General features: G+C 34.4%; 50 protein-coding genes, 2 tRNA genes and 2 pseudogenes (2 of these 54 cut by a window edge). 19 read left to right on the top strand and 35 right to left on the bottom strand.

The features are described from left to right. The 3 genes in view from C6368_RS13085 to C6368_RS13075 are tightly spaced (each overlapping or abutting the next) and all read left to right on the top strand, a layout consistent with a single transcriptional unit that may run on beyond the window. Positions 1-73: the final stretch of an efflux RND transporter periplasmic adaptor subunit gene (locus tag C6368_RS13085; RefSeq protein WP_107039667.1), read on the top strand. 971 nt of this gene lie to the left of the window's left edge; 73 of the gene's 1,044 nt are visible here — the last part of the coding sequence; the start codon falls outside the window, past its left edge; the stop codon is at positions 71-73. Continuing rightward, a complete protein-coding gene (locus tag C6368_RS13080; RefSeq protein ID WP_107039666.1) occupies positions 70-3,159 on the top strand; it encodes an efflux RND transporter permease subunit in 3,090 nt (1,029 codons plus the stop codon). Before C6368_RS13085 ends, C6368_RS13080 begins: the two co-directional genes overlap by 4 nt. Continuing rightward, positions 3,156-4,463, top strand: a complete 1,308-nt coding sequence (locus tag C6368_RS13075; protein WP_107039665.1) for a TolC family protein — start codon at positions 3,156-3,158, stop codon at positions 4,461-4,463. Before C6368_RS13080 ends, C6368_RS13075 begins: the two co-directional genes overlap by 4 nt. Before the next feature lie 46 nt (positions 4,464-4,509). Here C6368_RS13075 and C6368_RS13070 read toward each other — a convergent pair whose 3' ends face one another. The 4 genes and pseudogenes from C6368_RS13070 to C6368_RS17645 all read right to left on the bottom strand — a co-directional run bounded on the left by C6368_RS13070 (position 4,510) and on the right by C6368_RS17645 (position 6,761). After that, a complete protein-coding gene (locus tag C6368_RS13070) occupies positions 4,510-5,805 on the bottom strand; it encodes a glycosyltransferase family protein (RefSeq protein ID WP_107039664.1) in 1,296 nt (431 codons plus the stop codon). Positions 5,806-6,053: 248 nt separating this feature from the next. Further along, positions 6,054-6,350: a T9SS type A sorting domain-containing protein gene (locus C6368_RS13065; RefSeq protein WP_159038595.1), complete on the bottom strand. Its 297-nt coding sequence runs from the start codon at positions 6,348-6,350 to the stop codon at positions 6,054-6,056. A 7-nt stretch (positions 6,351-6,357) separates the two neighbouring features. Beyond that, positions 6,358-6,546, bottom strand: a pseudogene (locus C6368_RS17550) (YHYH protein); the annotation flags it as partial. Continuing rightward, positions 6,474-6,761 carry a YHYH protein gene (locus C6368_RS17645; protein WP_159038594.1) on the bottom strand — a complete coding sequence of 96 codons (288 nt, stop codon included), beginning with the start codon at positions 6,759-6,761 and terminating at the stop codon, positions 6,474-6,476. The gene C6368_RS17645 and the pseudogene C6368_RS17550, both read right to left, overlap by 73 nt. Before the next feature lie 160 nt (positions 6,762-6,921). Between C6368_RS17645 and C6368_RS13050 the strand changes: the two genes are divergently transcribed. Continuing rightward, positions 6,922-7,956, top strand: coding sequence for a LamG-like jellyroll fold domain-containing protein (locus C6368_RS13050; RefSeq protein WP_159038593.1), 1,035 nt, complete (start codon positions 6,922-6,924; stop codon positions 7,954-7,956). 158 nt (positions 7,957-8,114) lie between these two features. On the opposite strand, the gene C6368_RS13045 is transcribed toward C6368_RS13050, so the two are convergent. The 11 genes from C6368_RS13045 to C6368_RS12995 form a co-directional block, all read right to left on the bottom strand. After that, on the bottom strand, positions 8,115-8,309 hold the full coding sequence (locus C6368_RS13045) for a YHYH protein (protein ID WP_107039659.1): 195 nt from the start codon (positions 8,307-8,309) through the stop codon (positions 8,115-8,117). 474 nt (positions 8,310-8,783) lie between these two features. Beyond that, on the bottom strand, positions 8,784-9,212 hold the full coding sequence (locus C6368_RS13040) for a DsrE family protein (protein ID WP_234369139.1): 429 nt from the start codon (positions 9,210-9,212) through the stop codon (positions 8,784-8,786). 7 nt (positions 9,213-9,219) lie between these two features. Further along, the gene (locus C6368_RS13035) at positions 9,220-9,639 is read right to left on the bottom strand and encodes a DoxX family protein (protein ID WP_107039693.1); all 420 of its coding nucleotides are present in this window, start codon (positions 9,637-9,639) and stop codon (positions 9,220-9,222) included. 91 nt (positions 9,640-9,730) lie between these two features. Continuing rightward, positions 9,731-11,383 carry a bifunctional metallophosphatase/5'-nucleotidase gene (locus C6368_RS13030; protein ID WP_107039658.1) on the bottom strand — a complete coding sequence of 551 codons (1,653 nt, stop codon included), beginning with the start codon at positions 11,381-11,383 and terminating at the stop codon, positions 9,731-9,733. 151 nt (positions 11,384-11,534) lie between these two features. Then, positions 11,535-11,933, bottom strand: coding sequence for a hypothetical protein (locus C6368_RS13025; protein WP_107039657.1), 399 nt, complete (start codon positions 11,931-11,933; stop codon positions 11,535-11,537). A gap of 121 nt (positions 11,934-12,054) precedes the next feature. Continuing rightward, a complete protein-coding gene (locus C6368_RS13020) occupies positions 12,055-12,453 on the bottom strand; it encodes an OsmC family protein (RefSeq protein ID WP_107039656.1) in 399 nt (132 codons plus the stop codon). Positions 12,454-12,605: 152 nt separating this feature from the next. Beyond that, positions 12,606-12,929, bottom strand: coding sequence for a hypothetical protein (locus tag C6368_RS13015; RefSeq protein ID WP_107039655.1), 324 nt, complete (start codon positions 12,927-12,929; stop codon positions 12,606-12,608). A 294-nt stretch (positions 12,930-13,223) separates the two neighbouring features. Beyond that, positions 13,224-15,380 carry a prolyl oligopeptidase family serine peptidase gene (locus C6368_RS13010; protein WP_199851641.1) on the bottom strand — a complete coding sequence of 719 codons (2,157 nt, stop codon included), beginning with the start codon at positions 15,378-15,380 and terminating at the stop codon, positions 13,224-13,226. A gap of 240 nt (positions 15,381-15,620) precedes the next feature. Next, positions 15,621-16,934 (bottom strand): NAD(P)/FAD-dependent oxidoreductase, encoded by a 1,314-nt coding sequence (locus C6368_RS13005; protein ID WP_159038592.1) that lies wholly within the window; start codon positions 16,932-16,934, stop codon positions 15,621-15,623. A 10-nt stretch (positions 16,935-16,944) separates the two neighbouring features. Further along, positions 16,945-18,054: a hypothetical protein gene (locus tag C6368_RS13000; RefSeq protein WP_107039652.1), complete on the bottom strand. Its 1,110-nt coding sequence runs from the start codon at positions 18,052-18,054 to the stop codon at positions 16,945-16,947. 71 nt (positions 18,055-18,125) lie between these two features. Beyond that, a complete protein-coding gene (locus C6368_RS12995) occupies positions 18,126-18,488 on the bottom strand; it encodes a hypothetical protein (RefSeq protein ID WP_107039651.1) in 363 nt (120 codons plus the stop codon). A 347-nt stretch (positions 18,489-18,835) separates the two neighbouring features. Between C6368_RS12995 and C6368_RS12990 the strand changes: the two genes are divergently transcribed. After that, positions 18,836-19,330 carry a GNAT family N-acetyltransferase gene (locus C6368_RS12990; RefSeq protein WP_107039650.1) on the top strand — a complete coding sequence of 165 codons (495 nt, stop codon included), beginning with the start codon at positions 18,836-18,838 and terminating at the stop codon, positions 19,328-19,330. A gap of 205 nt (positions 19,331-19,535) precedes the next feature. On the opposite strand, the gene C6368_RS12985 is transcribed toward C6368_RS12990, so the two are convergent. Together C6368_RS12985 and C6368_RS12980 are read right to left on the bottom strand one after the other, a co-directional pair. Beyond that, positions 19,536-21,536 (bottom strand): urocanate hydratase, encoded by a 2,001-nt coding sequence (locus C6368_RS12985; RefSeq protein ID WP_107039649.1) that lies wholly within the window; start codon positions 21,534-21,536, stop codon positions 19,536-19,538. 587 nt (positions 21,537-22,123) lie between these two features. After that, positions 22,124-24,748, bottom strand: a complete 2,625-nt coding sequence (locus C6368_RS12980) for a valine--tRNA ligase (RefSeq protein WP_107039648.1) — start codon at positions 24,746-24,748, stop codon at positions 22,124-22,126. A gap of 351 nt (positions 24,749-25,099) precedes the next feature. On the opposite strand from C6368_RS12980, the pseudogene C6368_RS17475 reads away from it, so the two are divergent. The 3 genes and pseudogenes from C6368_RS17475 to C6368_RS12970 form a co-directional block, all read left to right on the top strand. Further along, positions 25,100-25,552: pseudogene (locus C6368_RS17475) on the top strand (DUF1016 N-terminal domain-containing protein); the annotation flags it as partial. Further along, complete coding sequence (locus C6368_RS17470; RefSeq protein ID WP_317045982.1) at positions 25,529-26,134, top strand: PDDEXK nuclease domain-containing protein; 606 nt, start codon at positions 25,529-25,531, stop codon at positions 26,132-26,134. The pseudogene C6368_RS17475 and the gene C6368_RS17470, both read left to right, overlap by 24 nt. Next, positions 26,124-26,429 carry a hypothetical protein gene (locus C6368_RS12970; protein ID WP_107039647.1) on the top strand — a complete coding sequence of 102 codons (306 nt, stop codon included), beginning with the start codon at positions 26,124-26,126 and terminating at the stop codon, positions 26,427-26,429. The genes C6368_RS17470 and C6368_RS12970 overlap by 11 nt, the downstream gene beginning before the upstream one ends. Before the next feature lie 9 nt (positions 26,430-26,438). On the opposite strand, the gene C6368_RS12965 is transcribed toward C6368_RS12970, so the two are convergent. The 4 genes from C6368_RS12965 to C6368_RS12950 form a co-directional block, all read right to left on the bottom strand. Next, complete coding sequence (locus C6368_RS12965; protein WP_107039646.1) at positions 26,439-27,398, bottom strand: HmuY family protein; 960 nt, start codon at positions 27,396-27,398, stop codon at positions 26,439-26,441. A gap of 11 nt (positions 27,399-27,409) precedes the next feature. Further along, positions 27,410-29,689, bottom strand: coding sequence for a TonB-dependent receptor (locus tag C6368_RS12960; protein WP_159038591.1), 2,280 nt, complete (start codon positions 29,687-29,689; stop codon positions 27,410-27,412). A 126-nt stretch (positions 29,690-29,815) separates the two neighbouring features. Beyond that, positions 29,816-30,739, bottom strand: coding sequence for a DUF6607 family protein (locus tag C6368_RS12955; protein ID WP_199851640.1), 924 nt, complete (start codon positions 30,737-30,739; stop codon positions 29,816-29,818). A 158-nt stretch (positions 30,740-30,897) separates the two neighbouring features. After that, entirely contained in the window at positions 30,898-32,151 is a 1,254-nt protein-coding gene (locus tag C6368_RS12950; RefSeq protein WP_107039644.1) for a T9SS type A sorting domain-containing protein, read from the bottom strand. Positions 32,152-32,340: 189 nt separating this feature from the next. Between C6368_RS12950 and C6368_RS12945 the strand changes: the two genes are divergently transcribed. The 3 genes from C6368_RS12945 to C6368_RS12935 are packed head-to-tail and all read left to right on the top strand — an operon-like array spanning position 32,341 to position 36,515. Beyond that, positions 32,341-33,798 carry an ankyrin repeat domain-containing protein gene (locus C6368_RS12945; RefSeq protein WP_107039643.1) on the top strand — a complete coding sequence of 486 codons (1,458 nt, stop codon included), beginning with the start codon at positions 32,341-32,343 and terminating at the stop codon, positions 33,796-33,798. A gap of 5 nt (positions 33,799-33,803) precedes the next feature. Continuing rightward, positions 33,804-34,310 carry a DUF2271 domain-containing protein gene (locus C6368_RS12940; RefSeq protein ID WP_107039642.1) on the top strand — a complete coding sequence of 169 codons (507 nt, stop codon included), beginning with the start codon at positions 33,804-33,806 and terminating at the stop codon, positions 34,308-34,310. Between the two features lie 15 nt (positions 34,311-34,325). Then, positions 34,326-36,515 (top strand): PepSY domain-containing protein, encoded by a 2,190-nt coding sequence (locus C6368_RS12935; protein WP_107039641.1) that lies wholly within the window; start codon positions 34,326-34,328, stop codon positions 36,513-36,515. A gap of 52 nt (positions 36,516-36,567) precedes the next feature. Here C6368_RS12935 and C6368_RS12930 read toward each other — a convergent pair whose 3' ends face one another. Both C6368_RS12930 and C6368_RS12925 read right to left on the bottom strand, forming a co-directional pair. Next, the gene (locus C6368_RS12930) at positions 36,568-38,106 is read right to left on the bottom strand and encodes a PspC domain-containing protein (RefSeq protein WP_107039640.1); all 1,539 of its coding nucleotides are present in this window, start codon (positions 38,104-38,106) and stop codon (positions 36,568-36,570) included. Then, entirely contained in the window at positions 38,103-38,435 is a 333-nt protein-coding gene (locus tag C6368_RS12925) for a PadR family transcriptional regulator (RefSeq protein ID WP_107039639.1), read from the bottom strand. Before C6368_RS12925 ends, C6368_RS12930 begins: the two co-directional genes overlap by 4 nt. 448 nt (positions 38,436-38,883) lie before the next feature. Between C6368_RS12925 and C6368_RS12920 the strand changes: the two genes are divergently transcribed. Next, the gene (locus C6368_RS12920) at positions 38,884-39,426 is read left to right on the top strand and encodes a DUF4920 domain-containing protein (protein WP_107039638.1); all 543 of its coding nucleotides are present in this window, start codon (positions 38,884-38,886) and stop codon (positions 39,424-39,426) included. Between the two features lie 67 nt (positions 39,427-39,493). Here C6368_RS12920 and C6368_RS12915 read toward each other — a convergent pair whose 3' ends face one another. Beyond that, entirely contained in the window at positions 39,494-41,278 is a 1,785-nt protein-coding gene (locus C6368_RS12915; protein ID WP_107039637.1) for an acyl-CoA dehydrogenase family protein, read from the bottom strand. Between the two features lie 179 nt (positions 41,279-41,457). Between C6368_RS12915 and C6368_RS12910 the strand changes: the two genes are divergently transcribed. The 3 genes from C6368_RS12910 to C6368_RS12900 all read left to right on the top strand — a co-directional run bounded on the left by C6368_RS12910 (position 41,458) and on the right by C6368_RS12900 (position 44,369). Further along, positions 41,458-42,402: a bifunctional riboflavin kinase/FAD synthetase gene (locus tag C6368_RS12910; RefSeq protein WP_234369138.1), complete on the top strand. Its 945-nt coding sequence runs from the start codon at positions 41,458-41,460 to the stop codon at positions 42,400-42,402. Continuing rightward, the gene (locus C6368_RS12905) at positions 42,359-42,943 is read left to right on the top strand and encodes a leucine-rich repeat domain-containing protein (RefSeq protein ID WP_107039636.1); all 585 of its coding nucleotides are present in this window, start codon (positions 42,359-42,361) and stop codon (positions 42,941-42,943) included. Before C6368_RS12910 ends, C6368_RS12905 begins: the two co-directional genes overlap by 44 nt. Before the next feature lie 286 nt (positions 42,944-43,229). Next, a complete protein-coding gene (locus tag C6368_RS12900) occupies positions 43,230-44,369 on the top strand; it encodes a fasciclin domain-containing protein (RefSeq protein WP_107039635.1) in 1,140 nt (379 codons plus the stop codon). Between the two features lie 72 nt (positions 44,370-44,441). On the opposite strand, the gene C6368_RS12895 is transcribed toward C6368_RS12900, so the two are convergent. Further along, positions 44,442-44,909, bottom strand: coding sequence for a DUF6495 family protein (locus C6368_RS12895; protein WP_107039634.1), 468 nt, complete (start codon positions 44,907-44,909; stop codon positions 44,442-44,444). 333 nt (positions 44,910-45,242) lie between these two features. Here C6368_RS12895 and C6368_RS12890 point away from each other — a divergent pair, with 333 nt between their 5' ends. After that, complete coding sequence (locus C6368_RS12890; RefSeq protein WP_107039633.1) at positions 45,243-47,258, top strand: T9SS type A sorting domain-containing protein; 2,016 nt, start codon at positions 45,243-45,245, stop codon at positions 47,256-47,258. A gap of 75 nt (positions 47,259-47,333) precedes the next feature. Here the strand turns inward: C6368_RS12890 and C6368_RS12885 are convergent, their stop codons facing one another. Next, entirely contained in the window at positions 47,334-48,233 is a 900-nt protein-coding gene (locus C6368_RS12885) for a diacylglycerol/lipid kinase family protein (RefSeq protein WP_107039632.1), read from the bottom strand. A gap of 141 nt (positions 48,234-48,374) precedes the next feature. Between C6368_RS12885 and C6368_RS12880 the strand changes: the two genes are divergently transcribed. Next, the gene (locus C6368_RS12880) at positions 48,375-49,343 is read left to right on the top strand and encodes an App1 family protein (RefSeq protein WP_107039631.1); all 969 of its coding nucleotides are present in this window, start codon (positions 48,375-48,377) and stop codon (positions 49,341-49,343) included. A 64-nt stretch (positions 49,344-49,407) separates the two neighbouring features. Further along, positions 49,408-50,088, top strand: a complete 681-nt coding sequence (locus C6368_RS12875; protein ID WP_107039630.1) for a DUF2461 domain-containing protein — start codon at positions 49,408-49,410, stop codon at positions 50,086-50,088. 55 nt (positions 50,089-50,143) lie between these two features. On the opposite strand, the gene C6368_RS12870 is transcribed toward C6368_RS12875, so the two are convergent. The 9 genes from C6368_RS12870 to C6368_RS12830 form a co-directional block, all read right to left on the bottom strand. Continuing rightward, positions 50,144-50,494, bottom strand: coding sequence for a ribose-5-phosphate isomerase (locus C6368_RS12870; RefSeq protein ID WP_107039629.1), 351 nt, complete (start codon positions 50,492-50,494; stop codon positions 50,144-50,146). 175 nt (positions 50,495-50,669) lie between these two features. Beyond that, positions 50,670-50,744, bottom strand: a tRNA-Val gene (locus C6368_RS12865). 106 nt (positions 50,745-50,850) lie between these two features. Then, positions 50,851-50,925: transfer RNA gene (locus C6368_RS12860), tRNA-Val, on the bottom strand. A 93-nt stretch (positions 50,926-51,018) separates the two neighbouring features. After that, entirely contained in the window at positions 51,019-52,221 is a 1,203-nt protein-coding gene (locus tag C6368_RS12855; RefSeq protein ID WP_107039628.1) for a bifunctional folylpolyglutamate synthase/dihydrofolate synthase, read from the bottom strand. Positions 52,222-52,223: 2 nt separating this feature from the next. Continuing rightward, entirely contained in the window at positions 52,224-52,949 is a 726-nt protein-coding gene (locus C6368_RS12850) for a hypothetical protein (protein WP_107039627.1), read from the bottom strand. A gap of 17 nt (positions 52,950-52,966) precedes the next feature. Further along, positions 52,967-53,401: an ExbD/TolR family protein gene (locus C6368_RS12845; RefSeq protein WP_107039626.1), complete on the bottom strand. Its 435-nt coding sequence runs from the start codon at positions 53,399-53,401 to the stop codon at positions 52,967-52,969. Positions 53,402-53,412: 11 nt separating this feature from the next. Beyond that, complete coding sequence (locus tag C6368_RS12840; RefSeq protein ID WP_107039625.1) at positions 53,413-54,117, bottom strand: MotA/TolQ/ExbB proton channel family protein; 705 nt, start codon at positions 54,115-54,117, stop codon at positions 53,413-53,415. A 30-nt stretch (positions 54,118-54,147) separates the two neighbouring features. Beyond that, a complete protein-coding gene (gene nhaD / locus C6368_RS12835) occupies positions 54,148-55,527 on the bottom strand; it encodes a sodium:proton antiporter NhaD (protein ID WP_107039624.1) in 1,380 nt (459 codons plus the stop codon). Positions 55,528-55,818: 291 nt separating this feature from the next. Further along, entirely contained in the window at positions 55,819-56,889 is a 1,071-nt protein-coding gene (locus C6368_RS12830) for an anhydro-N-acetylmuramic acid kinase (RefSeq protein WP_107039623.1), read from the bottom strand. A gap of 151 nt (positions 56,890-57,040) precedes the next feature. Here C6368_RS12830 and C6368_RS12825 point away from each other — a divergent pair, with 151 nt between their 5' ends. Then, positions 57,041-57,671: the 5' portion of an acyl-CoA dehydrogenase gene (locus tag C6368_RS12825; RefSeq protein ID WP_107039622.1), read on the top strand. It continues 512 nt past the right edge of the window; the window shows 631 of its 1,143 coding nt (coding positions 1-631); the start codon lies at positions 57,041-57,043; the stop codon falls past the right edge of the window.

The following is a 57,671-nucleotide window of genomic DNA, read 5'->3' as shown; positions in this document are numbered from 1 at the left end:
TTCTATAGTTCTTACGGGGTTATTGGGAATGAGAGTTGGTGCAGACATAAAAGCGAAAAACGAAATTAAATGAGTATTTCATCATTAAGCATAAACAGACCTGTTCTGGCAATGGTTTTATCCATTGTAATTGTCATTTTCGGAGCAATAGGATTTTATTCCTTGGGAGTACGAGAATTCCCATCCGTAGATCCTCCAATTATAACTGTTACCACCAATTATCCTGGTGCAAACGCTGATATCATTGAATCTCAGATCACAGAACCAATTGAGGAAGCAGTTAATCAGGTGCAAGGAATTAGAACCATGACTTCTGTGAGTAGTGATGGTCGTAGTACAATTACGGTGGAATTTAACCTCGATTTAGATTTGGACAACGCAGCGAATGACATTCGTGATAAGGTGTCTGGAGCTATTCGAAATTTACCCGATGATGCAGATCCTCCTATTGTTGCGAAATCTGATGCTGATGCGGAAACTATATTCTCAATGACAGTTCAGTCAGACAATAGAAGTTTATTAGAATTAACAGATATCGGAATAAATTTATTCAAGGAGCGTTTACAAACTATTTCTGGAATCAGTAGAATTTACCTTTGGGGAGAAAAGAAATTCTCTATGAAGCTTATGTTGGAGCCCAACAAAATGACGGCGAAAAACATTACAGCAACAGAAGTTAGAGCAGCCTTATTGCGTGAAAACATTGAGCTCCCCTCAGGAAGAATTGAAGGAGATAATGTGGAATTGACAATCCGTACATTTGGTCGACTAACAACTGAGACGGACTTTAACGACCTTATTATAAGAGAGGAAAATGGTGAAATTATTCGAATGAAGGATATCGGTACTGCCGAGTTAAGACCCGAAAACGAAAGAACTATTTTAAGAGGAAATGGTGGTGTTCCAATGATCGGAATTGCTATCCAACCTCAACCAGGAGCAAATTACATTGAAATTGTAGATAAAATCTATGAAAAAATCAATGAGATTAGTGCTGATTTACCTGAGGACATTCAACTGGGTGTTGCTTTAGACACCACTGAAAACATTCGAAAATCCATTGACGAAGTAAAAGAAACGGTAATCATCTCTTTCCTATTGGTTGTATTGGTTGTTTTCCTGTTCTTAAGAAACTGGAGAACTACTTTGGTTCCAATTATCGCTATTCCAATTTCATTAGTGGGTACATTCTTCATTATGTACTTGAGTGGATTCTCAATTAATATTTTAACACTATTGGCAATTGTTTTAACCACTGGACTCGTGGTAGATGACGCCATTGTAGTCATGGAGAATATTTACACAAAGATTGAACGGGGAATGAAGCCTAAACAAGCCGCTATTGAAGGTTCAAATGAAATAATATTCGCAATTTTAGCTACTACAATTACCTTAACAGCGGTATTTATGCCTGTTATTTTCTTGGAAGGATTAACAGGAAGGTTATTTAGGGAGTTTGGTGTTGTTGTAGCCGGTTCAGTCATCATTTCATCATTTGTGTCTTTAACATTAACACCAATGATGTCTTCAAGGATGTTGAAAAAAACAGAAAATAAGAGTAAGATTTTCTTAAAATCTGAGAGGTTCTTTAATGGATTAACTAGAGGATACAAACGTTCTTTGATGGCTTTTATGAAAAAACCATGGCAAGCCTTTATTTATATGGCAATTATTGTTGGTTCTATTTTCTTCTTTGGTAGTCAATTGCAATCTGAACTTGCGCCTATGGAAGACAAAGGAAGGCTAAGAATTATGAGTTCTGCACCTGAAGGAACTTCCTTTGAAACCATGGATGAATTTCAGCAAGAAATAATCGCGTATGTGGATACGATGAAAGAAAGAAAAAACTTGCTTTCAGTTACAGCACCAGGGTTTGGATCATCAATTTCTACCAATACAGGTTTTGTAAGAATGAATCTTGTTCCTAAAGGCGAAAGAGATAAAAGCCAAGCTGAATTAGCAAATGAAATTACAGCAAAGTTGTCAGAATTTAATTTTGCTAGAACTTTTGTGGTTCAAGAACAAACTATTGGTGGAGGAAGAAGTTCGGGCCTTCCAGTTGAATATGTTTTACAAGCTCCTACTTTGGAGAAGTTAGAGGAAATAATTCCTGACTTTATGGACAGAGCGCGACAAAGTCCAATATTCCAAGTTGTAGATGTAAATTTAAAATTCAACAAACCTGAACTACAAGTTACAATTGATCGTGATAAAGCGAGCACTCTAGGTGTTTCAGTTTTAGATATCGCACAAACAATGCAATTGTATTTCTCTGGTCAGCGCTACGGATATTTCATAAAAGAAGGAAAACAATATCAAGTTATTGGTCAGGCAATGAAAGAGTTCAGAAATGAACCGAGTGATTTACAAGAAATTAATGTGAGAAGTAAAAACGGAGAATTAATTCCGCTGAGTAACTTAGTAAATATTAAAGATGAATCAAGTCCGCCACAACTTTTCCGTTACAACAGATATGTTTCTGCTACAATTTCTGCGGCACCTGTCCCAGGCAAAACCATTGGAGATGGAATTGCAGAAATGGATAAAATTGCGGATGAATTGTTGGATGCTTCATTCACCACCTCACTTTCTGGAACATCTAAAGAATTTACTGAAAGTGGAGGAAGTTTAATTTTCGCATTTGGATTAGCTCTGATACTAGTTTACTTAGTATTATCGGCTCAATTCGAAAGCTTTAGAGATCCGTTTACGATAATGTTAACGGTTCCATTGGCACTCGCTGGAGCAATTCTTACCCTTTGGCTGTTCGGACAAACATTGAACATCTTTAGTCAAATTGGGATAATAGTTTTGGTTGGTTTAGTGACCAAAAATGGAATTTTGATTGTAGAATTTGCGAACCAAAGGAAAGATGCAGGTCTATCATTAAAATCTGCTATCATCGATGCATCAGCAGAACGATTTAGACCAATTTTGATGACTTCTTTAGCAACAATTCTGGGAGCACTTCCAATTGCTTTAGCTTTGGGTGATGCCGCAACAAGTAGAGTTCCGATGGGATTAGCCATAATCGGAGGATTAACATTCTCATTGGTTCTGACCTTATACATTATTCCGGGATTGTATATTTACATTTCTTCGAAACCAAAAAAATCATCAGAAGCTGAAGCTACTGAAAATAAAGCATTAGAATCATGAAAATATTAATTATAGCTGGTTTATTTTTTTTGAGTTCCTTTTCGATAGCACAAGAAAAGCTAGGTCTAGAACAAGTCGTGAATCGTGTTTTATCGCAAAATTTTGGAATTCAAATTGCGAAAGTAGATGTTGAAATCGCCAAGAATGAAAACAATATTGGAGCAGCAGGATACCTTCCCACTATAGATGCTGACGCGACGCAAGATTTAACAGTAAATACAGCCAGACAAGAATTCATCAGTGGAGATGTAAACGAAGCAACGAATGCCAACAACAGAGCTTTTAACGCTGGAATAATGTTAAACTGGACATTCTTTGATGGTTTTAAAATGTTTGCAACTGACAAAAAGTTGGATGAATTGGAACGTTTTAGCGAATTGAATCTGCGCGCTCAAATGGAAATGAAAATTTATGAGGCGGTAGTTAATTACTATACGTTATTGTCTTTACAAGAAATGGAGGAAGTGTATACAAGCGCCATTGAATTGTCTAAAATGCGTAAGAATTATACTGAGAACCGTTTCAATAGCGGAGCAGCAAATAGAATTCAATTGATGCAAGCAGAATTAGATTTAACCGCTGATAGCGCGGCATACATTGCCAATAAACAATCTCAAGCTCAAGTAAAAGCAGATTTAATTAAGATTCTTCAACTAGATGTTACACAAGAAATAATTGTTGAAGGAAATTTAGGTACAAGAGAAGAAACGCAAGAATGGGATGCAATAGCAACCCAATTCATGGCGCAAAACACTTCAATTATGCAAGCTAAAGCGAACATTGCTATTTCAGAATTATCAACTAAAGAAGCGAAAAGTAAATTTTATCCTCAACTAAGTTTTTATGCAGCATACAATTTTGGAAATTCAGTAAATGAAGTAGGTTTCTTGGCCTCAAACAGAAGTTACGGACCTAGTGTGGGAATCACTGCATCTTGGAGCATTTTGAACCAACTTTCTAGCGTTACGGAATTGAGAAATAGCAGATTGAATGTTGAACGTTCAGAACTTGCTTATCAAAATGATTCGATTAATGCATTAGCCGATTTAAGGAACTACTATCAAATGATACAATTTGCTGAAGAGAAATTATCATTCGAAGAACGTAATATTTCACAAACACAATCGATTATTGAAATTTCAGAAACAGCGCTTAAAGCCGGAAGTATTACACCTTTAGAACTAAGGGAAATTCAATACAGCGCCATTCAAGCCGAAGGAAGGTTGTTGCAATCTCAAATTGAGTATCAAACAGCAAGATTGAATATTTCTTTGTTGAGTGGTGGATTTCAGAAGTTGTTTTAAGTGATAGAGTTTGAACTACGAGATAAAATCTCGCGGCAACACAAGTTTACTCAAGCAATTGAGCTACTTGAGCTGCTTTATAGTCCCAAGACATTTTTTTAAGTTCTTCATAATTGGTTTCAAAGTGAACATTGTTCTGATATTCCATTAACGCTTCTTTCAAGTATTCGTAAAGAACTTCCTTTTCTGAACGTTCGAATGCTGCACCAGCTTCACATTGGATGATTGCCTTTGCACTGTCACCTTTACCTATGCTTATGATTCTTCTTCCAGAGGCCAAGTATTCAAATGTTTTCCCTGGAATAGTTCCTTCAATCCCTGGAGTAATCAACAAAAGCAAACGAGATTTAAGCATGGCGTGAACAGCTAGCTCATGCGGAACAGGATCGTGAAAAGAAGCTTTATCTCCAAGGTAATCTGTGATTAACTCTTGTAACCTTTCAGAAACAACCCCTGTTGCTTTAAATCTTATCGGCGCATTTGGAAAATCTTTTGCCAATTGACCTAATGCTTCGAAAAAGATATCCGGAGCGTATTTATCTGAAACTGTACCAATATAGGAAGCTAAGAAAACATCTTTATCTGGATGAACCTCATCTTTCATTTTAAAATCATCGGGATCAAAAGCATTCGAGACAATTTCAAACTTAGCTGGAGTAACTTTTTTAGTTTTTGACAAGAAAGAGGCTTTAAAACCTTCCCCTACTGTAATAATTCGGTCTGATTCTTCAATAACTTGACGTTCTAATTTTAAATTGATGTTGTGAGAAAATTTTGAATGTTGTAATAAAGGATAATAGTAAATATCCGTCCAAGGATCCCTAAAATCAACAATCCATTTAATTTTATCTTTTAATTTCCTTTTGAGTTTAAGCCCAATTAACTGAGTAGAATGTGGTGGAGAAGTGGTAATTACATTCTGAATATTTTCAGTCTTTATAATCTCCAAGGCATTTTTATAAGCATAATTTTTCCAACCAACGCGAGGATCAGGAATAAAAATATTACTTCTAATCCCACTTACCAATTTTTGTTTCCAGTGTTGTTCATCAACATTCGAATAACCTGCAGTAGGGACGTTCTTTTTCCCTACCAATCTACTATAAATATTTATGGGTTCGAAAGAACTTGTTAAATGAACATTCACATTCGGATGAATATCGTTTTTTAAACTTTCATCCACATGAAAATAGCTTGCTTTTTCTGGGGCAACAGATAAAACATGTACTTCATGACCTAACTTCGCTAGGTATTTTGTGAGTTTCAACCAACGTTGCACTCCTGCCCCACCACTCGGAGGCCAATAATATGCAATAACGAGAACTTTCTTTTTCGAATTCATTGATTTGAATAAACTAGAGGCTCAAAAATAAGAAATGAATTGTCATTTATCAATTGATATCAGTATTCTTTCACATGGGGTAAATTTCTTTTAGAATGCAGAACAAAAGAAGTCAAAAAGAGGATTTAAAGAATGGAAAAACACTCGGTTTCAAAAACCAGTTATTCTATAAAATACCAAAGTTCCCCAAAATGAATTGCGGAGCTCTGTTTAATAAAAAAACAACTTTGATTCGTCAATAAACTAATTTATCTTGCGATAATTACTTTATGGAGTTTAGAAGAATTTCCTGATGAAATATTCACAAAGTAAATACCCGAATAAGGTGCTTGTATATCAAAATATAAAATCATAGATTCTGGTTTTATCACTTTCGACTGTGCAAGCTTTCCTTTGGCATCAAAAAGTTCAATAATAATACTCAAGTCTACTAAGTCATTCACCTGAATCGCGGTTAAATCACTCTCTGGATTTGGAAAAATGTTTACAGATAGCTTTTCAATATCTATGTTTTGAACACTCAAAGAACCATCAAATATTGTCATGGGTTCGTTAACATAGTTTACTTTTCTTAGAGCTGACACTCCGTAAAAAAGTTGGTCGAACAACATAAGGGTATGCCGAATTCCAATCTTCATCTACTTTTGCAAAATAAGCATAAGTTCCGTTTAGATATTCTGGTGTGCTAAAAAAGCGACCCTTGTGTTCGTCCAAATAATCAGTTTGATTATGAGAAACGTATTTATAATCTTCTTAATATAGCCTTCAACATAAGTTGAATTATTTGGCCGACCAATAACTCTTGATGAAGGCCGGTTTAAATCGTAACTAGATTTCATTCGTAAAATTGGACCTTTTCCCTCTGTATTTCCAAATGCAAAAGCTCCATAAATCGGAAAACAATCATAGGCAAAACCAATTAAAGGAGAATGTTCTGCCCTATAAATGGCATACAATGCGTCGGCGTCATAAAAATTACAACAGATTGAAACTACATCAAGATTTAATTTATGTACTGCGTTGAAATTTGAAAATTTAACGTTAATTTTGATGTAATCAATTTATTGGCTATTTCCAATATTAGAAATAAATACTAATTATTTAAACATGAAACTAATGAGAAATCTTCTACTATCAGCGCTTGCTTTTGCTTTAACAATTCAAAGCACTTCAGCGCAAAATATTAATAACGCACTTAATTTCGAAAATGAAAGTTATATAAACATCAATTCCATATCGAGTAGTGTTCAAAACTTAAATGCTTTTACAATTGAATTTTGGGTAAATTTCAGTGCACAGGATAACACCGACTACAATTGTTTTTATGGAGTAAACCCGGGTGATTATACCAATCGATTTAATTTTAGGTTTGCAGGTCCTCAGGATAATATCTCTGATGCTGCAGTAGTTTTCATTGAAGACCAAAATGGAAATCAAAATTGGATTATAGGTAACACCACAATAGGAAATAACAGATGCCATCATTTAGCCTTCACTTTTCAAAATTCAGCTTGTTCATTATATGTTGACGGTCAACTGGATGCCACTGGAACACATAATTTCGCTTTCAAACCTGAAGATTTACATTCTTTAGGTCAAGAATTTGATCCAGCCACAAATCCTGTTTCTCAATTATACAACGGAGAAATGGATGATTTTAGAATTTGGAATTACGCAAAAACTCAGAATCAGATTATTAATGGAAAGAACATGGAACTAGCAGGAACAGAACAAGGATTGTTAGTTTATTTTGATTTTAACCAAGGGAACCCAAATGGGAATAATACAAATATTTCTACATTAGTAAACAAAGCAAACGCTTCTCAATCTGGCAGTTTTAACAGTTTTTCTTTGAACGGTAACAGTTCAAACTTCGTAAGTGGTGAGTGCAACAACTTGCATGTAGGGATTGAAAAAGAGGAAGATTTAAAGAGTTTGAATATTGGTCCTAACCCCACAACTGGTAAAATTAATATTTCGAATCCTGAAACAATTTCAGCAATTACGGTAAGAGACAATCTAGGAAAAATAGTTCTAAATGCAAAAGTAAATTCTTTAATAGATATTAGTCATCTTTCACAAGGGATATATTTCTTCGAGATTACAGGAAAGAAAGGAGAATTTAAGAATATTAAAGTATTGAAAAAATAATAAAATCTAGGGAAAACAATTCTTTAGACATAACAAAAAGCTTCGCAATAATTATTACGAAGCTTTTTGGTTTAGAAAGAAATAAGATTAAGCTATTAAACCATATGATTTATTTTAATGTTAAGCTATATTGACATATTTTAATGACATCAAAAAGCTCAATCGTATAATTCTTGGATTGTAGTTGGTTTGTCTAAGGACCTTACTATTCTATTAGTTGCCACTCTATAAAAAGTTGGTTCAAAAACATAAGGATATACAGAATTCCAATATTCATCAACAGTAGCAAAATATGCATACGCTCCATTCGGATATTCTGGAGTAATATAAAAACGACCATTGTGTTCATCCAATTAATCAGATTGAGTATCATAAATAAAGCGGTACCTCTTTAAATTAGCTTTCAAAATAAGTTGAACAAAAAGCAGGGGTTAGTACTGCTATAATCATTTGATTAATTCCATTCATTTAGAATATTCTTTCAGCCCAATTATCTTGAATTAATTAATAAAAGACAATTTTTTTAGGACGCTCATAATAATTTTTGACTAATTCAAGTGTGAAAATCCCTTCGTATGAAAAGTAGCTTACATCTATAAATAGTCAAAAACTAAATTTATTAAAACTAATCTTTTCGGCTGAAAGTAGCACTGGTGTCCTTTTTTATGAAAAAGATTTAACGCGATAGACAACTGAAAGGGAACCTGACCTATACTTTTATTTATGCTTCCTTGAGTTAGAATTCAACAAGTTCATCCATCCTTCTTTCGACAAAATAAAAAAAGTATAGGTCAGCACGATAAAAACTCTTGTTCCAGTTGAAAATTTTATAGTTCCATTCCGAAGAATCCCATTTTTTTCAATTTTAAGCTGTAAGCTATTCCATTGTCAACAATTTCTATTTCTTTTGGTAGGTCTTTAGGGTTTACTCCAAATTTTTTCAAGGAAAATCCACATGCGATGAGTTGAACGCCTTCTTTTTCTAACATTTCTAGATAAGGTTTCATCAATTCTTTATCTGTAAGTTGACCAATTTCTTTACCACAAAAAACAACATGAAATTCGCCATATTTTTTCCCGTCTTCAGCTTTCATTTCTTGAGCTGCTAAAGTGATTGGTTTTAATTGAGGCACTTTCTTCGTTAATACTATATAGTTTTTCTTTTTGGTATTTATATTGCTTAAATCTTGAGCTGTTGCGCTTTGCATTAAAGTGAATGCGAAAGCAAGTGTGAGTATTGTTATTAAATTTTTCATAATTGTTTTATTTTAAAGTTGATTCCGAGTTTATTCGAAATTGAATGTCATTCATAGCGAAGAACAAAAGTCCGCCAGCGAGTCCTATATTTTTGAATAATGGACCTATGGTTTGCGTTTGTCCCACTTGAATCGTTAATGTGATTGGAATCAAAACCAGGAGGAGAAGAATGGCTGCCCATTTGGTCTTGAATCCTATAAAAAGAGCTATTCCTGCGATAAGCATTAATATTCCAGAAGCGATAACGGCCACTTCCGGCGAACCCAAAAGTTGACCGATCGCTCCAAAATTGGCTTGTTCTATTCGTGAAACGGTTTTCTCCAGATTAAATAAATGGTTTAAGCTCGCCACAATAAAAATGCCTGATAACATCATTCGCAAAATAACTACCGAAGATTTTTTCACTTCGAATGTCGAATTCTTCATACCTATTTCTATTTTATATTTTAATAAATCCTCCTCCTTAATCCCCTCCAAAATGGGGAGGAATAAAATTTCTATTTCTTACGTGAAAAGCTTAATGAAAGTGATATCCAGATTCTGGCATTTGAGACAAAACATTATCTCCCAAATCTACTGCTTGTGCACGGCCATCTCGCACTGGAGAAATTGTACCTTTTTCATTTAGGTATTCTTCGAGCACTTCATGAACAGTATATTCTTTCACTTCAGTTTCCGTTAAATTCGGCATTCTGCATAACATGTGGTCGGGTTCGCCCTCTCTGCGACAAGCAGAAACAGTGTAGACCTTTTTCAAATCTAGTGCTTCCTCCCCTACCTTTATCTCAATTACACGTTCACCTTTTGGCTTGCTTGAATCGAATTTCAATGTCATTCCCGAAAAACGAACTAGCCATCCCCCAAATTTCTCTTTTGGATTCTTCGCAAAAACGTTATGAATTTCTTGCTCCATCCAATCATGAATTTGCTGACCTGTTGCTTTTCCTGTTTTTACATATTCATTTACAGGAAGCATATTCCATAAATATTCGTAGGTAATTTCAGCTTTCCCATCTTTTCCAGGCACTAAGGGCGGACTAAAACGGAATCCGTTAGAAATTGAAATGTCTGCACCTGTTTTCCAGCGAGCTGCATCTGTGATAAAATTATCCATAGGATTTTCGACCACGAAATATCGGTACATCGGTGTTGACGTATATCCCAAAATTCGACTGATATTTTCTTTGTAAGGCGCTGTTTCTTCTTCAATTACTGCAGCAACTTTCTGATCTGGTGCATAAATCTTTGGGTCCACTTCCATCAACTCATAATCTTCATATTCAATTTTTCCATCTTTTACCACCAATTGAAGTTTCCCAACGAATGAAGCGAATGCTCCAGGTTCAGTAACTTTAGAAAACTCTCCTTGCAAAGGTTCACGGATTCTTTCATGGGTGTCGTTTCCTAAGATATAATCGACTTTGCTCAATGTAGGGTCATTCGACAAATCAAATTGTTTTGAAATTCCGATGTGCGTAACCACAAATAAAACATCAACTTTTTTCTCATCTTTAAGTTCATTCACCAAAGTTGCTAAGTTTTTATGCACTTGATCAAAGCGAATTCCTTTACTGAACGAAGGATTCTGACGAACAGGAATATCTGGGTCGTTATATGAAATGAATCCAACTTTCACCCCTTTTACATCCTTAATGAAGTAAGGCGGGAAAATAAACTCTTCCGTTTCGTCGTCATACATGTTCGCTGCAATCACAGGTGTGTCGTAGGCCTTCAAAACATTAATCATTTTCTCTTTTCCATAAACTACCTCCCAATTCCCCGGAATTAAGAAGTCGTAATTCATGGACTTAACAATATTGGAAAATGCTGCTCCTTCAGAAAGTGCTGCCACTGCACCACCTTGAATTAAATCTCCACCATCAAGAATAATTGTTCCTTCAGGGTTTTTATTGCGCTCCATATCAAACAAGGTTTTCATATTGGCCATTCCTCCGAGTCTTCTAAAGGTAATTTCATCGTTTTCCCAGAAAAGTTCATCGTGTACTTCTAATTGACCATGAATGTCGGCTGTTTGCAGGATGGTTATGGTATCACCACTATTGTCCGAAATCTGTTCTGATTTTTTAGTTTCTGATTGATTATTTGTTGAGTTTGATCCACAAGCAGTTAAAAAACTACCTGCAACAAGGATTGAAAATATTTTTTTCATTTGAATAAATTTAAGCGTTGAACCTCATCAATTTTAAAATTGAAAAAGTTTAAAGCTATTGAGCCAAAATTCGGCCCTAATAAATGTATTGAATAATTGAAGGATTGCGTACTTCAGAACGGAACAGAAAGCAGGATGCTATTCTATACAATTACGCCTCTTGCAGGTAGACTTTGAATTGTTGATGTAAAAGATACAAAGGAGTTTTGTCTTTTACTTTTGATGGAGATTGGTAATGATTAAAAGCTAAACCTTGTGCAAATCCCCAATTGACTTGAGAAATAAGGTTTTGATTGTTTCCCAACTCAGGAAGTTCGGGAGTTGTATTTATTTTTTGAATAGGATTGTCTCCAGCAACATCAACTGAAAAAGCTGTACAAAGTTCCTCAAATTGATTTGTGGTTTTACTTTTATTTGTAACTCCAGTTTGGGTTAAATTGAGGGAATCTTGAATAGAGTTTCGCACAGAACAAGGCGAAAAAACAAGTATCAGCCCAAGGGCCAATACCTGAAAATATAGTAAAATTCTATTCTCCTGTTTTTTTATCACAGTTCAAATATAGAAGATGTGTTTCATTCACAACGTGACTTATGTTACACCAACCCTGTTTTTAACGAATTTTACAAGGACCGGAAACGAGGAATGAGCAGTTTAGAAACTTTTCGACATATTAAACCAAAGCTGAATTGATTTGAACTTGTCCTGAGATTAATTTATGAATTGGACATTTATCAGCGATAATCATTAAACGTGCTTTTTGTTTATCATCTAAATCGCCTTCTAGCACAATATCTCTATGAATTGAAGGTAAATCTCCGGTTTTTTCACCTTTGATTAGTTGGATATCTGTATGTACTTCTTTTAAATCCCACTCTTTGCGCTGCGCATACATTTTTAAAGTTGCAGAAGTACATCCAGCCAATGCCGCGATGATTAATTCATCAGGTGACATTCCCTTGTTTTGTCCACCTAGCGATAAAGGTTCATCTACAGTGATGCTATGCCCCGATATTGATTTAATTTCAATTTCGTAATTATCGTTTAAGGTTTTTGATTTTATTGAACTCATAGATGTTTTTTTTATTTGAAATCTATTTTACGGAGAATATGAATTGAATACAAGTCTAAGAATAGAAAAAGGAAGAAAAGAATAGCCAAAGGGAGAAATAGTTCACGTATTTGGACGTTTTGAATTTAAATTATGAAACTTAGATTAAAATATTAAGTTTCGGATAAAACTAAGAAATTTCCATCCCATCGCTGTTCTGGCCCTCTTCCAATTGTAGCTTTTTGTATAAATAAAAAGTTGGCGATGATGAAAACCAAGATTAGAAACAGGTTGACATAAGTGTTTTTGTTTACAATAACCGTAATGTAACCCACCGCTGCTAATAGAGTGTAATATCCTAAATAAGCAATATCACCTAAACCATGTCCAAACGATAGGTGTCCCAGCCACATTAGCAGAACCAAAAGATTTAGAATAGTTACAAGGGTAATGGCAGTGTATTTAGCTGTTTTATTGATCACTTCTCTGTTTTTCACGAATGTGCTTTGGAAATTGTTATGATTAAGGTAAATATAAAACTATTTAGGTCGATTGAAAAGAAAGGAGATACATATTGAAATGAGTATCAAAGACAAACGCTGAGTTGAAGTCCTCTCCCTTAATCCCTCTCCAAAGAGGGAGACATCTACCAAATCATTTTAATTTACTTTTTATTTAAGCTTTTATCCTAAAAAATGATATGTATATAATTAAAAAAAGCCTTCCGAAATCAATCGAAAGGCCTTTAAAATATCAACTACTAAAATATCAACTACAAAATTCGTAATTCTCTATTTCGTAGTTCCTAATTCAGTTACTCCCATATTATAGAAAGTAAATCCATATATATCGGCATATTGCTCGATTGTTTTACTTACTGGTGTTCCTGCTCCGTGACCTGCGTTTACTTCGATACGAATCAACATTGGTGAATCACCTGTGTTTTTCTTTTGAAGTTCTGCCGCAAATTTAAATGAATGCGCTGGCACTACTCTATCGTCGTGATCTCCTGTAGTAATCATTGTTGCTGGGTAACTTGTTCCTTCTTTCACGTTGTGAACTGGCGAATAACCCAATAAATAATCTAACATTTCTTGAGAATCTTCAGCTGTTCCGTAGTCATACGCCCAACCTGCTCCTGCAGTAAATGTGTGGTAGCGAATCATATCCAAAACTCCAACGGCTGGTAAAGCAACTCTTGCTAATTCTGGTTCTTGCGTCATCACTGCACCCACTAAAAGACCTCCGTTTGATCCTCCACGTAATGCCAAGTAATCAGATGAAGTGTAATTTTTATCTTTTAAGTATTTCGCTGCACTGATAAAGTCATCAAAAACATTCTGCTTTTGCATTTTCGTTCCTGCATTGTGCCATTCTTTACCGTATTCACCTCCTCCACGAAGATTTGGAACTGCGTAAATTCCGCCGTTTTCCATCCATACAACATTGGCTACTGAGAATGATGGTGTCAAACTCACGTTAAATCCTCCATAACCGTAAAGAATCGTTGGATTTTTTCCATCCATTTTCAATCCTTTTTTGTGGGTGATAATCATCGGAACTTTTGTTCCATCTTTTGAAGTATAAAAAACTTGTTCTGAAACAAAGTTATCTGGATTAAAGTCTATTTCTGGTTTCCAGTAATCTGTTGAAGTCCCTGCTTCTGGATTAAATTCGAAAACACTTCCTGGAGTAATGTAATTCGTGAAAGAATAATACAATACTTCGTCTTCGTCTTTTCCACCGAATCCACCCGCAGAACCAATTCCTGGTAAATCGATTGAACGAATCATTTTTCCGTCATAATCATATTGTTTCACTTCAGAAATGGCATCAACCATATATTGCGCAAAGAAATATCCTGCTCCTTTTGAGATAGAAAGAACATTTTCTGTTTCTGGAATTACATCTACCCAATTGTCTGTTGTTGGATTTTCAAATGTTGTTTTCACTAAACGCTTGTTTGGCGCATTTAGGTTTGTAGAAATATAGAATGTTTCGTCTTTCGTTGTCACGACTCCTGCATCTTGATCAAATCCTGTAACCAATGGTTTGATTTTCGCATTTGGGTTAGATAAATCTAGAACACTCAACTCATTTCCTGAAGTTGAAACAGATCCAGAAATAAATAGATATTTTCCGTCTTTAGAAACACTTCCTCCAACATATCTTCTTTTTTGTTCTGCAGTTGCTCCATAAACAACTTGATCATCTGATTGAGCTGTCCCTAGTTTATGGTAATACAATTTGTGTTGATCCGTTTTAGCAGATAATTCACTTCCTTTTGGCTTGTCGTAGCTACTATAATAGAATCCATCATTGTTTTTCCAAGAAAGTCCTGAGAATTTCACATCGATTAATGTGTCTTCGATAATTTCATTCTTTACAGCATCCATTATGATGACTTTTCTCCAATCCGAACCACCTTCAGAAATAGCATAAGCAGCTAGCGTTCCATCTTCTGTGAATGACAACTGACCCAAAGATGTTGTTCCGTCTTCTGAGAAAGTATTTGGATCAAGGAAAACTTCTTCGTTTCCTTCTGCATCTTTTCTGTACACAACATATTGATTTTGAAGCCCATCATTTTTATAATAATAAACATAATCTCCTCTTTTTCGTGGAGCTGAAACTTTTTCATAATTCCAGATTTCAGATAAACGGTCTTTTAATTCTTCCCGGTAAGGAATCTCCTTCAAATAATCGAAAGTCACTTTGTTTTGAGCTTTCACCCATTCCGCTGTTTCATCACTCATATCGTCTTCTAACCAACGGTAAGGATCGGCAATTACTCTATCAAATATAGTATCGACATCATTTCCTTCTTCCGTTACAGGATAGGTTAAACTTGTTTTCATTTCTTCTTTTTCTACTTTTTCTTGATTGTCTGCATTACACCCAACAAGCAAGCTTCCAAGGATTGGAATGATTAATAGCTTTTTATACATGGTTCTATAATTTTTGAATTGTATAAATATAAGGAAAATGCGGGAACAAGCTTTATTACGACATTTCATCTCGCAATAAATCTTGGTAGAGCGAGATGAATTTAGAGCAGTAGCTAGGATTAGGGATTAGGTCCGATAAAAATCTTTAGAGTGAGCTAGAAGATAGAGCATTAAATATGAATTTAATTGCCTTGCCAAATAGACTCAATAATTAAAAAAAGAGCAGTTGCCAAACCATCCTTAAACTGCATTTTTAAGATTGACCTTCGCTCTTTCATTAGAAATAATTGATTTCCAACCTTCCTTTCTTTGATCTTTATCAAAAAGAATGGATTTCAACGCCTTAAAGGCATTCTTGCGTGAAGGCATAAAATAAAGAAAGAAACCTATTCTAACCATAAAGGCTAATCTTCCAGTTATAGGTATACTATAAATTTCTAAAATGGCCTTGTTTTTATAAAAAGCCGCTGTCTGACCTAATCCAGGATACTTAAAACTACCTGGTTCTTTGCCCTTTAATGTTCGTGAAATATTCTTCCCAATTCTTGACCCGTGCTTAATGGCCCATAATGCATCGTGATTACAAGTCTTTTCAAAATATGGCCTTTTGACGATTGCAGCATCACCTCCAGACCAAACATTTTCATACGCTTCACTTTGAAGTGTTGATTTGACTGTAATTCTATTATTGTATTTCGCTTCAGACTTCACGTTATCTATGAAAGCATCATTTGTTTGTCCGGTTGTAAAAACAACAAAAGAAGTCGGAAGATTTTCACCATTTGAAAATTCAACAGAATAATCATTTATTGATTGAACTCGTGAATTTGAGTAAAGATTTACCCCCAATTTCCGAAGTGTTTTTATACTATAATTTCTCAACACTTTTTTCTTCTCGAGCTGTGGCAATATCTCGTCACTTGAATAAACAAGATTCACTTTGAATCCTTCATGCTTCAAAATTGGGAATTCTTCTTTCAAGTCATTTAATGTTTCCACAAGATTCCCGCTGACTTCCACTCCTGCCAAGCCAGCCCCAACAACCGTAAAACTCAGCAAGTGATTTATCTCTTTCGGGTCACCAGACAATTCAGCTTTAATCAAATTTTGAATCAGCTTTTTTCGTAATTGGCTAATTCCATTGGCTTTTTTTACGCTTAATCCATACTCATTTGCTCCATGAATAGATTGAAAATGATCGTATGAACCAGCTCCTACTATTACATGATCATAATCTAATGTGCCAATTTCTCCATTTTCTTCGTTACAATAGGAAATGATTTGGTTTTCCGGATTAATCTTCAACAGCTTACCTTGAATATACTTTGAATGCCTAAATAAGTTTTCATGTGGTGTAGATCTAAATTTGAGGGGTAAAAAACCATTAATAAATTCACCTGTGAATCCATGAAAATCGTGTCCAGCACTTTTAGAAAGTAAAGTGATTTCGACTTCTCCATTTTTGATTTGTGATTTGAATTTTGAATAAAGCGATTTAAATGCCCACACAGAAACATAACCACACCCAATAAAAACTATTTTTTTCTTTTGCATAACATTGATTCTAAAAACTGATTGGATTTCCAAAACTTGTGAATTCAGCTAACTGAAAACCGTATTTTTTATGTTTCTGAGCAAGTTTATTAATGTACTCTCCTTGTTCAAGGGTTGGATTTCCTATTGAGAAATGTTCTTTGTATCCTTCCAAAGTTAAAAGTAAAGTCTCAGAAAAACACGCATAAAAATTATTTTCGGGTAATCCCATACCCCCATTTTGTAGACGAATTCCTGGAATACTAATAATTCCACCATCAACAACTGTGAGGTCTGGTCTTTCTTCAATTAGTTCTGGCGAGGTATTTCTAGGTTGTGTTCCATCCAGAATAAACGCCCCTTTTTGCAATATTTCAGAACGCATTAAATTTTCGGTACTCGCTGTTAAAAGCGTAACTAATTTAGATTTTTTAATATCCTTCAAATCAATACTTACTTCAATGTCTGCCTTTGGAGAAATCGCAATTAATTCCTTTTTTAACGCTTCTAACTTCTTCAAATTACGCGCTACAAGTTGCAGCTTTACTCCACAATTGTTTTTGACCAGCATTTTTGCGACTAATGAACCTACACTACCGGTTGCACCAACAATCGATTGATGTTCAATCAAGCTTTCGTCTATTTTCATTAATTCCAGAATTCCATTGTAAATGGAAACTGCTGTAAAAGCATTCCCATTTGTAATTGAAATATCTTTTCTGTTTTTCAACATTTTTCCACCAAGGGTCATTGGAGAAGTTAGCGCTCCAAGTCCAATATTCGTATATCCTTTTTCCACTAATTTATCTATGGCTTTTTCAATTTTATTGGTGGTGTATTTAAAACCATTAGCCAGCATGTCATCCGAAGAAAGTAATAGGACTTGATTAACACCAATCAATTTCTTATCATTCTTTTTTCCCTCCATGTATATTTTACTCCACTTGTAGGAATCCCATTGGGTTAATTCAAAGGTTTTTTTGTAAAACTTATCTGGAATCTTACTTAATGGTTTCCAAAGCTGTCCCATATCTTCGCTATATCCATATCTGAAGTGTATAAAAAAAGCAAATTTCCCCAACAATTTAGATTCAATAAAGGATTGCTCGGGTCGATTTAAGGTTGATTCTTGAGTTATCATAATTATTTTTTTTTAAAGGTGGCAAATATTGGAATTGAAATTCTAAACCATCTGATTATTCCATTATTAAATTAATAAGCATTTAAGTAGAAAATATAAAAACTGCTGCAGATCAGGTCAAATATCATGGTAGACAGAAAACCCTTATAAAAACTATTCTTATGAAATTGATATCCTTGAAATATGAGAACAACCAATAATAGTTTTTCGAAAATCGCCATTGACAAAATCACTGGTAAGTACACCGGATTCAAACCTGCGTAGATTATGGAAATTCCCATCATTAAACATAGAATGCCCCAATGTTTTACAAAGAGTCCCGATTCAGAACTGAAATTGGTGTCATTCAACTTCCTTAAAGCCCATCGTGGAGCAAGTGAATAAATCACTGGAAGGCATGTAATAATTCCTGAAATAATTATCAAAAGTTTCATAAGCGTATTGAGTTATGTTACAAACATAGATAAACTTATTCCCTAAAAAGCGAGGGTTTTCCCTTACTTTATAAAATGACTCATTTACACTTCAAGAAACAAACCTACACCCTTGAATAGTAATTAGTTATACATTCGAACAATCTTAATAGCAAATAAAAATTAATTCTCCAGAAAAAAATAAATTTCTTTTATTTGAGCTTTAGCCAACTTAGAATAAGCTTTCAGTTTCTGGATGAAGCATAATTAGAAAGATTACTTCATGCTAAATACTCTAAATTATTTGGAAGAATGATGCTAATAAAGCGTAATTTCAGAAAATTGTAGTAACCCAAATCCATACAACAATGCTTTACACCGACCGTACTTTTATCAAACCTATTCACAAACTGGACATTCCTGAAATTATTAAAATGTACAATGAACCTGATTCTTTTAAATATGTGAAGCAATATGAAGGGAAATCGGATGAGTTTTATACCACCTTCCTCGAAAATAAAATAGCTGTAAATGCTAAAAATCTTGGTTTTTGGTCTGTTCGAGGAAAAAAGAACAATGAATTTATTGGAACAATCAACTTAAATCAATTTTCTGATACTGCGATGACACATATTGGATGTCATTTAAAAAGAGAATTTTGGAATAAAGGGTATGCCACCGAGTTATTAACCGAACTCCTTAACTATGCTGTTACAGAAAGAAAATTGAAGGAAGTCTTTGGAATAACAGATGAAAATAATCTAGTCTCTAAAAAATTATTAAAAAAATTAAATTTCAAAGAATTTGAGAAACGAACGATTCTTGAATCAAAAGTTGTTATTTATAGATATTTGAATGAATAGATGAGGATTCTTGAATTTTGAAAATGCCCTTGTTTTGCTTAACTCAAGAAATTAATCGACAAAAGGGTAAAGCTTTATATCTTTTAAAACACAGTAATTCATATCAAATAAAAAAGGACGGTTTGTTCACCGCCCTTAAATTCTATTTTAAATTATTGTTTTGTGTGGATGAATCACGGATGGTTTGAGAACCGTCCATAAGCAATTATTCTCCGAATAATTTATCATCCACCAAATTCGGAACTGTAACTTTCAACAATGGTTCCATTTCCATGGCTCGCTTGATCGCAAACATTGCTCCTTCGTTTCTTGCCCAGTTTCTTCTTGCGATTCCGTTGTTCACATCCCAATGCAACATGTTTTTTAAACGTCTGTCTGCATCGGCTGTTCCATCGAGTAACATTCCAAAACCTCCGTTGATTACTTCTCCCCAACCTACTCCACCACCATTGTGAATGGAAACCCAGGTTGCACCGCGGAAAGAATCCCCAATTACGTTTTGAATCGCCATGTCGGCAGTAAATTGTGAACCATCATAAATGTTTGAAGTTTCTCTGTATGGTGAATCTGTTCCTGAAACATCGTGGTGATCACGTCCTAAAACAACTGGTCCGATTTCACCATTTTCAATTGCTTTATTGAATGCTTCAGCGATTTTCATTCTACCAATGGCATCAGCATACAAGATTCTTGCTTGTGAACCCACAACCAATTTATTTTCTTGAGCGCCTTTTATCCATTGGATATTGTCAGACATTTGTTGCTGAATTTCAGCTGGACTTTCTTTCTGTAATTCTTCTAATACTTGACAAGCAATTTCGTCAGTTTTTAATAAATCTGCTGGATCGTTTGATGCACAAACCCAACGGAAAGGTCCAAATCCAAAATCGAAACACATTGGTCCCATGATATCTTGAACATAGGAAGGATATTTGAAATCAATTCCATTTTCTGCCATGATATCCGCTCCTGCTCTTGAAGCTTCTAGCAAAAATGCATTTCCATAATCAAAGAAATAAGTTCCTTTTGCGGTATGGTTATTTACTGCATTCGCATGACGTACAAGCGTTTTCTGAACTTCTTCCTTGAATTGATCCGGGTTTTCAGCCATCATTTGATTTGATTCTTCTAATGAAAAACCAACTGGATAATATCCTCCTGCCCATGGATTATGCAATGAAGTTTGATCTGATCCTAAGTCAACTTTTACGTTTTCTTCATCGAATTTCTCCCATACATCAACGATATTTCCTTGGTAGGCTATTGAAATAACTTCTTTATTTGCTTTTGCCGTTTTTACGCGGGTAACTAATTCATCTAAATCAGAAATCACCTCATCAACCCAACCTTGAGAATGGCGAGTATTTGTTGCTTTTTCATTGATTTCCGCACAAACAGTGATACACCCTGCGATGTTTCCTGCTTTCGGCTGAGCTCCAGACATTCCACCAAGTCCTGATGTAACAAATAGTTTACCAGCCAAATCTTCACCATCAACAGCGATTTTTCTTCCTGCATTTAAAACAGTAATCGTTGTTCCATGCACTATTCCTTGCGGTCCAATGTACATAAAAGAACCGGCTGTCATTTGTCCGTATTGTGTTACACCCAAAGCGTTAAATTTCTCCCAATCATCTGGTTTAGAATAATTCGGAATCATCATTCCATTGGTAACAACCACTCTTGGTGCGTCTTTGTGTGATGGAAAAAGTCCCATCGGATGACCAGAATACATTGCCAATGTTTGTTCATCTGTCATTTCAGATAAATACTTCATTGTTAAACGATATTGTGCCCAATTTTGGAATACAGCTCCATTTCCTCCGTAAGTGATTAACTCATGTGGATGTTGTGCTACTGCGTAATCCAAATTATTATGAATCATCAACATGATTGCTTTGGCTTGGTCACATTTCCCAGGATATTCTTTAATATCTCTGGCATGTAATTTATAATTTGGACGTAAACGGTACATGTAAATTCTACCGTAAGTCTCTAATTCTTCTTTAAATTCTGGCAACAATTCTGCGTGCTGCTCAGATGGAAAATAACGTAAAGCATTTTTCAAGGCTAACTTCTCTTCCGCTTTGGTAAGAATTTGTTTTCTTTTTGGCGCATGATTTACAGATGAATCATACGGTTGTGCAGGAGGAAGTGTTGATGGTATTCCTTCCTGAATGTCTTTTTGAATATCTTCTAAAATCATGTCTTTTTGTTTTTATTCTATTTTATTAAATATTGAGTTAATGGATATATATCACCCCTTCAGGGTTAGTTTGACATTTGTCATTTTAAACCAAGGATTTACATCCTTGGTTAAATAAATGTCATCCCTTCAGGATTATTTTTAAATTATTATTCATTTCATTTAAATAGTTAATCAAATCATATATCACCCCTTCGGAGTTAGTTGAACTTTTACCATTTTAAACCAAGGATTTACATCTTGGTTAAATACATGTCATCCCTTTAGGATTCTTTTCAAATTTTAAATCAATTCCTTTAAAAAGGTCAGATTCCCCGTCATTTTCATTCCCTTCCTTACAGTAGTCAGAACAGAATGACAATTTGGTTGGAGGTTTTGTGGGGTAGGTTATGATGAAGCTCTTCTTCATCATAACCTACCCCAATCCTAGCCTTCGACCTCCGTCATTCCGACAGAGCAAAGCGACGAGGAATCTCTTTTACCTATCAACTATTCCTTTTCAATACTTAAGTTTTTGTACCTTTCGAAACATTAAGTATATCAATCTGAATCAACCAGGAGTTCTCAGTCCACTGACTGAATCTCCACTAACCTAAATTCTTTATTTTTTCTTCAAGGATTTTAATCTTTTCTTGAGCATCAGACAACTTTTTCTTTTCGATGGCAACAACAGCTTCTGGTGCGTTGTTTACGAATCTTTCGTTACCTAATTTCTTTTGAACTGATTTCATAAATCCTTTCGTATAATCTAATTCTTCTTTCACTTTTGCAATCTCTGCTTCAACGTCTACTGTTTCTCCAAATGGAATGTAGAATGAAGAGTTTTTCACGATGAATGAGAATGAATTCGCCATTTTTTCGTCGATGTAAGAAAGTGCAGAAACGTTCCCCATTTTAACTAAAACTGGGTCCATTTCAACAGGGTGATTGTTGCTTTTCACAATTCCCAATTCAATCTCAATCTTGTTAGCAATGTTATTTTGTTTACGGATATTTCTTATGTTCGAAATTACTTCTGACGTAAGCTTGAAATTATCCAATAACTTTTCATCCACTTTACCTGTTTCTGGCCAAGCTGCAACAATAATGTCCTCACCTTCTTTTCTATCTCCTAGTAAATGCCAGATTTCCTCAGAAATAAATGGTGTGAAAGGGTGAATAATTTTCATTAATTGCTCAAAGAACTCAACTGTTTGTGCTTTTGTTGTAGCATCAATTGGTTGTTGATATGCCGGCTTGATCATTTCTAAATACCAAGAACAGAAATCATCCCATACCAATTTGTAAGATGCCATTAACGCATCAGAAATTCTGAATTTATCGAATTGGTCATTGATGTGAATCAAAGTTTCGTTCAATTTGCTCTCGAACCATTCAACCGCAATTTTCGATGAAGCGGGTTGTTCAATTTCAGTAACTTCCCACGAACTTACCAAACGGAAGGCATTCCAAATTTTATTCGTAAAGTTTCTTCCTTGCTCACATTGACTTGTATCAAACGGTAAGTCGTTTCCTGCAGGTGATGAAACCAACATTCCGATTCTTACTCCATCCGCTCCGAAATCTTCAATTAATTTTATTGGATCTGGTGAATTCCCCAATGATTTAGACATTTTACGGCCTAATTTATCACGAACAATTCCAGTATAGTAAACGTTTTTGAATGGTTTGTCTCCCATCCATTCATATCCAGCAATTACCATTCTCGCTACCCAGAAGAACATAATTTCTGGTGCGGTTACGATATCATTTGTTGGATAGTAATAGTTGATTTCTTCGTTATTTGGATTCGTTAATCCATCAAAAACAGAGATTGGCCATAACCAGCTTGAGAACCAAGTATCCAATACATCTTCATCCTGATTTAAGTCAAGATCTGTAATTGTTTTTCCTGTTTTTTCAGTCGCTAATTTCAAAGCTTCTTCCTTTGTTTTAGCAACAACGAAATCTTCTTCTCCTTCACCGAAATACCAAGCTGGAATTCTGTGTCCCCACCACAATTGTCTAGAAATACACCAATCTTTGATGTTTTCCATCCAGTGACGGTAAGTATTTTTCATGTTGTCTGGATAGAACTTAATGTCTCCATTCATAACATGTTCCAATGCTGGTGCAGAGATATTTTTCATATCTACAAACCATTGTAAAGAAAGACGTGGCTCAATTACCGCATCTGTTCTTTCAGAAAAACCAAGTTTATTGATGTGGTCTTCTACCTTCACCATAAACCCTTTTTCCTCCAATTCTACAACGATAGCTTTTCTTGCTTCGAAACGATCCATTCCTTCATAATGTAATCCTTTTTCGTTTAAAGTACCGTCAGAATTTAAGATGTCGATTACTTCCAAATTGTGACGCTCACCCATTTCATGGTCATTAACATCATGCGCTGGAGTAATTTTCAAACATCCTGTTCCAAATTCCATGTCCACATAATCGTCTTGGATAATCGGAATTGCACGGTTTGAAATCGGTACAATTGCTTTTTTACCCACAAGATTTACATAACGTACATCGTTTTGATTTACACAAATCGCGGTATCTCCCAGAATAGTTTCAGGTCGCGTTGTTGCAACAGTCAACCATTGGTCTGTTCCTTCGATTTGGTAACGAACATTGTATAATTTTGAATTCACTTCTTTGTGGATTACCTCCTCATCAGAAAGTGCCGTTTTTGCAGATGGATCCCAATTCACCATTCTTACTCCACGGTATATTTTTCCTTTTTTGTATAAATCAATGAAGATATCCTCAACAGATTCAGCATAACTTTCGTCCATGGTAAAAGAAGTACGTTCCCAGTCACATGACGCACCCAATTTCTTCAATTGGTCCAAAATGATACCTCCGTGTTTTTCCTTCCATTCCCAAGCGTGCTCCATGAATTCATCACGTGTTAAGTCGGATTTCTTAATTCCTTCCGCACGTAATTTATTCACTACTTTTGCTTCAGTAGCAATCGATGCGTGGTCTGTTCCTGGTACCCAACAAGCATTTTTTCCTTGCATTCTCGCACGACGAATCAGAACATCTTGAATTGTGTTATTCAACATGTGTCCCATGTGTAAAACTCCCGTCACGTTCGGCGGTGGAATTACAATTGTGTAAGGTTCTCTGTCATCTGGTTCACTGTGAAAATAATTCTTTTCCATCCAGTGTTTGTACCATTTCTCTTCAGACTTCTGTGACTCGTATGTTTTAGGAATTTCCATGCTTAATTTCTAGTTTGACACAAAGATAATTAATCATGTTCAAAAGTTGAGAAAATCGTTTGAATAAATGTTTTTGGAGCAATTACGAATGATCAATTACGAACGGCTTTAACCCTCAGTGCAGCTAATTACGAATTTTAGGAATACGATTTTTTTTGAATGTGGACTTGTAAAGGTTTTGGGATAGTTGAAATCGAAAAAACGTTCATAGGTGGTGAAGGTTTTGGGGAATGTTGTTATATTGTAGAAGGGAAAAACATCGAAAAACTCTATTTTGATAAAATTAAATTACTTTTTTCACAATTCTACATTTAAATGGAACTAATTAAAGATAAAGATTACTAAACTTGGATTTCAGAACTTAAAAAAAAGGTTCGATCCGCTCAGATTAAAGCAGCTGTAGTTGTAAATAGGGAGCTCATTCTTTTTTATTGGGATTTAGGGATGATGATTTCTGAAAAGATAAAATCAAGTAATTGGGGCGATAAGGTTCTCGAAAATGTTTCCAAAGAATTAAGAAATGAATTCCCTGAAATGAAAGGGTTTTCAGAAAGAAATATAAAATATTGCCGTAGATTTTAGGAGTTTTACACTATTCCAATTAGGCAACAAGTTGTTGCCCAACCTTCCAAAGATTCGGACATTTTTGTATTTGGGCAACAAGCTGTTGCCCAAATACCATGGGGACACAATATCCTAATTTTCTCAAAGTCTAAAGATATAAAAGAAGCCGTCTTTTATTTAGAAAAGACAAAAGAAAATAATTGGAGTAGAGACACTTTGGCTTTGCAAATTAAATCTCAACTGTTTCAAAGAAATGGTGCTGCAATAACTAATTTCTCCAATACCCTACCTGAACCATTTTCCGACTTGGCGCAGCAAACTTTAAAAGATCCTTATGTTTTTGATTTTATGCAACTGACAGAGGGCTTTAAAGAAAAAGATTTAGAAAACCAATTGGTTAATCATATCAAGAAATTCCTATTAGAACTAGGCAAAGGATTCGCGTTTGTTGGCCAACAATATCATTTAGAAATTGCTAACAAGGACTATTATATGGGTTTACTTTTCTATCATATTAAACTCAAGTGCTATGTGGTTATAGAATTAAAAAGCACGGCATTCATACCCGAATATGCTGGTAAGTTAAATTTCTATTTGTCAGCAGTTGATAGTACTTTAAAGGGAGCTGATGACAAACCAACAATTGGAATCTTACTTTGTCGAGAAAAGAACAATATTGAAGCTGAATTTGCATTACGAGACATCAACAAGCCAATGGGCGTTAGCGAATTTGAATTAACAGATATACTTCCAGAAAACCTCAAATCTTCTTTACCTACTATTGAAGAAATTGAACAAAATATTTTAGAGGATGAACAATAAAAGAACAAAACTCACAGGATTTATTCTCATTGGAATATCTGCTATTCCACTGCTCTTCTATCCCTTTGTTCTACTTGCAAACGCTATGAGTTTGGCAGGCCATAAAGCACCTGACTCTTCATTTTTTGATGTTTTTATTCCCTATTTTTTCATCATTGCAACAACAGTTTATCCTATAACTATTATTGTTTCACTGCTACTGTTTCGTTATAAGAAAAACATCAAATTTGCATTTCTACCTTATGTCAATTTGTTGTTGATTGGATTAGCATACCTACTTTGGGAAATGATCTAAAGAAATCATTTACAACTCCACAAATTCCCAAACAGGATTCCCTTTTTCCCCTGTCTCAGAATAAAAATCAATAAACCTCATCTTGTAGTAAATTCCTTCGTAATCTTGAATTACATAAGTCATTTCAGTATTGATTTCATAGCTTTCCCCAACTAGTGTTTTCCAACTGAAACCAATTGTATTTGTGTTTTCTGATAATTCTAAGCCTTCAACATATTCTAAATCTATGGCGTCGAAATCAACTTCTGTTACTAATCCAACTTTTGTCTCTATTCTGTTAGAAACACAACCTGTAACTAAGTAAGGAGTTACAACTGGTTCATAAAATTGGTGAATGTATTGCGTGAAAACAATGTCCCAATCTTGTGTTTTAGGAGAAACATCCTCTTCTAAGTCGCTCAACATACTAAAGTATGTGAAATTATAGCCTTCACGCTTAAGAATAGTACGTGTTGAAGAATTGCTTGCAGATATATTCGCAAATTCAAAAGTATAGGTAGTTGGTGTAACTTCATGAATTTTTAATTTAAAAAATCCTAATTCGTTTCCAGTAGAGGAATATCCCATATTAATGATTCTTACAAATCCATCTTCCCAGTTTCCTATTCCGGTAGAATCTAAATTACCGTTTGCATTATCAAATTTAGGGTCATTTGTATAACCAACTTCGCTATATATTTCAGACAATTCGGTTTTATCTGTCGTATAAACCATCATATTTCGTGATGTATTTGTAATTACACGGCTACCCTCATCTCCTGTTTCAAAACCTAAATCCCAAATATTTTTTGAAACATTCCCTGTCATTTGGTTCGCAGAAAAATCAAAGTAAATTTGATATTCGTAGTTTGCTCCCATACTCACTTCACCAACAGTTAATTCTCCTGCTTGTCTTTTAGGAATAGGAAGTTCTTCTTTCAAACATGACGACAATAAAACAGCGATCATTAATAATATTGTAAATCTCATCTCTTTAATTTTTATTTTGAACTTAAATTAAGTCTAACTCCCATATGATAAACACGTCCCATTCCAACGCTCACACTTCCCGATGTTACAGAATGCGCACCGTCTCCACTAGCTGTTCCAGTAATTGATGTGACATCGAATAGGTTTTTCACTCCTACTGTAAATTTCAACCTTTTTTTCCATACGAATTTTGAAACTGTTAAGTCAGTGATATGATAATCACTCACCTCTGATTCATACAATTCGCCTTCAGCATTGGTACGAATATTTGGTAAAACACCTGTATATTTATAGAAAACACCTGTTTGTATCCCCGCTTTTTTCCAATCGTATTGTAAGTTAAACTTCACTTCAGGAGAGAATAAAAAATCTGTAGAATTAGAATTTTCCTCTACTAATTCATTATATCTTCCAACATAACCCATCCCGATTCCTGTTGTCAAATTTTTGTAATTGATATTACTTTCAACTTGCGCTCCAGTTGTTGTATATCTATCTAAATTAAAGTATGAATATTCAGTTGCTGAAGCTTGAGCCAAGGTAATTAAGTCATGAATGTCGTTATAAAACAAAACTAATTTATTCTTCAATTTCACCTCTTTCAAATTCAAATTCTGATGTAGTGAAAGGTTGAAGTGATTCGATGTTTCTGCTTCCAAGTCAGGATTACCTACTATATTGTGATTGATATCCACAAAAACATAATGCAATTCTTTAATTGATGGTGCACGGAATCCCCTTGCGTAAGAGGTACGCAAACTCAACAATTGCTTATCATTTTCCAAGAAGTCATACTTCACATTAATTGAAGGTGTAACAGGTGCGGTGTATTCAGAATTGTACCCATATCTAATTCCAGGACGAATAATTAAAGATTTGAAAGGTGTATATTCTGCCGTAGCATATAGTGCGTAATCCCCAATTGATTGTTGCTTGTCTAGGATTCGTTCTCCATTTGCTACCTCATAAAGAATATCATAACCAATTTCATAGTTGATTTTCTTATTTGATTTTGTTTGAACTAATCTTCCTCGAGCGATAAAACTATGGTAAGCAGAAGTATCATGGTCACTTGGATTTCCAGAAACAACATCTGTAATTTCAGTCAAATCACGAATCTGAGTGTTTTTCCGTCTAAAATAACCGTTGTAAGCAGCAATTATTGATAAACGATAATCATTTTTTAATCTGTATTGGAAATTTGCACGTTGATTTATTCTATTGGTTTCATAGTAATCATCAAATGCCGTTTCTTGATAGGGTGCTCGTGGTGTTCCACGATTAATAATACTTTCATTAAACACTTGCCCGCTATAATTAAACAAGGTGTTTTTTCTGTTATAACGGTAATTAATTCCACCAAAAAGCTGTTCTTTTGGATTCCATTGCATTACACGAGAACTGTCTGCAATTGGATTTGGTTCATAATGAAATGTTTCGTGCGTTGGGTTCCAACCATCAAAAAAGTAGCGACCACCTTCTAGTCGAAATTGATGCTTTTTTAATTGCCAGCCCAAAGAAACTGTGTTGTTCACTTTTCCACTACTTTCAAAGTAGTTATTTGAAGTCGCAATAAATTTATTGGCTTGGTTTTTCTTTGTGATTATATTTATTGTTCCTGCTAAGGCATCCGTTCCGTAACTTACAGAAAGTGGACCTTCAACAATTTCTATGCGTTCTACGCTTTCTAATGGAATTTGCGATAAATCAATATTTCCATTTAATCTTCCTGTCATTGGAACTCCATCAACAAGAATTTTTACATTTTCACCTCCAATTCCTTGAAGTTGCATGCTACTTCCTAAGATGTTGTCTTCTCCTAAACGAACATTTAATTCATTGGTTAAAACATCTTTTAAATCTTGTGCCGCCATCGATTCGATTTTCTGACGATCGATAACTTTTATATTGTGTACCGCTTTTTCAACCAATTGCGATTTGTATTGGGCAGTAATAGCCACTTCATCAAACTGTTTAACAGCAGAAGCCAATGCAATTGCTGTATCTTTTGAAAGCACTAAATTTTCCAACCGCTTCGTTTCAAAACTGGAAAATGAAATGGTCATTGTCAGCGGTTTCAACTTAAAAGCATCCTCAATTTTTAACTCTCCATCAATTGAAGTTGTAAAATTGAAAGTTTTTTCATTGAGTTGAATATTCACTCTAGCACCAGGAATGGGCTGACTATCTTCAAGAGAAATTACCGTTACAGTTTGACCACATGCAAATGTTGTGAAAAACAAGAGTAAAATAAATGTATTGAAGAAATATTTACAAATCGCTATAAACATGATCATTATTCTTTTGAAAAGTCAACCCAGTATATTTTAATTTTCCAGGTAAAATTTAGGAACTGAAAAAAGTCATCCAGTTTGAGCCTTAATCAAACTGAACAACTCTTATCAAATTATGAAAGATTACTTTTGATTTAGGTAAGATTCGATCACAGCCTGAATTTCTTTCTGCGCTTCTGCTTGATCATAATTATCGCCAGTATATTTATCACCCATTGCGAATAAGTGCTCATACATCAACTTTTTATCAACTTTTCTTTCGAACTGCATTTTTTTGTTGGCTGCAATGGTTTTACCCCATACAGTTCTTACATCCGTCCAAAATCTGTGGTTTTCTTTCCACCAGTCAATCCCAGCTTTACAATCATGATCACCTCGTGTAAAAATTTCATGTCCTTTTTCCCAAGAAATCAATTGATCATTCCCGTTTTCATCACGGTAAATTTTCTCGTTATCTTGTTCTAAGTTCCAACCGTTTTCAGTGATTTCCATTCTACTGTGACGACGAGTAACATTGTAATCTTGTCTTACCGTTAATTCACGTCTTGGTAATGGAGCATCAGCCGTAGATTCCCAGTAATTTTTCCCGTCTACATGAACCCAAGTACCGTATCCTTCGTAACGTGGACTGTCATCAACTTGAAAAACCTTTTGAGTCCAAGTTCCTTTTGCATCCTTTTTAGAAATCTCTTTGTTATTCCAAGTTCTGTTTTTGTCATACATTAAAAGCGTTTGGTTTTCGTACAACCAATCTTGTCTCCAATGTTTAACTACAAAACTGTCGTTGATTACCAAAATATGCTGTAGAGAGATGAAATCTGGTTCGTTTTCTATTGCAAATACATACTCAATCGCTTGAGAAGAATAATTGTCGTACTTCACATACGCAGTATCAGGTGAAAATGTCTCAGCAAAATCGAAGGTTACTTTATAACATCCTTCCATTGCTAAAATAGAATTTCGATCTTGTTGTTTTTTGTCCTTCTGAGCAAATGTAATTATGCTTGTCAAGGCTAAGGCAAGTAAAAATAAAAATGATTTTTTCATAACTTTTTGTATTGTATTATTTAGTTTTTAATATTAGTTTTTCGTGAATTTCCTCCAGTTCTTTCGTCGCTTTCAACAAGCTCAATCTCCGAAGTTCATCCCGATGACTGAGCCTATCGAAGGCAACGGTGTTCATGAAGAAAAACACCATCTCTCTTTTATTTAATAATTAGTTTCTGATTAAAATATTCCTCTCCAGAATTCACTTTTACTAAGTAAACCCCAGACTCAAAAGAACTTACAGGTATATTTTTCACTTCGAAGTTTGAAGAACCAACATAATTTTCATTAAATAATACCTGTCCATTTAAATTCAAAATTTGTACAGTTGATGAATTAGAATTCATGTTGTTCAAAATCAATGATACATTTTCTTTAGCTGGATTTGGATAAACAACAACTTCTGCGTTTGGCAACCCATTTTCGTCAGTTGATAATGCAGAGATTTTTTCTTTGGTGAATTCGAAATCTCCATTTGAGCTACCTCCAAATCCTGTAGGAATAAGTTTCCATACATCTCCAGCTTGAGTTTTCACGAAATAAACCACATCATCTGCAATTTCGTAACTCATAGAAGAAAACACAAACTCTTTCCAATCCGCACCAATTGTGCTGATGTCAGTGGTAAAAGTTTCAGCTCCCCAATCGTTGTAATTTGCAACATCTGAAACCCCATCAATTTGAACAACCTCAGTATTTGGTCCTGCTATAATTCCAGTTAAATTATATGGAGTTGGAATGAACCCAGTGTATTTTCCGAAAAATAAATCCCAATTCTCAACTGTAACAGGCTCGTGATCTACCGCAACTTCATTTTGAATTGAATAATATCCAAATAATTTGTCTGTATAATCCGCTTTTACAACTTGTGCTTGAACTTCGTTTGTTCCATCTAGATTTGCAAATGTAAAGTCAAAAGCACCTCCTGCCATTTGATCAATACGTAATTTTCTGTAAGTATCATCAATTAATTTTATGATGAAAATTGAATCTCCAGAAATGATATGTGTATTCATATCGTAAATCCCCCAACCTACATCAAATGGATCATTTGGGTTGATATTTTGATCCAGCGCTCCTTCAAACCATGTTGATTCCGAATTATAAACTGCCTCCCAAGTTGACAATCCTGTTGTATCAACCATCGCCCAATCGTTAACATCTCCATTTGGATATGCATATAATAGAACTCCATTACCCGAATTAATTCTGATTGATGTTCCGAAACCACCTAAATCAAATGCCAAATCCCAATCAGCAGCAGTTTTAGTGCCTTGATCTCCATTTTCTAAACTGTACCAAGTTTCGTCTGCATATCCTGCTCCAATACTAACCGTTTCTATTGTTGATTGAGCGTTTAAAAATTGACTTCCTGCGAATAGAAGTGCTGTAAAAAGTATAGATTTTTTCATTGTTCTTATTTAGATTAAATACAAATAACGCCGCAAAAGTAGGGCAGACATATTTTTTTAACAATACCAAATTGTAGGTATTCACTAGTATTTGGACAAAATACCCTGTTCTAGGTATTTTGAATGTTTCTCAAATTTCGAGTGATAATTTTTCTACTTTTGCCTTATTTAGAATAATTCTAAGCAACTATGAAGACAATTATTAGTGTCCTCCTACTTTTAGGAGTTTTTAATGTAAATGCTCAAAAAAACATTTTTCTTGGAGGAGAATTTTGGAATGAATCAACAACGATTGAACAAGTTGAGGCTGCAATCAAAAAAGGAAACGATCCTACAGAATTTAATGCTTTTAATTTTGATGCAACAGCCTACGCCATTTTGAATAAAGTTCCTTTTGAAACAATGAAATATTTGTTGAGTATCAAAGGAAATGAAGTGAGTAAAATAACACATGATGGGAGAAACTACCTCATGTGGGCAGGCTACAAAGGGAATTTCGAATTGGTGGAATTCTTAATCAACGAAGGTGCAGATCTAAAAATAATTGATGACAAAGGAAACAATATCCAGACCTTTACTGCTATGGGTGGTGTTACAGATCACAGAATTTATGATTTATATATAAAATCAGGACTAAAACTAGACACCCCAAATCGACAAGGAGCAAATGTGATTCATTATTTGGCACAACAAGCAAATGACATCGCGGAATTCGAATACTTCCTTAAGAATGGAATCAATTTAACTTCGAAAGACAAAGACAATAACACTGTTTTCCACTATGCAAGTTCACAAGGAAATATTGAATTATTAAATCAATTAATTACCAAAGGATTAGACCCAAAAGCGCTGAACAACAATAATGAAAATGCTTTGTTTTTTGCTGCAAAAGGTAAACGTAGATTCTCCAATGAATTGGCGGTTTTTGAATACCTAATCAAACTTGGTTTAGATCCAAAGTTGACGAACGCAACAGGGAACAATCTGTTACATTATTTAGCTTCTGGTAACAAAAACGAAGATGTTTTCACCTATATAATAGAAAAAAACGTTGATCTTCAAAAAGTAAATAAGGAAGGAAATACACCCTTGATGAATGCCGCTGAAAGAAATAATACAGTAGCCATCAGGGCCTTATACGATTTAACTGAAGATAAATTCATGGTGAATGAAAAAGGAAATTCGCTAGTGACTTTTGCTTTGAAAAATAAAAACACAGAGTTGGCAGAACGTGCATTAAAAGAAGGTGCTGACTTTAAATTAAAGGATAAATCAGGAGACAACGTAATTACTTATTTAGTGGCAACATATGATGAGAAAGACAAAGCATTTTTCACACAGTATTTTAGTGTTTTCGTAAACAAAGGAATCGAAGTTCAAGATAAAACTATTTACCTGGCAACGGCAATTGAAAACGAATTTTTAGTGAATACATTATTGGATGCTGGAGTTGACATCAACGCCAAAAGCAATGATGGAATTACTGCCCTACAATTGGCGGCAATGAAAGGTGACCATACAGAATTTCTTAAGTTTTTAATCAGTAAAGGAGCTGACAAAAATATCCTAACTGATTTTGAAGAATCAGTTTACGATTTAGCCAAAAGCAATGAGCTTTTAACAGGTGATTTAGAATTTTTAAAATAAGTGAAATGAAAAATATTTTAATTCTGGGGTTAATTTGCGCCAACCTAACAATGAATTCTTTTTATTCAAACGCTCAAACTGTCGGTGGAGAATACAAATGCCTAATTCAATTAAAAAACTATCAAGGTGAAGGTGCGTACATCGCTGTATCTGTGGTAAATTCCAAAGGAGAATATGTTGAAACATTACGCGTTCTAGGTGATGACCACGAATGGTATCCAGACATTAAATCGTGGTATGCTTTTAGAAATAAAAACAGACATCAGCCAAGGTTAGATGGTGTTACAGGTGCCACAATTGGAAGCGGCGAACGTTCTGTTGTTAGTCTGAAAATTAATCAAAAATACATCGACAAAGGTTATTCTCTTCGTTTCGAAACAGCGGTTGAGGACAAAAGTTATCATGTTAAAGATGTTGTTGTTTCATTATCCAACGACCAATTGAAATTAGGTAAATACGAAGGAAAAGAAGGATATATCCGCCAAATCAGACTAATTCCTGTCGATAAATAACTTTTGTAATTCCCTATGTTGACTAACTTTTGGAGGACAAGCCATTTGCTCCTGGCCATATTTTCTAGTGTGTTCTTATTGATTGCTTCAGTTACGGGAATTATTCTCGCAACAGAACCAATCGTTGAGCACATGGATTCGCCAAGCGATAGAATTGCTGCTGACAACATTAGTTTAGCACAAATTATCCCACAATTAAAAGATCAATACATCGAAGTTTTTTCTTTATCCGTTGATGATGAAAAAGCAGTAAAAGTAGATGTGATTGGTTTTGATGAGAATGCAGATGGTGCTTTTTATATCGATCCGAGTACAGGAGAAAAAATTGCTGACATTCCTCCGAAGAATGAGATATATGCGTGGGTAACTGTTTTACATCGCTCCTTGTTCATTCATGCAACAGGACGAATTTTAATGGGAATTACCGTTTTCTTGCTTTTCCTCATGGCATTGAGTGGAATTGCTTTGGTGATCAAACGCACCAACGGATTTCGAAATATATTTTCGCATATAAAGAAACAAAACAGTGCTCAATATTATCATACTTTATTGGGGCGAATTTCTTTCATTCCAATTATAATAATGGCTTTTTCAGGAACAGTGCTGTTTTTGAATACGCAATTTAAACCTAAAGAAAATCAAGAAATTGTTCATGTCCAAACGCAAAAAGAAAGCAGGGATATTGATGCCTTTCCTATATTTCTAAACACCAATTTAAGCGAAGTTAAAACTCTCAACTTCCCATTCTCACCTGATGAGGAAGATTATTTCGAATTAATATTACATGATCAAACCTTAAAAATCCATCAATTTACTGGAGAAGTTATTGTTGAACAAAATGCAACATGGAAACAAAATCTGAACGCACTGTCAATGACCCTTCATACCGGAAAAGGCCAATGGATTTGGGCAATAGTATTGGGTTTAATTTCAATAAACTTGTTGTACTTCATGTGTTCTGGGACAAAAATTGCTTGGAGGAGAATTTCAGCCAAAACTCGTAATAAAGTTAGTCCCGAAGAAGCAGAATTTATTATACTAATTGGTTCTGAAAATGGTTCAACACGAAAATTTGGTCAACATTTATTCACTGCTTTGCTCAACGCTGGGAAATCCGTATTTATTGCTGACATGAATCACTATAAAGCTTTTCCAAAAGCCAAACACCTCATCATATTGACTTCGACTTATGGTGATGGAGATCCTCCTTTCAATGCTCGATTATTTTTATCGAAAGTTGCAAGCATCAAACAACATAATGTTTTAGCAACGCATGTGATAGGGTTTGGCTCTATGATTTATCCGAAATTCTGTAAATTTGCAATAGAGGTTCATCAAACACTTAAAAAAAATGATGGATTTCAACTAGATGTCTCCCCTACTTTAATCGATGCAAAGTCACAAACAAGTTTTACTTTATCGATAGATGAATGGAAAAAACGTCATTCAATTGAACTTGAACTTCCGAATGAGAAATTAAAAAAGCCTGTTCGCTTATCTAAGTTCAAAGTTGTACAAAAACAAATTGTTGATGATGGCTATGTTTTAACTTTCACTCTCGAACTTTCACCTCAAGAACAAAGCAACTTTCAATCGGGAGATTTATTAGCGATTGCGCCTCCGGGAGATGATATTGCACGCTATTATTCAATAGGAAAAACAGAAGAAGGAAATATTCTTTTGAGCATAAAAAAACATGATATTGGAGAATGTTCAAATTTCTTATTTCAACAAGAAATTGATGATGAAATTTCCGCTTATGTCAAAGTGAACAATAAATTTCATTTGCCTAAAAAAGGGGATGTTTTGATGATTGCAAACGGAACTGGAATTGCCCCATTTTTAGGAATGACCTCCATGTATTCCAAACAAAAGAAAATCTTTTACTTAGGTGGTCGAAATACTTTGAGTTTTAAATTGTACCATAAAACAATTCAGTACATCAATTCAACAGAATTATTCAACACCTTACACTTTGCTCTATCAAAGGAAGACGGAAACCAATGTTATGTTCAAGATTTAGTCATTAAAAACAAGGCTGAAGTTGCCCGATTGCTAAAAAACAAAGGCAGTATCATGATTTGTGGTTCCATTAAAATGAGAGATGGAGTTTTGGAAGCAATTAAAAACATCCTGGAGGAAGAAGGTCTGCCACCATTGGAAAAATACATTGAGAAAGGAAAGATTTTGATGGATTGTTATTGATTTTAAACAATAGCGACGCAACAAAATACGCCGCCACTGAAAAATGCATTCTTTATAAAAAACCTTTATACTCCATTCCTAATTCTGTGGCTTTCCAAATGGAACTTTGCTTCAATAAATCGTCTGAGAACCTTGTTTTGGTCTGAATTTTCAAAGGATAATCTTCTAAGTTTCCATTCAGTATGATTTCCTTTCCTAGCGGAACATAAATTTTTAAATTTACTTTCTGACCACGGAATTTATTCTCTTTAGGAAATCCATAACGTGCTGGAATATTTAAAGTATTTCCACCTTGTTCAATATCAAATAGAATTTCTTCAGATTTTTCCTTCGCTAATTTTAAAGTTCCACCGTGGCTCTTTTTTTCTACTGAGTAATGAAAAATAGAATCTGTAGTTGTACGAATTTCAATTTTAGCATAACCCAATTGAACCTCATCGTTTGAAATCGTAAGAAAATTATCAAAACCGTAATCCATGGTATTGGTGATCAACAAATCATCTTCAAATAAATTAACTTGAACTTCGGAATAATCTCCATTCAACTTGGTATTTTCGATTGATTTATAATTCTCTTTAAAATCCATTCCCGTTCTGACTCCCAAGAAAGCTAAACCTACAATTGAGGCGAACCAAAGAATTAACAATGTCAAAATAAAAGCTTTCGATTTAGGTCGTTGATTAAATAGCAACATTCCACCGGCAACAATTAAGAAAATCATTGGAATAATTGAAACGATACCAATCAGCCAAGTAGCCCACAATGTTTCATCGAAAAACAAATCGATAACTGTTCGAGCATCTGCGGCAAACATTTCATCATTAATAAAAATAAAATTGAAGTCAGCCCAAAAGAAAAGTCCTAAAAATATCAGACCTAAAATCCCACCGACAAACAGGACAAAACCAAAGATTTTCCCTATTATTTTCGCGCCATTCGTGAAAGCATTATCTTTTTTTTTAAAGGTATTTTTCATCGAATTTGATGCGCGTTTAAATCCTGTTTTCGCTTCATTTTTTACAGAATCTGCAAATGCCCTGATATTGTCAATATTTGCCGACTGACCTCTCATTTGTAATTTCTGAGCTGTTGTTGTGGCCCCAGGAATTGCAATCCAACCGATAATATAAATCAAAACTCCAGAACCACCTGCAAGCACCAATATAATCCATAAAACACGAATTAACACAGGATCAATTCCAAAATAATGCGCTAAACCAGCAGAAACTCCACCTATCATTCCTTCATCTTCATCCCTATACAATCGTTTTGAACTTTCTTGGCTTGAATATTCTTGGTAAAAGTGTTCTTCATTATTTTCATCGTAATCCTCATCAAACTGATTTGGAGATCCCATAATAGCCATCACTTCTTCCACATCCGTTGAAGTAATTACTTCTTTACTTTTATTTAACCTCTCTTGAAATAACTCAGCAATTCGAACCTCAATATCCGAAACCATCTCTTCAACGCCTTCTTGTGTTGAGAAAACACGTTTGATGTCAGAAATATATTTCTTTAAAACCTGGTATCCATCTTCTTCGATGTGATAAACCATTCCCGCTAAATTTATTGTTGTTGTCTTTTTCATAGTGTCTTATTTTCTAAATGGTTTACTGCTTTATTTAAAACTCCCCACGTTGACTTTAAATCAGTTAAAAAATCAATTCCAGATTTTGTTAATTCATAATATTTTCTGGGCGGACCAGCATTGGATTCTTCCCAGCGATAATCCAATAAATCAGCATTTTTCAATCGCGTCAACAAAGGATATAGCGTACCTTCTACGACAATCAATTCAGCTTCTTTCAAATGCTCTATAATTTCAGAAGGATAACACTCTTTTTTGGAAAGTATCGACAATACACAATACTCCAAAATCCCTTTCCTCATTTGTGCTTTTGTGTTTTCAACTTTCATGATTCTCTTATTATATTCTCGACAAATATAAAAAGAATATAGTACTATGCAATACATAGTACTATATATTTATAAATATATTTTTTCACGGCGTTATTATGAGACCAATTCACCTCAATTAAAATAATTCAGCAATAAATTCTAGGTTCTACCCTTATTTTAATGGGAATTTCCAATATGAGATACAAAATTGAATACTAGGTCAAATATTTACAGAGGAGAGATTCCTCGGCGTTTCACTTTTAGCAGGAAACATCTGTTATTGCTAGCTTATACCTATTGCATAGCAATTTAAATTAGATCTAATTTAAAAATCAGAAACTCAAATAATTAAAATCTAAAATCACCGTTTTTTTGCTAATCACGGTTGTCCTTACTCCAATTATTAAGAAATAATATATTTTTCCTAATAAGAAAAAACCTTACTTTAGCAATAAAAATTAAACACATGAACAAAAGATACCTATTGATTGGTTTATTGACTGCAGGAATATTTGCTAGTTGCACAAACCCAGAGACAGAAGAAGCTCCATCAACAGAAGTTGACACAATTGAAGTTGAAGTTGGAGAACCATCACAAGTAATAGTTGATTCTACAAGAACTTCTTACGGACCTAAAATGGTTGATACAGTTAATGCACTTTCTACCAAAGAATTATTAGCTCAATTCGAAGGAAAAACTGAGATGGAAGCTACTTTTAAAGCGAAAATCCATGAAACTTGTTCTAAAGCTGGATGTTGGGTAAATATAGAAAAAGAAGATGGTGGAACATTTATGGTTGTTTTTAAAGACCATTTCACAATTCCAGTTGACACTAAACCAGGAACAATAGCTTACTTGTCTGGAAAAGCAATTCAAGATACTGTTTCTGTTGAAATGCAACAACATTTCTTGGAAGACGCAAATGCTGATCAAAAAGAAATTGATGCAATTACAAAACCAAAATATGATATGACATTTGTTGCTGATGGAATAGAAATCATTAGATAAATTTATCTCTATACCAAAAAAAAAGGGCGCTATTTGCGCCCTTTTTTTGTTTGATATACTTTGTAACTTAGAAATTGTACTTTCCAGCTTCAATTACACGTAATGCTATTTGCTGACGTGCTTCTTTTGAATTGAATCCATCAATTTTAGTAAAACGTTTTAATCCCATCAACATCATTTTTGCTTCGTCTCCTCCTGCAAATGCGTTAATTGCATCTTTCCCATATTTATTGATTTTGTCTGCAACATCATAGAAATATGTTTTTACGATTGCAATTTCATCTTTACATGCTTCCTCTCCACGCATTGAAATCATTTTATCAACTCTCAATAATGCCGATTCGGCCTGGTATGTATCTATGGATAAATCTGCAATATTCATTAAAACCTCCTGCTCTTTTGATAAAGTTGCCATTAATTTTTGAACTGCTGAACCTGCAACCATCAATATTACTTTTTTGAATCCTTTTAAAGCCTTGTATTCTTCTGCAAAAATACCTTCTGGCTGATCTCCAAAATCAGGAATACTCATTAATTCGTTCGCCACTTCTTGAGCTGGCCCCATTAAATCTAATTCTCCTTTCATGGCTCTTTTCAAAACCAAATCCACAATCAACATTCTATTGATCTCATTTGTTCCTTCAAAGATTTTATTAATTCTAGCATCTCTGTAGGCTCTTTCTACTGGTGATTCAGCAGAATATCCCATACCTCCATTAATCTGCACAGCTTCATCAACTACATAATCTAAACAATCTGAACCTGCAACTTTTAAAATTGCACATTCCGGCGCAAACAACTCAATACCCTTAAGTGTTGCCTGTTCTTTATCCATTCCACCATCAATATAAGATTGAATTGCGTCATCAATATTTTGACCGGCACGATAAGTAGCCGATTCTACAACGAAGCATTTAATGATTTGCTCAGCAATTTTATGGCGAATAGCTCCATATTTGGAAATTGGTCTACCAAACTGAGCACGCTCATTGGCATATTTTATAGAATAATCGATTGCTGATTTAGCTCCACCTAGTACAGCTCCACCTAATTTAATTCGACCAATATTTAATATATTCAATGCTATCTTAAATCCATTTTCACGTTCAGAAAGCATGTTTTCTACGGGCACCTTTACGTCGTTAAAGAACACTTGTCTAGTAGACGAACCTTTGATCCCCATTTTCTTTTCTTCAGGGTTTAAAGAAATTCCTTCTGATTCAGCATCCACAATAAAAGCCGTCAATTTTTTATCATCATCAATCTTAGCGAAAACCGTGAACACCTTAGCAAATCCAGCATTAGTAATCCACATTTTCTGACCGTTTAGAATATAATGCTTACCATCATCTGTCAATACAGCTTTGGTTTTACCTGAATTAGCATCAGACCCAGCTGAAGGCTCAGTCAAACAATAAGAAGCTTTCCATTCTCCTGAAGCTAATTTTGGGATATATTTTTCTTTTTGAGCTTTCGTACCATAATATAGAATAGGCAATGTTCCAATTCCAGTGTGTGCTCCATAAGCAACAGAAAAAGAATATCCACTTCCTAATCTTTCAGTAGCAAGAAGCGTTGTTTTAAAATCTAAACCCATCCCTCCTAAATCCTCAGGAACAGATAAACTTAATAAACCTAATTCTCCAGCTTTGTCCAAAATTGAAGGCATTAAACCTTCTTCCATTGCATCAATCCTATCTAAATTTGGTTCAACTTCCTGCGCAATAAAATCATCACACATCTTGGCAATCATCAATTGCTCTTCTGTCCATTCTTCTGGAATAAAAATATCCTCTGGTTTGGTATCACGAATAATAAACTCACCTCCCTTAATTGCTGTATTTTCTGCCATTTCTATATATTTTATATTATTTTCTTATAACTTTCTATATTGTAAATATATAAGATTATTCTTTATTATGCAAGCATACTAAAAATCATTTTACAATTTTATTATTTTAGAATGAAAAGTTACAAATAAATGTTGATGCATATATGATTTCTTTATCTTTGAAGAAAAGTACAAAATAAGTGAAGGTTTTCAAAGGATTTAATGCAATGTCCAAAATTCCACACCCTGTTCTAACAATTGGAACATTTGACGGAGTTCACATTGGTCATCAAAAAATTATTAAGCAACTCAACGAAGTAGCAAATAAAATCGGTGGTGAGTCTGTACTTTTCACCTTCTACCCGCATCCGCGAATGGTACTATTTCCAGATTCTCATGGTCTAAAACTCATTCAAACTCAAACCGAAAAACTGAATAAGTTGGAACGTATCGGATTAAAAAACATTATTGTCCATCCTTTTACTCAGGATTTCTCTCGATTAACAGCTATTGAATTTGTACGAGATTACTTAGTGAATAAACTCAACATAAAAACAATTGTCATTGGCTACGATCATCAATTTGGAAAAAATAGAGAAGGAAGTATCGATCTATTAAAAGAATTAGCTCCAGTTTATGACTTTGAAGTAATCGAAATAGGAGCCAAAGACATTGATGACGTAAATGTGAGTTCCACCAAAATTCGAGAAGCACTTAAGCAAGGCGATGTAAGTTTGGCTAACACCTATTTGGGTGAAGAATTTGAAATCAATGGAATCGTAGTTCACGGAAAGAAACTAGGAACTAAATTAGGTTTTCCAACAGCCAATATTGAAGTTGAAAGCAATATAAAATTAATTCCAAAAAATGGCATTTATGCTACTCGCGTCATTCGAGAAAATGGTTCTGATTTTTTCGGATTAGTGAATATTGGCGAAAGACCAACCGTAGATGACTCGGGAAGAATTACTATAGAAGCATATTTGTTGGATTTCGAAGGAGATTTATACGGAGAAAATTTGTGCTTAAAACTATTGAAAAACATTCGGGACGAAAAGAAGTTTGAAAGTTTAGATGAACTAATTAAAGAAATGAAAAAAGATGAAGTATGCCTTCGCAATTGGATTGTTGATTATAATTGGTAATTCTGTTTGTAGTCAAATCCCTAAAGACCAATTAAATTATTATTCATTAACAGAAGCTAAAACTGCTTTTTCTGATACAATTTATGCAATAGATCTAAGCAAGAATAAACTTACAACTCTTCCGCAAGATTTAAAGCAATTTAAAAATCTTCGTGGACTAAAACTTACTAAAAACAAATTGGAAGAGTTACCAGACTATTTCACTACTTTTAATCATCTTGAATTTTTATATATCGATAAAAACGATTTCACCATCTTCCCTCCTCAGATATTCCATTTATCAAATCTTATTTATTTAGACATCAGCAGAAACAAAATAGGAAATATACCGACCGGTATCAAAAATCTAAAGCAACTTCTATATTTAGATGTTTGGGACAATCGTTTTACTTCTATTTCAGACGCATTTGCTGAACTTCAACAATTAAAATACATTGATTTACGAGGAACCACTTTCGCTACATCCTTTGTAGAAAAATGGACTTTAGCTTTTCCTAATGCGACGATCAAATTTGACAACCCTTGTAACTGCCTAGATTAAAATTCATTAATCTATTCAATGAAATAAATTGATAAAATAATTGAAGATAAAATCTACCCCTTTCAAACTTCAATTGAACTTCATTCTACCTAACAGAGGATAAATAATCAAGTCCTATTTCTTAAAACGACTCCACAAGTTGGTCGTTACATCATCTTAATCAGGTTAAAAATTTAAACCTACCTTTTTTTTGTCACAAATACGACAAATGTCATTTATTTTGTTTAATCTTTTAAACATATAGTTAAACAAAATGTTATAAAGAGGAATCAAAAAACAAATAGTCATGAAAACAAAATTACTCAACTCAATTAAAAAAGTAAGTTTTACACTTGCATTAAGTCTGATGGCAGTTTCTGCATTTGGACAAACAGTTTATGGCGTTATTTCTGGAAGCCCAGACCACACCACTTTAACAGCGGCAATCGACGCAGCCGGTCTAGACGCAACTTTAAATGACCCCATGGGAGATTTCACTGTTTTCGCTCCAGATAACGATGCTTTCGGTTTATTATTATCGGAACTAGGAATAACTTCAGCAGACTTACTTGCTAGCCCTGATTTATCTGACATATTAACTTACCATGTTTTATCTAATTCTGTAGCATCTTCTGCAATTACAAATGGCGACATTGTTACTCCTTTAAACACTGCTAACACACTCAAATTGACTGTTACTTCAGCTTCCGATGTTTTTGTTAATCAAGGTCAGGTTTTAGCTGCAGACTTAACAGCTACTAATGGTGTAGTACATTCAGTAGATGCAGTACTACTCACTAATGAAACCGTTGTTGACATTGCAATAGATAACAATTTCATGATACTTACGCAAGCCGTTATTGCCGCTGAATTAGTACCTACTCTATCCAATCCTTTCGCAGAATTCACTGTTTTCGCACCTACCGATGCAGCATTTACAACTTATTTGACCAATGCTGGAATCACAGCTGCCGATTTATTAGCTAGCTCTAGTTTATCTGATATTCTATTATATCATGTTTTAGGAATGAAGGTTCTTTCAACCGATCTAACCAATGGGTTGGTAACTACAGTTAACGGCGCCGACATCCTGGTTGACATATCGACAGGAGTGATGATTAATGACGCCACGGTAACTTTAGCCGACGTGAATGCAGACAACGGTGTTGTTCATGCAATTGACAAAGTTTTAATCCCGGGTACCGCTTCAGTTGACAATTTAGAATTGGAAAACATCTCTGTTTATCCAAATCCAACTACATCTTTAATTACAGTAGAAAATTTTGAAAATTTAGATTACACAATAATAAATTTAAACGGAGAAATTGTTAAATCTGGAAAATTAAACAACAATAAAATTGAAGTAGAAAACTTAAATAATGGAATATATTATTTAAATATCATTGATGGGCAAAAACTATTTAGCAGTCAGTTTATAAAAAAATAATCATAACTTTTAGTAGTGGTTAGTTTAATGCCTGTTTCTTAGGGGAAGCAGGCATTTTTTTATGCATTAAGTTTACTTAGAACTGCTTTTAATTATATCAATATATTTTGGATTTTTAGAAACATAGAATCCAACCTGAATCAACTCAAATAACTGTTCTGTTGCAGGCTTTGTAATTTCATCCTTTCGAACATTAATTTCAATATGATCTATATCTGATAAAACTTTTTCAATATCCTCCGACTTGGTCAAGTCAATATTTTCATTTGCTGCCTTAACCACCAATGTCGTTAAATCACCTTCTTCAACTCTACAAACTGTTAATGTGTCTTTTCTCCTGAGTTCAACCATTTCTGTTTTCCTCAATAATCCTTCCCAAACAACATCGCTAAATTGATCTATAATTCCTTCTACTTTATCCAAATCATTCTTTTTCATTCTCTCCCAATCATCAGCAGGAATACCGTTAATTGCTAAAAAATCAATAAATTCTTTTTCAAGGTCTTGCAAATCTTGCAATGGAAGTCGAGTATATTTCATGGTTATATTTTTTTGAAATGCAAATATCTGAATTTTATATGGAAACACTCAAGAGTTGAAGTACCTATAAACGAAATTTAATGAATTATTAGATTTTGCTTTATTGGACTCATAAAACGAAGCATTTTTATTTTGCTCATTCTTGGAATTAAATAAAAAATCATCAATTAAGTTCAAAAACTTGAGCTTCTTAAAAAACGATTTCGTGAACAATAAACAAGAATTCTATGCAAAAAATTTATTTAACAACTATGTAATAAAAAATAAATTATCCTAATAATATAAATAAAAATGATTTTTTGTTATATTTATGACAATTAAACTCTACTTATTATGAAAAATCGACTTACTTCCATTGGACTACTCCTATTATTGTTTTTATTAAATAAAACTACTTTTACTTTTTCCCAAGCTTCTCCTGGAGGAGTAACAGGACTCAAAAATTGGTTCAAAGTGGATGACTATACATTCCCTAATAACACCTGGAGCAACTCAAACAATAGCCTCCCATTTACAAGCATCCCCCAACTCGGACTAGAACCAACTACCACAGATATAGTGTATCACACCTCTCATAACAATTGGAACTACAATCCTTCTTTTTCTTTTGATAATGGCGGAGGATTCATATCAGATGTTTCAGGTGCATCTGAAGTTTTCGGAACGAATGGAGAAGGAACCTTGATTTCTATAGCCAGTTCCACTGCACTCACCAATAAAGGAATTTGTGGATATACTCTTGACAACTATCTTTTAGGTCTCGTTCCAAACGGCTCAGAATCTTTTAATCACAGTATGAACAATACATATTTTGAATCAAGCGGACTATTAGGCTTGCTGGGAGGTTTTTCCTCTATACAATGGCCTAACACAGTCAATAGTACACCAAGTATTCAATTATCACAATACATTTATGCAGATGCGGCAATAAGCATTTTAGGTGAAGTCAACCTTTTCCAAGGTTTAAATTTAACAACAGCTCAAAATGGAGCAAGCACAAATGGACTCACTCCTCAATTATTAAATGCAGGACCACTTGTCAATTCTGTCTTAGACATTCTTAGTATTCTTGGCTCTCATAATACAGCATTTGGAATTGGTGAAATACCATTCAGAAGCCAATTCCAAGGGCATATAGGAGAAGTAATCACCTTCAATAAAAGAATAACCTCTGAAGAACGAAATAGGGTTGATTCCTACCTCGCTATAAAATACGGAGTTACACTTCCACCATCAGTAGATTACCATTCTTCAAATGGTACGGAAATCTGGACTGGAGACGCAAACTTTTCCAGAGATGTCATCGGAATTGGTAGAGACGACAACTCTGCATTATTGCAAAAACAATCTCACTCACAAGATGATAGTCTTCGACTTTACTTTAACAATATTGCTGCTACAAACATCGCGAACTCTGCAACAATCGCCAATGACAACTCCTTTGTTGTAGTCAGTGCAAATCAAGGGAAATCTTGCGCTACAAATAATTCAAACTCAGGAATCCAATCCGGTTCATTACTTACCTCTATTCTTGAAAGAAATTGGAAGGTTAAAACCACCAATCTAACAAACTCATTCAACGTGGACATTGTCCTTTCGGCAAGCACCAACCTTTCAAGCATAAACCCAAATGACATACAACTTTTAATTGATGATGATGGAAATTTCTCAAACGGAGGAACAACTCAATTCTATAATGGTGATGGTTCAGGTCTTAGCATTTCATATGCCAACAACACAGTTACAATTGCGGGTCTAACAGCAAATAATCACGTGGGATCAGGAGGCTTCATGACAATTGGATCTACTAGCCCTTCAACACCACTACCTGTGGAACTAACAGATTTTTATGCCAACTGCAACAATAGAAAAACTGAAGTCAACTGGATTACTGCTTCAGAAAACAATAACAACTACTTTATTCTAGAAAAATCACCAGATGGATTAAATTTTGAAATTATTAAAACAATAGAAGGCCAAGGAACGAAATCAACTTCTACAAATTACGAATTTATAGATTTTGCTTATCAACCTGGAACCTCTTACTATAGATTATCACAAAAAGATTTTGACGGTAAAACGAATACGCTAAAAACTATAACCTCTAGTTGTGAAGGTGATGAAAGAATAAAAATTTATCCTAACCCAACAAGAAACGGAGTTTACATTTCTTTGAACCAAAACTACAAAGATTTTGAAGTTGAAATTTACAATACCACGGGGTTTTTAATTTCGTCGGAAAAAATAAACGGCTCTACTTGGATTCCTTTACCTAAAGAAAGCGGAATTTATCTCCTAAAATACGAATTGAACGATCAAAAAAACATTGAGAAAGTAGTGAAGCTATAAAGCGCATCAACACAAAAGTCCTGTAAATTAAAATTTACAGGACTTTATATTCATACAATTCACGTATTGAAATTACTAAGTATTGGCTTTAAAACTCTCAGGAACAAATAACTCTAAACCTTTCTTTAAAATAGAAATTTCAATTTTTGTTAGTTCCCCCAAATACTCTCCATCAATTTGGAATGGCACAGGGTCTTTACACGTAATCGTTGCTCCTGAAACAGAATGTGTCTCCGCGAATTCAGGATTTAATTCAACTTGATTGGTAAAAGTTTTTACAATTTCAATCAAATTCAAACTCTTAAAAGCGATAATTTCAAACTTTCCATCATCCATCAATCCCGTTGGATTTATGCAGGCACCCGTCCCATACTTCTGACAATTAGCAATCGAAAGCACAGAAGCTTCTATGGAAAAAGACTTCCCATCAGTAGAAATATCAAACTCAAAAGGATGACCACTTTTCATAAGTGTTGGTACAGATTGCATCAAATAACTCACCTTACCTCTCCATTCAGCTTTATCATAATTTTGAATCAATTCAGCGTTTACCCCAAAATCAGCTAAATGCAAACTGATGTGATCATTAATCTTTACTAAATCCATTTTAAACACGAAATCACTCAATGCGACCTTTAATTGCTCTTCATAAGTTGAGGGAAGATCAAAATTCTTTGCAAAACCATTAGCAGAACCAGCAGTAAAAATCGCAATCGGCAAGTTCTTCCCTAATATTGCTTCGGTAGTGATTTTTATTGTACCATCGCCACCAGCAATAAATACGCGGTCAAACTTATGTTTTTTGACTAAATCTTTAATTTGGTGCCCGTCTCCATCACCCGTGGTCGTATAAACAGTTAGTTCTATATTTTGATTTCTCAATTCAGTCTGCACCAAATCAATTAACACCTCTTTATTGTCATTTCCTGCAATGGGATTAACTACAAATAGGACATGATTAATTTCTTTCATCATTATTCTTTTAGATCGAATAAATTTAGATAATTTAAAGGCAGTAATGAAGCTTTTGCATTGAATAAGAATATTAAATAATGCTAAATTGTTCTTAAAACAAATAAAATTATAGGCAGAACACTAAAAGCGAAGAATAATTAAATGACAAAACTAGATCTAAAACTATATAGAGGATATTTAAATGATGAAAAGTTAGTGGTATTTGGCCATGTTTTCAAATCTTGGGCACCTGACAAATACAAACTAGACAGAAGAGGAATTTATCATGCGTTTTCAGTCATACACATGTTTAGAATTAAACCTTTAAAAAACCAAGAAGTCACCCTAAGGTTTAAAGGCATCGAAATCAAATCTAAAACAGAAAATGATGGCTTTTTCAAATTCGAAATTCCTTTTCATACAAAATTAGAGAGTGGTTGGCATGAGTTCGAAGTCGTTTGTAAAATTGGAGAATTTGGCATCATCGGAAAAGGTGAAGTGCTTAAACCTTACGATAGTAAATTTGGTATTATCTCCGATATTGATGATACTTTTTTAGTTTCACACAGTAAGAGTTTCTTTAAAAAATTGTACATCATGCTTTTTAAAAATGTAAACAAGCGAAAAGCATTTATTGATGTCACACCACATTATCAAGCCTTAAGTCGGTATGGACAAACCAAAGAAACTGCTTTCAATTCATTTTTCTACGTTTCCAGCAGCGAATACAACTTATATGATTTTATTATTGAGTTCACCCAACTTCATAAGTTACCCAAGGCAGTAATCTTACTAAAAAAGATAAAAACAGGTATCCTTGATTTTTTTAAAACCGGAAGAGGAAGTCACGACCACAAGTTTCATAAAATTGATGATCTCATTTCCTTCTACCCTAACATCGAATATATCCTTTTAGGTGACGACTCTCAACATGACGCATTTATTTATGAGCGTATTTGTAGGAAGTATCAAAATAAAATAAAGGCCATATACATTCGTCAAATAGGAAACAATAAAAAAAGCAATATTCAATCCACCATGGAAAGTATAAACAAACTTAACGTTGCGACTTGTTATTTTAAAGGTAGCTCAGAAGCCATTAAACATTCCAAGGAAATCGGTGTGATTTAATTATCAACCTTTCTTTCGTCAGTTGAGAATAAACTTTATATATTTAGCTTAAATAAATTCAATTATGGCAGTTACAATTCCTCAAAAAGCATTTACTTTTCTACAAAAATTAGCTAAAAACAATGATAGAGATTGGTTCAACGAACATAAGAAAGAATTCAAAGCCGTTGAAGCAGAAATAAAAGAATTTTATAATGAATTGCTACATAGAATACAGGAGTATGACAACATTGAAAAATTAAAAATTTTCCGCATTTACAGAGATGTCCGTTTTTCAAAAAACAAGGATCCATACAAAACACATTTTGGAGGAAACTTTATCCGAATAAAACCAAATTTAAGAGGAAGTTACTATTTACATATCGCCCCGGAAGGTTCATTTATTGCCGTAGGGTTTTGGGCTCCCGAAAAAGAAGATTTATTAAGAATTCGAAAAGAACTTGAGCTCGACGCTTCAGAATTGAGAGAAATAATAGAAGAAAAGTCTTTCAAAAAAATATGGGGAGAATTAGAAGGTGAGGAATTAAAAACAGCTCCAAAAGGATTCAAAAAAGATCACGAAAACATTGATTTAATTCGAAAGAAACAATTCGTTTTTACCAAGTATTTTTCAGATGAAGAAGTATTATCACCGAATTTTATTGAGGAAATAAATACCGCATTCAAAGCAATTCGTCCATACTTTGATTACATGACCGACGTTTTAACTACTGATGAAAATGGACTTTCATTATTGGACAATTAGGAGTACTGTTTTTTCAACGATGCAAAGTCAAATTTAAACCATTGCCTTAATAGAATCAATTGAACCAAACAGCATATTTTTGACGACGCAGCTCCAAAGCTAATTGCTTCTCCATTTTTAAGGCTTCAGCCTGTGTTTTCATTGGGTTTAAGTGGTTATATAAACTAGGCCGTAAATATTTTCCATACTTCTGAACTATGCTCGCTGATAATTTATAGCCTTTATTGTTTACATAACCCGTTTTATGTTGTTCAAATCGTTCTGCCGGTGATTTACTAGTCATTCCTACATAAACACATTGCATGGTTCCATTATATTGAGGATTTGCATTTCTAAATTTCGCATTGTCAGTAAAAACTCGTTTCGCCAACTCAACAACATAAACGGAATATTCTGCTTTAGCCATAGAACGAATATAGAGATAAATGCAAAACAAATACAGTTGAATAAGAATTTTAGCTGATAAGTTAAAAAACTTCAATCAGACTTCTTTAGGATCAGTCTTAAAAGTTGGAGAGGGATGCGCTAAACTAAATGAGCTAAAAAACAAAAAGCTTCACATTTCTGTGAAGCTTTTTTTGTGGGCCCTACTGGATTCGAACCAGTGACCCCCTGCTTGTAAGGCAGGTGCTCTAAACCAACTGAGCTAAGGGCCCAATTTATTTTAATGAGGTATTGGAAACCTCTCAACAAATGCAACTATTAAAATAATAAGGGTTTTAAGTAAACTTAAATTAAAATCTATAAAACAGATTTTCTAAGTGGGCCCTACTGGATTCGAACCAGTGACCCCCTGCTTGTAAGGCAGGTGCTCTAAACCAACTGAGCTAAGGGCCCTTTTTATTTCAATAATGAGATTTCGTTAAATCTCGTTGCGGGTGCAAATATAAGTACAAAATTCAAATCTGAGCAGTTTTTATTAAAAAATAATTAAATAATTTCTTCTAAAAGAAAAAAGCTACCAAACACAATCAACATACCATTTTCATTATCAACAACTTTAGCATCAGAAAATGCTTTCTTGGCATCAGAAAAATATGTCACATTTAATTGATTTAATTTCTCATTGGTTTTAAAATATTGAATTCTCATCGTCCTTTGACTTTTAAATTCTGTAATGTAATATTCCCAAGTATCAGGAAACAAATTGGCGATTTCAAATAAATCTTTGTCATTTGATGCTCCATATAAAACACGGACATTTTTATCACTGTATCTTTTTTGAACATCAAGAATAAATCTTTGTATACCCATTGGATTGTGAGCAGCATCTAAAATAATCAGAGGATGTTTACTGTATACCTGATTTCTTCCATACAAACCTGTATTCTCATATAAACTAGAAATCGCTAATGATTTTATTCCTTCCAAATTTGTATTGGCCTCCAATAGAAAATCAATAGCTTTGAATGCTAATCTTTTATTCACTTCAAAAGTATTTTCTCCTAAATGCTCAGGTAGAAAAATAATTGGCGCCATTTTCACATCAGCGGCTTCAATAAAAACATGTGATATCTCATCATCACTTTCACCAATAATTACAGGAACTCTTTCTTTTATGATTCCCGCTTTTTCAAAAGCTATCTTTTCTCTCGTATCCCCAAGAATTGCAACATGGTCTAGTCCTATATTCGTTATTACGGATAATTCTGGTTTAATTACATTCGTAGCATCCAAACGACCTCCTAAACCAGTCTCTACAACAACAATATCACATTCTTGCTCATAGAAATACGCCAAAGCCATAACCCATGTCATTTCAAAAAATGATGGTGAAAAATCGAAATCTGTATTTTGTATGCGATTGATGTAATCAACAACCTTACTTTCGGAAATCATTTGACCATTTACACGAATTCTTTCTCGGAAATCTTTAATATGCGGTGAAGTAAACAATCCTACGTTCTTTCCTGCTGAAGTTAGACCACTTGCAATTACAGAACAAGTTGTTCCTTTTCCATTTGTTCCTGCGACATGAACAAATTTCATATCATCAATGGGCACACCAAAAAATTGAATTAATGATAAAGTATTATCTAATGTTGGTTTATAGGCCGAAGCTCCAACTTTTTGAAAAACCGGAAATTGATTGAATAACCAATCAACTTTTTCATTGTAAACGGAAGATTTCATGATTATCCTGGTTGAACAGTAACGGTATAAAATGCTATCTCATCTCTAGCGCCAGGCTTTTCTTTGTATCGAACTTCGCGCTTAGCAAAACCAATAACCTCGTCAATCAACCGTTGATTAGTAGCGGTTGTTTGGTTACGAATAACATCAGCTCTCATTACTTTTCCTTGAGAATCAACTGTTAATTTTAACGCAATTCTACAAACTTCATCATTCGGAGTTTTAGGTTTAGAAGTGATATTTGAGATACGAACACGGTCTCCCGCCATTCCAGTCCCTGGATCTCCATCACCACTTCCAGGACCATCATCCGATCCAAAACCTGTTCCCGTTCCGCTTGTACCAGAACCACCAGAACCATTTCCAGAGAATGGACTAGAAGGTTTTTCAGGCTCGCTTGGTTTTGTTGCTGGAGTTTTTGATGATCCGCTTCCTGTTGGTGTCGTTACTGGTGATTTCTCCTGAGTTGGCTGTTCTTTCGGTTGTTCTACTGGAGCAGGATCAGGATTTGTTGTTGGACTTGGCGATCCGCCTCCACCATTATTCACTTCAAAGTTTGATATTCCATTGTCTTCCATTACGATCGGAATGGAAACCGTTACCTTTGGGGGATCAGGTTCACTGTACTTAATAAAGAAAAGTAGGAATAGCGTAACGGCTAGAAACGCTATGGCAGCGATAATTCCATTACGATTATCCGATTCTCTTACTATAGGTACTTGTGACATAACTATTCATTCAATTATTAATCATAAGCCAATACTGGCTTCCACCCTTTCGTTTTAGATAATGCTAGAATTTGGAAAACAGCTTCATAACTTGCTTTTCTTGCTCCAGCAATCTTTACTTTCATTTCTGGTGTTTTTTCAACTTCTAAAATTAAAAACTCACGTATTTCTTCATAACTAACTCCATCAGTTTTCACCCCATAAGGATTTGTTGACTCGCTTGCATCACTCAGCATTATTTGATACAAATCATCTTCAGTAATTACCACTGTTGTAGTGGTATTTTCCATAGAAGTATCCATGGTTTCAGAAGGCTGTGGCAACTCAACTGGTGTGTTTTTCTCTGACATTGTACTCATTATAATAAAGAATACAAGCAATAAGAATACCAAATCGGTCATGGAGGCCATACCGCCTTCAATTTTTATTTTATTTTGTGTACCAAATCCCATAATTCAATTTATTACTTTGAAGGTTTATGGAGAATATCCATGAACTCCATTGCGTCATTTTCCATTCGGTAAACAACCTTAGAAATTTGTGTTACCAAATAGTTGTAACCCATAAATGCAATAATCCCCACAATTAAACCAGCGACAGTTGTAATCATTGCTGTCATAATACCTGGAGCAATTGTTCCTAAATCTAATGAATCAAGATTTTTCATATCATTAAATACCTGAACCATCCCAATTGTTGTACCAAGGAAACCGATCATTGGAGCTGCTCCTGCTGCTGTTGCTAAAAAACTTAAACGTTGTTCAAGTCTTGAAATTTCTAACTTTCCTGTATTATCAATTGTTGAAGAAACAATATCAACTGGCTTACCCAATCTGTCTATTCCTTTTTCCAACATTCTAGCTGAAGGAGAATCTGTACGAGCACATAAGTTTTTCGCATCATCAATTTTCCCATCTGAAAGATATCTTTTAACCTCAGATAAAAAATTTGGATTTTTCTTTGAAGCTCTTTTTAAAGCTAATAAACGCTCTACAAAAACGTAAACCGCATAAATCGACATTAACGCCAACGACACAAGGATAACCAATCCCATAATACTGCTTCCAGCATCTGCAACTGCTTCCCAAATAGCAACTTCTTTGTATCCTTCCTCAGCCCCTACTCCTGTAGAGTCTTGAACAACCTGTAGTAAAAATGAACCTTTCATAGTTTCAATAACGAATTAAATTAAATTTTGTTACAACGCTCTTTCTAATAAATAAAATCCTGCCCCCCCTAAATAACCTATCAATGCCAACCAAGAGATATTTTTCAAATACCAAAAGAACGAAATTTTTTCCATTCCCATAGCAACTACACCTGCAGCAGAACCAATAATCAACATAGAACCGCCAGTTCCTGCTGAATAAGCAATAAACTGCCAAATGTGATCATCAATTGGCGCATTAAACATCCCCATACTTGCTGCTACTAATGGTACATTGTCTATTACGGCAGAACCAGCACCAAGCAACATCACAAACACATCATCATGCATACTGTTTTGAACTGACTGCCCGAAGTTAAACACTAAACCTAAGGACTCCAAAGCTGCAACTGTCATCAAAATACCCAAAAAGAAGAGTATCGATGGCATTTCTATCTTAGTTAACGCCCTAAAGGTAGGACTTTCGTGATGTTCAGCCGGCTTTTCAGCAATTTTATCAGAATTTTTACCATTATTAACATTTCCAACATACGTCATTTTGAATTGTCTTACACTGATTGTTTCCGCAAACAAAGCAACAACTCCAAGCGATAGCATCATTCCAACGTATGGTGGAAGATGAAAAATTGTTTTAAAAATCGGAACGAAAACAATCATAGCTAACCCCAAATAAAGCATCATCGAAGCTTTTGAATTGGTTACTCCGTCTTCTTCTGGCAGTTCAAAGTTCCCCTGAAATGGCTTCATAAAACTAGCAATGAGTGTTGGAATTATCATACAGATCAATGAAGGAATTAATAAAAACTCCATCAATTTTAATGCAGTAACTTTATTACCCATCCACAACATTGTCGTGGTAACATCACCAATTGGAGACCAAGCTCCTCCGGCATTCGCACAAATAACAATAAGTCCTGCAAACCAAATACGGTCTTCTGAATTACTTAAAAGTTTACGGAGAATGGTAATCAGTACTATGGTAGCAGTTAAATTATCAATAATCGCGGAAAGAACGAAAGCTAAAAAAGCGACTATCCACAAAAGTGTTCGTTTTTTGTTGGTTTTAATGAAACCTTTTATTGCCGAAAATCCATGAAAATGGTCAATAATTTCAACAATAGTCATTGCACCAATCAAGAAAATTAAGATCTCAGATGTTTTTCCAAAATGATGAAGTAGTGTTTCTTCCATCAAGTGCATTCTTTCATCATTACCCATCCCGGTAATATCCAAAAGTTGGTGTCCCGCAGAATCGAACCACATTGTAAAATCATCCAAACCTAGAGAAACACCCGCCCATGCAAATGCCATCATTAATAAAGAAGGTACCAACTTATCCACTTTTAAGCTGTGCTCTAACGTTATTCCGAGATAACCTAAAATGAAGACAAAAACAATAAATAATTCCATAATAAATAGTGTTTACCTTTTTAAAAATCTTTTAAATTGCTTTAATAAAAAGGGTTTGTTTTTTAAAAAAATATTAATGTAATGTTAAAAATCACATTGCAAAATTCACCAATTAGGCAATGTTTTCTATTGACTATCTTAGTATTTTAAAAATCAAAAAAGAGTAAAGTTTGTCAACCTGAATTTATGAATACTTAATTTCATTCTTAATCCTTTTATACTTGAGTTAGAATTTCCTGACGGCAAAAATAAAAACAATTTTAGTTAAAACTTCACTCCTTATTAATTTATTCATGGTCGAATAACAATCCCAGAAGAAGAATCTCGGTTTGAACCTGTTACAGACGACCAGACATTGATTTTACCTTGCCATTTCAAAAGGCCTAGAAATGCAAAACCTATTGCTTCCTTAAAATCAATTATATTTTCATCTGGAACAATGATTTTTCCTTGAGTATAATATTGAATTCTTTCAATTAAAAATTTATTCTTAGTACCTCCACCAGTTACTAAAGTAGATTTAGAATTCGAACTATTTATCGCATCTCCAATCTGAATTCCTATATGCTCATACAAAGTTCTAATCTTATCTTTCAATGAAAGTTCAATTTTCAATAAGGGATGAATCTGATCTACTACCCATTCCCACCCCAAAGATTTCGGACCTTCTTCATTATAAAAGGATAATGCATTCAAACTATCTAGTAAGCCCTTGTGAACACTGCCTCCCTTTCCAAAATCACCATGCTCATCATACTCCTTGCCTAACTCCCCCATTAACTCATTGACCACTATATTTACCGGGCAAATATCATAGGAGAAAACTTGACCACTTTTCATGAAAGAGAAATTACTGAATCCTCCAAGATTTAAAAAAGTATCAGCGTAACTATTGAAAAGTAAATGATCAGCAACTGGAATTAAAGGTGCTCCATTACCACCCAACGCAACATCTTTAGACCGAAAATCTACAACTGTGGGCAAATTAGTATGAACAGCCAACTCAGGACCATTACCAATTTGAAGCGTATAACCTATTTTAGGTTGATGAAATATTGTTTGTCCATGGCTCGCAATAAAATCAATTTCTGATTTATTAATATTGAATTCCAATAGAAAATCGTTGACTTTATCAGCATAAAATCTACCTAAATCGATACTTAATTTAATTAATTCATAAGAAGGAGTCTCCACAGCCGATTTCAATTTAGAGAGCAAAACTTTATCATAAGAAAAAATTGAAGCATGATTTAATTTAAATTTCCATTCTTCCGTATCTAACAATTCAAATGTAACATCTGCCACATCCAACCCATCTAAAGAAGTTCCTGACATCAACCCAATTACACGAAAACTTTTCATTTCTATTAAACTTTATAGTGTGAAATTTGAATAATTAAGCTAATTTTGCGACTTCAATATTAAGTATATAAATTTAGAAATCATTGATCTAAAGACTTCAAAATTTCAATAATTGCAAGCTTTAAAATCAATATTAATATAAAGAACAGGTATGAATTTCGAATTATCAGAAGAACAATTAGCAGTGCGTGATGCAGCAAGGGACTTTGCACAAAACGTATTAAAAGAAGGAGTTATTGCAAGAGATAACGAGCAACGCTTCCCTAAAGAGGAAATCAAGCAACTTGGTGAACTTGGATTCATGGGGATGATGGTTGACCCTAAGTACGGTGGTGGTGGAATGGACACCATTTCTTATGTTTTAGCGATGGAGGAAATCTCTAAAGTTGACGCTTCTGTATCTGTTTGTATGTCTGTAAATAACTCATTAGTTTGTTGGGGACTTGAGACTTTTGGTAACGAAGAACAAAAACAAAAATATTTAGTTCCTCTTGCTTCAGGTGAGAAAATTGGAGCATTCTGCCTTTCTGAGCCAGAAGCAGGTTCTGATGCAACATCTCAACGCACAACAGCAATTGATAAAGGAGACCACTACCTTTTAAATGGAACAAAAAACTGGATCACAAACGGATCTACAGCTTCTACTTACATCGTAATTGCTCAAACTGATGCTGAAAAAGGTCACAAAGGAATCAATGCATTCATCATTGAACGAGGAATGGAAGGTTTCGAAGTTGGAGCTAAAGAAGACAAGTTAGGAATTCGTGGAAGTGATACACATA

It is taken from the genome of Brumimicrobium mesophilum (assembly GCF_003025005.1).
Lineage (GTDB): Bacteria > Bacteroidota > Bacteroidia > Flavobacteriales_D > Crocinitomicaceae > Brumimicrobium > Brumimicrobium mesophilum.
This window is presented reverse-complemented; position numbering and strand designations above follow the sequence as displayed.

Excerpts from the sequence above, each read along its gene's own strand:
- C6368_RS13080 (WP_107039666.1), top strand. The coding sequence starts at position 70 with ATGAGTATTTCATCATTAAGCATAAACAGACCTGTTCTGGCAATGGTT.
- C6368_RS13075 (WP_107039665.1), top strand. The coding sequence starts at position 3,156 with ATGAAAATATTAATTATAGCTGGTTTATTTTTTTTGAGTTCCTTTTCG.
- C6368_RS13070 (WP_107039664.1), bottom strand. The coding sequence starts at position 5,805 with ATGAATTCGAAAAAGAAAGTTCTCGTTATTGCATATTATTGGCCTCCG.
- C6368_RS13065 (WP_159038595.1), bottom strand. The coding sequence starts at position 6,350 with ATGACAATATTTGATGGTTCTTTGAGTGTTCAAAACATAGATATTGAA.
- C6368_RS13050 (WP_159038593.1), top strand. The coding sequence starts at position 6,922 with ATGAGAAATCTTCTACTATCAGCGCTTGCTTTTGCTTTAACAATTCAA.
- C6368_RS13040 (WP_234369139.1), bottom strand. The coding sequence starts at position 9,212 with ATGAAAAATTTAATAACAATACTCACACTTGCTTTCGCATTCACTTTA.
- C6368_RS13035 (WP_107039693.1), bottom strand. The coding sequence starts at position 9,639 with ATGAAGAATTCGACATTCGAAGTGAAAAAATCTTCGGTAGTTATTTTG.
- C6368_RS13030 (WP_107039658.1), bottom strand. The coding sequence starts at position 11,383 with ATGAAAAAAATATTTTCAATCCTTGTTGCAGGTAGTTTTTTAACTGCT.
- C6368_RS13020 (WP_107039656.1), bottom strand. The coding sequence starts at position 12,453 with ATGAGTTCAATAAAATCAAAAACCTTAAACGATAATTACGAAATTGAA.
- C6368_RS13010 (WP_199851641.1), bottom strand. The coding sequence starts at position 15,380 with ATGTATAAAAAGCTATTAATCATTCCAATCCTTGGAAGCTTGCTTGTT.
- C6368_RS13005 (WP_159038592.1), bottom strand. The coding sequence starts at position 16,934 with ATGCAAAAGAAAAAAATAGTTTTTATTGGGTGTGGTTATGTTTCTGTG.
- C6368_RS13000 (WP_107039652.1), bottom strand. The coding sequence starts at position 18,054 with ATGATAACTCAAGAATCAACCTTAAATCGACCCGAGCAATCCTTTATT.
- C6368_RS12995 (WP_107039651.1), bottom strand. The coding sequence starts at position 18,488 with ATGAAACTTTTGATAATTATTTCAGGAATTATTACATGCCTTCCAGTG.
- C6368_RS12990 (WP_107039650.1), top strand. The coding sequence starts at position 18,836 with ATGCTTTACACCGACCGTACTTTTATCAAACCTATTCACAAACTGGAC.
- C6368_RS12985 (WP_107039649.1), bottom strand. The coding sequence starts at position 21,536 with ATGATTTTAGAAGATATTCAAAAAGACATTCAGGAAGGAATACCATCA.
- C6368_RS12980 (WP_107039648.1), bottom strand. The coding sequence starts at position 24,748 with ATGGAAATTCCTAAAACATACGAGTCACAGAAGTCTGAAGAGAAATGG.
- C6368_RS12970 (WP_107039647.1), top strand. The coding sequence starts at position 26,124 with ATGAACAATAAAAGAACAAAACTCACAGGATTTATTCTCATTGGAATA.
- C6368_RS12965 (WP_107039646.1), bottom strand. The coding sequence starts at position 27,398 with ATGAGATTTACAATATTATTAATGATCGCTGTTTTATTGTCGTCATGT.
- C6368_RS12960 (WP_159038591.1), bottom strand. The coding sequence starts at position 29,689 with ATGTTTATAGCGATTTGTAAATATTTCTTCAATACATTTATTTTACTC.
- C6368_RS12955 (WP_199851640.1), bottom strand. The coding sequence starts at position 30,739 with ATGAAAAAATCATTTTTATTTTTACTTGCCTTAGCCTTGACAAGCATA.
- C6368_RS12950 (WP_107039644.1), bottom strand. The coding sequence starts at position 32,151 with ATGAAAAAATCTATACTTTTTACAGCACTTCTATTCGCAGGAAGTCAA.
- C6368_RS12945 (WP_107039643.1), top strand. The coding sequence starts at position 32,341 with ATGAAGACAATTATTAGTGTCCTCCTACTTTTAGGAGTTTTTAATGTA.
- C6368_RS12940 (WP_107039642.1), top strand. The coding sequence starts at position 33,804 with ATGAAAAATATTTTAATTCTGGGGTTAATTTGCGCCAACCTAACAATG.
- C6368_RS12935 (WP_107039641.1), top strand. The coding sequence starts at position 34,326 with ATGTTGACTAACTTTTGGAGGACAAGCCATTTGCTCCTGGCCATATTT.
- C6368_RS12930 (WP_107039640.1), bottom strand. The coding sequence starts at position 38,106 with ATGAAAAAGACAACAACAATAAATTTAGCGGGAATGGTTTATCACATC.
- C6368_RS12925 (WP_107039639.1), bottom strand. The coding sequence starts at position 38,435 with ATGAAAGTTGAAAACACAAAAGCACAAATGAGGAAAGGGATTTTGGAG.
- C6368_RS12920 (WP_107039638.1), top strand. The coding sequence starts at position 38,884 with ATGAACAAAAGATACCTATTGATTGGTTTATTGACTGCAGGAATATTT.
- C6368_RS12915 (WP_107039637.1), bottom strand. The coding sequence starts at position 41,278 with ATGGCAGAAAATACAGCAATTAAGGGAGGTGAGTTTATTATTCGTGAT.
- C6368_RS12905 (WP_107039636.1), top strand. The coding sequence starts at position 42,359 with ATGAAGTATGCCTTCGCAATTGGATTGTTGATTATAATTGGTAATTCT.
- C6368_RS12900 (WP_107039635.1), top strand. The coding sequence starts at position 43,230 with ATGAAAACAAAATTACTCAACTCAATTAAAAAAGTAAGTTTTACACTT.
- C6368_RS12895 (WP_107039634.1), bottom strand. The coding sequence starts at position 44,909 with ATGAAATATACTCGACTTCCATTGCAAGATTTGCAAGACCTTGAAAAA.
- C6368_RS12890 (WP_107039633.1), top strand. The coding sequence starts at position 45,243 with ATGAAAAATCGACTTACTTCCATTGGACTACTCCTATTATTGTTTTTA.
- C6368_RS12885 (WP_107039632.1), bottom strand. The coding sequence starts at position 48,233 with ATGATGAAAGAAATTAATCATGTCCTATTTGTAGTTAATCCCATTGCA.
- C6368_RS12880 (WP_107039631.1), top strand. The coding sequence starts at position 48,375 with ATGACAAAACTAGATCTAAAACTATATAGAGGATATTTAAATGATGAA.
- C6368_RS12875 (WP_107039630.1), top strand. The coding sequence starts at position 49,408 with ATGGCAGTTACAATTCCTCAAAAAGCATTTACTTTTCTACAAAAATTA.
- C6368_RS12870 (WP_107039629.1), bottom strand. The coding sequence starts at position 50,494 with ATGGCTAAAGCAGAATATTCCGTTTATGTTGTTGAGTTGGCGAAACGA.
- C6368_RS12855 (WP_107039628.1), bottom strand. The coding sequence starts at position 52,221 with ATGAAATCTTCCGTTTACAATGAAAAAGTTGATTGGTTATTCAATCAA.
- C6368_RS12850 (WP_107039627.1), bottom strand. The coding sequence starts at position 52,949 with ATGTCACAAGTACCTATAGTAAGAGAATCGGATAATCGTAATGGAATT.
- C6368_RS12845 (WP_107039626.1), bottom strand. The coding sequence starts at position 53,401 with ATGGGATTTGGTACACAAAATAAAATAAAAATTGAAGGCGGTATGGCC.
- C6368_RS12840 (WP_107039625.1), bottom strand. The coding sequence starts at position 54,117 with ATGAAAGGTTCATTTTTACTACAGGTTGTTCAAGACTCTACAGGAGTA.
- nhaD (WP_107039624.1), bottom strand. The coding sequence starts at position 55,527 with ATGGAATTATTTATTGTTTTTGTCTTCATTTTAGGTTATCTCGGAATA.
- C6368_RS12830 (WP_107039623.1), bottom strand. The coding sequence starts at position 56,889 with ATGAAAAGTTTTCGTGTAATTGGGTTGATGTCAGGAACTTCTTTAGAT.